This window comes from Gardnerella massiliensis (assembly GCF_003408845.1).
GTDB lineage: Bacteria > Actinomycetota > Actinomycetes > Actinomycetales > Bifidobacteriaceae > Bifidobacterium > Bifidobacterium vaginale_H.
The window spans coordinates 74,760-132,430 of sequence record NZ_LRTV01000001.1; the positions used below are offsets into that span (position 1 = coordinate 74,760).

Consider the following 57,671-nt stretch of genomic DNA (forward strand, 5'->3'; position numbering starts at 1 on the left):
ACGGAACAATCAGCCGAAAACATTAGCCAGGATACCTTTAGAGCAGTTCGAAGATGTACTCTCTTACATAGATAATGAAAACATAGATAATGAAAACATAGATAATGAAAACATAGATAATGAAAACATAGATAATGATACAATTACGCTTATCTGAGTCTCGAAAGGCGCAGAATACGCGTTGATTCCGGAGCAATGATCATTGAATTCGGTGGAGAGGAAGAAGAAAATCAGAAGGCTAAAGCGGAGTCTCAAACCTTGATACTTGAAATACTTATATTTTGGATTGATTACCGTAGTGCCTTTACACTGCCACGACGTTGAATATCAGATTGTGTAAATTAGCATTTGAAGGAGAAATCAATGAGCTTAGATGAATTGAGGAATGATATCATCATAAAGCAGAAAAAAGGATTGCCGTTTATCATGGCATCGGTGATTATATGGCTTCTGATAGTACTTGTGTCAGTTTTAGATATCAATATGGATATGAAAAATTTATTGGTATTTTGCTGTTCATGCCCATTATTACCGCTGGCTTGGCTCATTGGTAAACTTATAAAGGTGGATATCTTTTCAAAACAAAATCCACTTGGACAATTAGGTTTCCTTTTCACCTTAAATCAAATGATTTATTTATTAATCGTTATGTGGGTGTTTAGTGCGGTTCCGGGAAAGATGATTATGGTATACGCTATGGTGTTTGGAGCACATTTACTGCCGTATTCATGGTTGTATAAATCAAAGGGATATACAGTTGCTGCAATTTCCATTCCGATGATTTCCTTGATTTTAGGATGTGCATTAAACGGCACAACGGTTGCTGTTGCGGCATGTATTATTGAGATAGTATTTGTTTGTGTATTACATATGGAATTAAAGAAAATGGGAGATAACTACAACAAATCCCAGTTTGTAGAGCTTAGCAAGGATCAGGTTTCTATGAAATAGAAATCTAGATCTAAAAGCGTTATGTGTAAATAATTAAGGCGGTAGTAATACCGTCTTTTTTGATGTCTAAAAAGGTTTCAGAATTCAAGGTTAAATTTTTAGAGTTCAAAGAAATAGCTTCATAGTTTAAGGGTAAGTTTTCGTTGTATCCAACACGTGATGAAACTAGACCACTCAATTTCATGTGGAGATATTATAAAATCCAGACTATTGAATTTTCTTTAGTCTATTCTTATGTTCAAAAATCAACCTATAGAATAGATGGAGTTATCGCCGGCATCATGGTACTTGACTGTGCTATAAAAAGCGGTAATACAAAGGCAATGCGAAGGTAACACGAACACGAAAAACATGTATGGCAGCTGAGGGATCTTATTCATATAAATTGTGTTGCAATATGCGACACAATAATTTATTATATGCGTATGGAGGTTGATTGATATGGCAGTTACTAAAAGTGCGAATGTGAATGTGAGAATACAAGAAAATATTAAGCAGCAGGCGGAGAAGATTTTGGAAACTATTGGAATTCCTAGGGCTACTGCTATTGACATGTTTTATCGTCAAATCATTCTTAATAAGGGTATTCCGTTTTCGCTTACTATTCCAAAGTCTCTTCCAGCGCAAGATGATATGGATGAGAAAACGTTTAACGCGTTGATGGCTAAAGGTTATGATCAGGCGGTTCGTGGTGATAGTTATCCGATAGATGATGTTTTTGAAGAGCTTGAACGAGGTCTTTAATGGATGAGTATAAGATAAAAGTTACTCGTCAGGCGAAAGAGCATCTTGCACTTATTCGAGAATATATTGCCACTGAGTTAAAAGAGCCGATAATAGCTAAAAGAATACTCGAGCTGTTGAAGTCGGAAATGATGTCTTTACAGACGATGCCTTATCGTGTGAAGTTAATTGGTGAGCAACCGTGGCGTGAGCTTGGTTTTAGAAGAATACGCGTAAAAAATTATTACGTTTATTTTTGTGTTGATGAGAATAGAAAAGAAGTTCAAATACTCGCGGTTATTTACGTGAGGAGAGACCAGGCTAAGCAACTGGAACAGTTGTAATGTAATGCGCTATCAAGCCAATCTTAAACCTTTTAACGATAGCTTTTCCTATCGTTAAAAAGTGCACCCACTATCAATAGTGTGCACTCAAAAAAGTGTAGCTATACTACCCGTTCTCTCAATCCACGTTGAGAGTGTCGTATTGATGTCTAGGGCTTAATAGGTGGGTGCATTTTTGCCCTTGTGCAGCAGGGTTTAGCGAGGGCTATCGTTAAAAGGTTTAATGCGAAGCGGCTGTAAGCTGGCTCGGCGTGGTTTTTGAGTGCAGTTTGGCTGTATGAGGGAACATGTCGACGCTCTAGGGTTGAGTGCACAGGATGTTAACGTTAAAAAGTGCACCCACTTTGCACCCACCCTGTGAAGTGGGGTTTTATAATTCTTCATGCTGAATTATTCTTTTCTTTTTTGAAATAATGGTGTTCAAAAAAGGAGTAGATAATAAGTATGCGCTATGGGTATGCGAGGGTGTCTACAAAGGATCAGTGTGTAGACAGACAGTTTAAGGCTTTGGAAGACAGTGGCATTATGAAAGGCTGTATTTATGTTGACAAGGTATCAGGGAAGGATTTCAATCGTAGAAATTATTTGAGATTGTTTAGACGTTTGAGATCTGGTGATGAGTTGTTTGTGAAGTCGATTGACCGTTTAGGCAGAAACTATGATGAGATTATTGAGCAATGGAACAAAATCACAAAAGAAAAAGAAGCAAATATTGTAGTGTTGGATTGTCCTTTGCTGGATACGAGAAAACATATAGATGGTGTAACAGGTAAGTTTATTGCAGATCTTGTATTGCAGATTTTATCGTATGTTGCTCAAGTTGAGCGAGAAAATATTCATCAAAGACAGATGGAAGGAATTCGTGTTGCCAGACAAAGAGGTGTGGTGTTTGGTAGGTCAAAGATTGAGGTTCCTGATGATTTTTATGCTGTGGCGACTAGGTGGCAGCGTGGACAGGTAAATTTGCGTGAGGGTGCAGAAATGCTTTCTGTTTCGCATACTACGTTTTCTAAGTGGCTACATGCAAGAAAAATTGAAAAAAATTTGTAAATAAATCTAGACTTTAATTTACAAAATTATGAGCATGATTTCCGCCCATTCTCTACTTATTCTATTACATATTTCAGCAAAAGTCATCAAGTAAATTAAAGCCTACTTTTATTTACAATTGTTTTACTCATTGTAGAGATTGATGATTAGAGGTTGATTATTATGGAGAGTAGTAAGAAGAAGCGTAATTCGGTTTTGCCGATTATTGTTAGCGTTGGGATTGCAACTTCAATGGGTGTTGTTGCAAATAGTACGCCTGAGGTAGCTTATGCGAGCAGCAATGCTGCTGCTTCTGCTTCTACTTCTACTTCTGCTACGTACGCAGATAGAAGCAGTTCTGAGAATGTCGAGAATCAAGTTATTGATATCCCAGATAAAGCTTTAAAAAGCAAACTGCTTGCAGTTATGAAAGAAAACAACTATATTTCTAGTGATGCGACAGATATTACAATTGCTGATGCTGAGAGGTTGGATGAGGCAGACTTAAGCAATAAGAATACTGATAGTATGAACGCTAGTAATACTATTCATAATTTGAAAGGGCTTGAACACTTTAAGAACCTAACAAGACTTAATCTTGATTGTAATAATGTTACGGATTTTACTGCGTTGAAGGGTTTGACAAGCCTAACGAAACTTAGCTTTGAAAATAACAAGGTTTCGGATCTTACTACATTAAGTGGTTTGACAAGTCTAACAGAACTTGATCTTGATTATAATAATGTTACGGATTTCACTGCGTTGAAGGGTTTAACAAACTTAACAATACTTGATATAACTGATAACAATATTTCTGATGTTACTGGGCTGGGTGATTTGACAAATCTTATAGTACTTAATTTAAGTGATAACAATATTTCTGATATTACTGCGTTGAGTAAATTGACAAACCTACAGACATTATATTTGAGGAATAACAATATTTCTGATTCTGATATTACTGCGTTGAGTAGTTTGAAAAAAATGGATGATCTTTTTTTGGATTATAACAATATTTCTGATATTACTGCGTTGAGTAAATTGAATTTAAATGCTCTAGGTATTGGTTATACTAAGGTTTCGGATATTAGCGTGTTGCGGAATTTTCAAGTTATTCGATCCATTGATATTAATGGTTGTAATATTCCGGATATTAATGTGCTAGGAGAATTATCGAGCCTAGGGTACCTTGATATTAGAGATTCCAATATTTCGGATATTAGCGTGTTGCGGAATTTGCCAAAACTAATAGAGCTTCTTATTAGCGGCTCCAATATTTCGAATCTTAGTGTATTGGAGAATTCGCCAAAACTAGAATATATTTATTCTTTTGATAAGTTGTCTATTGATTCTACTAGTCCGAGCACCAGTTTGATTATTAAAGGTAATAAACATTTAGCAAAAAACGTTGTTTTCACTGTGAAAGACAACAGTTTAGGTAGCATAAACAACGGAACGTTTACTATTAATGAAAATAAACTGCCATATTCTGGTACGGTAGAAATCAATTTTACGAATAATGGTAGTGAAGATTTTGGTTATAATGGTGCTAAGTACTTTTACCTAGGAACTATAACACTGAATCTTAATGTTCCTAAGACTGATAGTGGTGTTACGACTTGGGTTATTAAAGCCAAGATGAAGTATGAGCCGGATCCAACCCTTAAGTATCAAGAAAAGAAGGTAGAAAAAGATGCCAAAGATGGTAAGAAAGAAAATAGCAATGGTATCGAGAAAGTAGTTGTTGCTGCTCAAGACGGTGTAACTAAAGTCGGTAATAAGCAGGTTACTCATGAGGGTAAGAAGATTATTACTACAACGTATACTGTTAATCCTGATACGGGTGAGTTGACTGATCCTCATACTTCTACGACTACAGAAACTGAGCCACCGGCTCCAACTCCTGAACCACCGACTCCTCAACCGAACCCGAATCCTGTAACACCGGGAACTGGAACACCTGGAACTGGAACACCTGGAACTGGAACACCTGGAACTGGAACACCTGGAACTGGAACTGAAACACCGGGAACTGGAACTGTAACACCAGGACAAGGCGGAACTGGTGGAACTGTAACACCAGGACAGGGCGGAACTGAAACACCAGGAACTGTAACACCAGGAACTGGAACTGGTGGAACTGTAACACCAGGACAGGGCGGAACTGAAACACCAGGAACTGAAACACCAGGACAGAGTGGAACTGGTGAGCCTGGGCGAGGCGGAAGTGATCAAGGCGGAAGTGAATCAGGAGGTACTGAGCACGGCAATACAAATCCTGATGGCAATACACCGGGAAGTGATACACAAGGAAGCGGTACACCGGACAGTGACACCAATCCTGGTGGTGCTTATCCGGGTGGCGTGAATCCGAATGTGAACCCGGGTGGTACGAATCCTGGCGTGTATCCTTGGTTTAATCCTGGAAGCACTGGTGGTTCGACTACAGGTTCAAATGGCGAAGGTACCAACATTCAGTCTACGGACTCAAACAACTTTGGTAATGATTTCAATACCGGAGGCACCAATTATGGTACTGGTACTGGCGCCGAGGGTGGTACGGGTGCTGAAAATAGTGCAGGTGCTGAAAATGGTGGAGGCTCCCAAAACTCTCCGTCAGCTCAACATAAGAACGGTCAAACGCATAAAACGCACGCTAAGAATGGTACTAACTCTAATTCGAATCCTGCTAAAACCAATAAAGCTAAAGATAATAAAGCGACTGATTCTAAACCAAGCGGCTCTGAAACTGCTGGTTCTAAAGCAAATGGTTCTAAGCCAAGCGGTTCTAAGAAGACTAGTGCAAAAGCCGGCGCTAACGCTAGTAAGAATAATGCTGAAGCCAAGCGTAAAGTAAAGGTGAACAGCAAAGAAAGCAGCAAGGCGAGCAACGGTACACGTAACAAGGCAAACTCTAACTCCAAGTCTTCTGAATCTGCTAATAATTCCAGCAAGACTACCGAGTCGAGCAAGTCGTCAGCTTCTAACAGATTTGTTGCTATTATGTCCGCGTTGGGTGTGTTTATAATTGCGGTGCTTGCTGCTTTCGCAGCATTCTTTGCAAAAAAGCATCGTGATAATTCTCGGCGTGACAGCGAGTAATTCAGGTGCTAATTAATGTTAATAATTGAATAGTTAAATACTGAATAATAGAAAGCCTCACTTCATGATAGTTTCTCGCGGAGTGAGGCTTTCTGCTATTACGATTGAATTATGCGTTTATTGTATGAAGTCGCAGATTTGTGATTGGGTAATCGCTGAACAAATGTTGTAGTTTATTACCTCACTATAATTTTGATACTAAATCGTTTAGTACTTTGTCGAATTCAGACATTCTGTTTTCTTGATTAAAGAATGGAAGACCTATAATCTTGTATCCTCTTCCTAAAATATCGTTAATCTTGTAGTTATTCTCAATCTGCCCTAAGAATTTTTCTTTCCACTCATCTTCAAATAAAAGTTGACTACCTTTAGGCTCAACATATGCTTGATATGTTTTAACATCCTCATACTCTTTCTCACGAATAAAGAGCAAGTAATCAGGCTCAAAACGTTCAAAAGAGTTGCGGCAAATAAGCGATGCTAAAAGAGCGATGCTAAAAGTTAGAAAATAACTATTATTCTCAATTATTATTCAACTATTGTTCAAGCATTATCTGAGTGTTGTTCAAGCATTATCTGCGATTTTATGTGATTTTCTGTGAACGTTCACAAAACGCCGCATAAATACAATATGCGGTCACAATCCGTTGATACACTAGAAAGCGGAATTGGGCGTTTTACGCTTGTATCGTTAAAGCGCTCATGAAAAATAAACAGAAATAGAAAATAGGTAGGCATTATGCGTAAAGCCAAAATCGTTGATACTATTGGTCCAGCTACCGAATCGTTGGAAGGTATTACCAAGCTTGTTGAAGCTGGTATGGATGTTGCTCGTTTGAACCGTTCTCACGGCACTCCTGAAGATCATTTGCGTGTGTACAACAACGTTCGCGCAGCTTCCAAGTCCACCGGCCGCAATGTTGCTGCTCTTGTTGATTTGCAGGGTCCAAAGATTCGCTGCGGTTGGTTCAAGAAGAACGCTGATGGTGAAGATAAGGTTTATTTGGAAGAAGGCCAGGAGTTCATCATCACTACCGATGATGTTGAAGGCGATGAACACCGCACTTCTACCACTTTCAAGGGTTTGCCAGGTGATTGCCACGCAGGCGATCCAATCCTTATCGATGATGGTAAGGTTCGCCTTGAAGTAACCAAGGTTGAAGGCAACGACGTTCACACCAAGGTTATTGTTGCTGGCCCAGTTTCCAGCCACAAGGGCATTAACCTCCCAGGTGTTGCAGTTTCGCTCCCAGCTTTGACTGAAAAGGATGAGGCTGATCTTCGTTGGGCTATTCGCACTGGCGCTGATATTATCGCTATGTCCTTCGTGCGTTTCGCTACCGATATTGATCGCGCTCACGAAATCATGGACGAAGAAGGTCGTCGTATTCCGATCGTTGCCAAGATTGAGAAGCCACAGGCTGTTGAAAACTTGGAAGAGATTGTTAAGACCTTCGATGGCATTATGGTTGCTCGTGGTGACATGGCAGTGGAAATGCCTCTTGAAGAGGTTCCACTGGTTACCAAGCGTTGCATCGAGCTTTCTCGTCGCTACGCAAAGCCAGTTATCGTTGCTACTGAAGTTCTTGGCACCATGGTCAACTCTCCAGTTCCAACCCGTGCAGAAGCCTCTGACTGCGCTAACGCTGTTCTCGACGGTGCTGACGCAACCATGACTTCTAACGAAACTGCTGTTGGTAAGTATCCTGCAGTAACTGTTCAAACCATGTCTCGCATTTCTCAGTATGCTACTGAGCATGGCTACGATCGTATTCCTGCTGTTGAGCTTGATATGTCCAGCACTGGCGCCGTATCTTCTGCTGCCGTTGATTTGGCTGACAAGCTTAACGCTAAGGCTATTGTTGCCTACACTCAGACTGGTCGCACGGTTCATCGCATTTCTCGCGAACGTCCAACCGCTCCAATTTACGGCTTGACCAACAATGAGCACACCTATCGTTGGTTGGCTTTGAGCTGGGGTACTGAAGGCTTCTTGATTGATGAAGATTACCATGACATGAATCGTCACGATTTGATGATCTTCACCGACAAGGTTCTTCGCGAAGCTGGTAAGGTTTCCGACGGCGATCAGATTGTTATCTTGAGCACTGCTCAGGGTGAACGTCAGGCTGGTCGTACGGATTCCATCTACGTACACACCGTTGGTGCTTGCGACTAATCTTAACTAAGTTTCGTATATGTGCAATTAATCTAATTTGATTATTTGTAAGCATATACGTAGGAATATTTAGTTTGTATAATGCGCGCTTTCTGTTTTGCAGATTGCGCGCATTACTATTAGTGAGTACCTATCTATCGCTCTATTTGCGACACGCCAAAATGTGTGAGGTATTTGCATACGGCTAAAAGTGTGCTATAGTCAACAAGTCGCGCAAAAACGCGGAAAATTAAAAATGCCCCTGTATCCCAATTGGTAGAGGAAACAGCCTCAAAATCTGTGCAGTGTGAGTTCGAGTCTCACCGGGGGCACGTGCACAACGTCACTTAGCTTGCTGAGTGACGTTTTTTTTATTTCGTTTTAATATTCAGACATAAATGATAAAGCGTATAATAATAAAAGCATTTTCGCACAATGAAACAATGAATGTGCTGTACGTAATGTGAAAGGAACGAAGATGATCCACAGTGCACAATTGCAAATAAGTGAGCGTAAAAAAAGTAATTATGCTCGCAAATTAATTAATAATTACAAGCGTAATCTAATGCTTGTGTCATGTGCTGCAATTGCTGCTGTAGCAACAGTGTTAATGTGCGTTTTCACTATTGTTCCTGCCTCTTCAGCATTTGCTTCGACTAAATCAACAAACGGTCTTCCGCCAAAAGGCGTTATTGTTACGGCTTTTCAACAGAACTGGAGGAGTATTGCCAAGGAGTGCAAAGAAACGTACGGTCCTGAAGGAGTTAAGTACGTTCAGGTGTCGCCTCCGGAAGATCATATTAAAGGTAAGGCTTGGTGGACTTCTTACCAGCCTGTGAGCTACAATCTAAATTCTAAACTTGGCACTGAAGCTGAGTTTAAGAATATGATTACTACGTGTAAAGCAGCAAAGGTTGGAATTATTGTAGATGCCGTAATTAATCACACAACTGGTGCTGGTAATAAGGATACTGTGGGCGTTGGTGGAAGCAAATATGATGCTGCTAACCAGAGCTATCCAGACGCTGGTTACACAAAAGATGATTTTCATCAAATAGATAAAGATATTTACACGTATAGGGATGCTCAAGTAGTTTGGAATTATCGTTTAGTTGGTTTGCTTGATTTGGATACGTCTAAGCCGCATGTGCAGCAAACTCTTGGTAACTATTTTGCAAAATTGCTAAAAATGGGAGTTGCTGGCTTCCGCGTGGACGCTGTAAAGCATATTGCGCCAAATGAAATGAAAGCTATTAAGAAGGCTGCATCCGAGGCGAGTGGGATTAAGCCTGAAAACATTTGGTGGATGCAGGAAACGATTGGTGACAGCAATGGTGCGAAAGAAAATCAGCCAGATAAATATGTTGGAACTGGTGAAGTAGACGAGTTTGAGTATTCGTACCGTTTGCGCAATTATTTCTCTGGATCGATTGACAATTTGAAGCATATTACAGATGGTCTTATTCCTAATAAGAGTGCTGCTATTTTTGTTACCAATTGGGATACTGAGCGAGATAATGCCACAAGCGTTCTTACTTACAAAGATGGCAAGTTGTATGAGCTTGCGAATGCTTTTATGCTTGCTTACCCGTATGGTACGCCAAATGTTTATTCTGGATACAAGTTTAGTGAGCGTGACGAAGGTGCTCCTGGCGCAACTGAAACGTCTGTTCCTGATGCAAGCTGTGGCAAGGATTCAAAGTGGCAGTGCACTCAACGTTGGACTTCGATTCGCGGCATGATTGGTTTCTACAACGCTGTGAAAGATACGAAAGTAACTAAGTGGCAAGATGATGAAAGTAATAATATTGCTTTTAGCCGCGGAAATAAGGGTTTCTTCGCTATTAATAATGACGATAAACAAAATGATGTTAAGTACAATACTGACTTGCCAGATGGCGAGTATTGCAATGTTTACGCATCAAAGATTTGCGATAAAACCGTAACCATTAGCGGTGGGAAAGTTGAAACTACGATTCCTGCGCATTCTGCAGTGGCTTTGCATATTAAGGCTGTGAAGCATTTTGGTAACAGTGGGGTTGTTAATAAAATATTGCTAATATTTGCTGCTATTTTTATAGCTTTGGTTGTTACCTTGGCTTTGCGTTTTAAGAAAGGAAAAGACGATTTCAAAAATAAAAGTACTAACAATTGAGAATAGTGTTAAGTTTTAATTGAAGAGTATGCTTCAATCAGAATCGTACTAACATTATTACAATCTTTAGTTACTTTTTGCAATATTGTCAATATGTCGGTGATATAATTACCTCCGCTTATATTGCGCATTTATGCGATGGCTAGCAACATAGTTGTACTAGCCATCGTTTGCGTATTTAAGCTATTAGTGCGTCCAAAGAAGAAACGCGCTGATACCAATGGAGGAAAGGAAACTGATGAGTCATCGTCGACACTTTGCATCGAAGATGGTTGCTGTTGCTGCGTCTGTTGCAATGCTTGTAACTGGTTTTGCTGTTACTGGTAGTGCAAACGCTGCTAGCGAAAGCAATGAAAATCTAACTCTTAACCGTAAGGGTGTTATTGTTACTGCATTCCAGCAGAATTGGAAGAGTATTGCTAAGGAATGTGAGCAAACTTATGGTCCTGAGGATGTGAAGTATGTGCAGGTGTCTCCTCCGAATGAGCATGTAAAGGGTACTCAGTGGTGGACTTCTTACCAGCCTGTGAGCTATAAGCTTGATTCTAAACTTGGCACTAAAGCTGAGTTTAAGAATATGATTACTACGTGCAAAAATGCAGGCGTTGGAATCATTGCTGATGCCGTGATTAATCACATGACTGGTGCCGGTAATAAGGATACTGTTGGCGTTGGTGGAAGTGAATACGATGCGGCTGCGCAGACTTTCAAAACAGCTGGATATACTAAGGATGATTTCCATCAGAGTGCTGAAAATATTAAAAATTACAAGAATGCTGAAGAAGTTTGGACTCACAGGCTTGTAGGCTTACTTGATTTGGATACTTCTAAGCCGCATGTGCGCGAGACATTAGGTAAGTACTTTGCTCATTTGCTGGAGCTAGGTGTTGCTGGCTTCCGTATAGATGCAGTAAAGCATATTTCTCCAACAGATATGGCTGCAATTAAAGCTGAAGCTGCAAAACAATCTGGTAAAAAGGCAGATGACATTTGGTGGATGCAGGAGACGATTGGTGATCCTTCTGAAGCTAAAGAAATACAGCCTAGTGAACATTTAAAGGAAGGTGAAGTTAACGAATTCCAATATTCTTACCGATTAAAGAGCGATTTTTATGGTTCAATTTCGAATCTAAAGAATATTACTGATGGGCTTGTTAAAAGCGATAAAGCTTCGATTTTCGTTACTAATTGGGATACTCCTCGCGAAAATTATGTGCGCACACTTACCTATAAGGATGGTCCTCGCTACGAGCTTGCAAATGCGTTTATGCTTGCCTATCCGTATGGAAATCCAAATATTTACTCGGGGTATAGGTTTGATGCAAAGAATAAAGACGATGGTGCGCCTAATGCGACCGATACGTCTGTTCCAGATGTAGATTGTTCTCCAACAACTGGCTGGCAGTGCACTCAGCGTTGGACTTCGATTCGCGGAATGGTCGGCTTCTTTAATGTTGTAAATGGTGCGAAAGTCACCAATTGGCAGGAGAGTGACAACAATAACATTGCATTTAGCCGCGAGAAGAAGGGCTTCTTAGCAATCAACAATACGCCAAATGCAAAGAGAGTTTTGTATAAGACTGATTTGCTTGACGGCGAGTATTGCAATGTGTATGAGGCTGGAAACTGTTCTAAGACTGTTAAAGTTACAGGTGGTAAAGTTGCTGCGACTATTGCTCCTTATTCTGCAATTGCTTTGCATGTTGGTGCTAAAGCCGATGCCGCCAGTAAAACTGGTCCAGCACGTGATAAATCTGATCCAAAATACAATGTTGACGATGTTAAAGACCAGTCAACAACGGTATATTTCAATGCTAAAAATAAAGCAGGTAATCCAAGCTCAGTAAATATTCATTATCAAATAAGTGGTGATAATTGGACTGTAGCTCCTGGATTGCCAATGCGCAAAGTTTGTGGCAATTGGTTTGCAAAGACTATTACTAATCGTGGTGAATTTAAAGCTGTATTTAACGACGGTGTAAATAAGTGGTATCACGTAAATGGCCAGAATGGCGATTTCACTATTCCTGCTAATGCAAAGAATTATGTAGTCAACGAAAATCTTGGCGTAGATACTAATGTTTCCAACGTTCCTTGTAAAGCAGAATCTTCAAAGCCTTCTGCGTTAAAGACGAAGATTGTTATTCATTATAAGCAAAGATATGGTGACAATCGCAATATGGGCGTTTATATCTGGGGTCTTAAAGATGCAGATGGTAAAGATGCTCCTGCTAAATGGCATGAGTTTAATGGTCAAGACGTTTTCGGTAAGACTTACACAGTTGAGGCTGATGGTACTTACGAGAGTGGAAAAGTCGGATTTATTATCACCACTGATCCAGATACAGTGGGATGGAATAAGGATGGTGGAAATCGTAATATTTCGCAAATAGAAGATGGTGTTGGCGAAGCTTGGGTTTACGGAGGAGATTCAAATACTTTTGCCGAACCACCTTCTGAAGTTGCTGACAAGCTTAATAACCTCAAAACCTTAAACGTTACTGTTCACTACCGCAGAACAAACAAGGATTACGCTGGTTGGAATCTTTGGACTTGGTACGGTAGTAAGAAGGGTGTAAAGCGAGATTTTACGGCTCATGATGATTTCGGCAAGATTGCAGAATACACGTTTACAGATAATAACGGTGTAAAAGATCCGAAGTTTATTGTGCGATATTCCATGCAAGGCAATGATTGGGTTGCTAAAGATCCTGGTGAAGGTGATCGCGCGATTCCTGCAAAGGCAATCAATTTAAGCCAAGATGGTAAAACTGGCAACGCTGAAATTTGGCTTATGCAGGGCGACAGTAGAGTTTACTTAAGTCCAAACGTAATCAACACGAAGGCTAATGCTATTAATGCTGATATTACGTCTTTAAAGGAATTTACTGTAAATGTGAGCGGTGACCCTTCAGAGATTAAGAAGGATGACGTAACTATAACTGATGTTACAGATTCAAAGAAAGATAAACATAAGGCAGTAGATATTTCGCAAGTTGCTGTTGTAAATAATAAGATTGTAATCACTGCAAAAAGCGACTTAGATCTTAAGAAAATGTATGAAATCAACATTAAGGGTGTTGGTGGAATGCCTAAAACAGTGTCTGTGTCAACTGTTAAGGGATCTAAGATTGTTCGCACTGATGAGTTCGATCAAAAGTACGCGTACGATGGCAATGACTTGGGTGCTGTTGTAAGTGGTAATTCTACGACTTTCAAGCTTTGGGCACCAACTGCTACGAAAGTGGAGTTGGTAACTTATTCTGGCACTGATGAAAATTCTCCAGAAGCTAAAACACAAGATATGAAGCTTGAAAGCAATAATAGCGTGTGGAGTATTACTACAAGCGATGCAAAAGCTGGAACTGCTTACACGTACAAGGTTCATTTTGCAGATGGTGCTGTTAATAATTCTCCAGACCCTTATGCAAAAGCTGCTGTGCGAAATGGAATGAGATCCGTTGTATTCGGTGGCAGTATGGCGACATCTGTAACTCGTATGGCACCGTTTGGTAAGCGTCCAACTGATGCGACTATTGCAGAAATGAATATTCGTGACTTCTCAATTCACGAAAGTTCTGGCGTGAGAGAAAAGAATCGTGGCAAATATCTCGGTGTAATTGAACCTGACACTAAGAATGGGAACAAGCCAACTGGTTTGGATTATTTGAAGTCCCTAGGCATCACTCACGTGCAAATCATGCCAATGTATGATTTTGGTTCTGTGAACGAAGCAGGAGATTTGGGTTATGTTGCTACTAACGACAAAAATAATCCTCATCAAAACTGGGGCTACGATCCAATCAATTACAACGTTCCAGAAGGCTCGTATGCGTCTGATTCAGCAAATCCTGCTACGCGTATTACTGAGCTAAAGAAAATGGTTGAAGGTCTACATAAGGCTGGTTTGCGCGTGATTATGGATGTGGTTTATAACCACGTTTATAACGCGCAAAAGAACGCTTTTGGCCAAACTGTGCCTGGCTACTACTTCCGTTACAACGATGACGGCAGCTTATCTAATAGATCTGGTTGCGGAAACGACACTGCTTCAGAGCGCAAAATGATGCGCAAGTATATTGTTGATTCTGTAAAGTATTGGGCTAATGAGTACGGTATTGACGGCTTCCGTTTTGATTTGATGGGATTGATTGACCTTGAAACCATGAAGGAAGTGCGTGAAGCTGTTCATGCAATTGATCCAAGCTCGATTATTCTTGGTGAAGGCTGGGATATGAGCCAATTGCCTTATGGAAACCGCACTATTCAGCCTAATGCGTATAAGCTTGCAGATAATAATGGCATTGCATTCTTTAACGATTCATTCCGTGACGCTGTAAAAGGCCATGGAGATGATGGTGTTGCTGGATTCGTGTCTGGAAACAGAGGTAGCGACAATCTGGTAATGCAAAATCTTTACGGATGCCAGCCTGGAAACTCAAGTTGCACTGGTCGCCATTATGCGAATGCAGGTCAGACTGTGCAATATGTTGAAGCTCACGACAATCTTAATCTTTACGATAAGTTGAAGAAATCTTTGCTTCGTGAGACAGATCAGAATATTAAGAAGCGAGTAATGCTTGCTAATTCGCTTGTAATGTTTGCTCATGGCATGCCATTCTTTGAGCTTGGTCAAGAGTTCTTACGAAGCAAGAATAGTAATGCCAATAGTTACAATGCTGGCGATGGCGACAATTCCGTTAAGTGGGATTTGGTTAATAAGAATTCCGATGCTGTTGAGTACTTCAAGGCATTGATAAAGTTAAGAAACGAGATTCCAGCTTTACGCGATTCTACATATTCTGAAGTTAACAAGAATATGCATTGGATTAAGAGCAGTGATGGAATTAATGCGTTTAGCGTTGACAGCAATAATAAAACGTATGTGTTTATTTTCAATGCTAATAGTGATGAGTCTACTGTGAATATTGGCAAAGGAAAGTATCGCGTGCGCATTGCCGATGGAAAGGCTAACGGCAATGATGAGTCAAATTGGCCTGAAGTATCGGTAGATGATAATGGAAATTACAAGGTTGTTGCTCTTTCTACTGCAGTGCTTGTGAAGGATGCTGAAAAGAATAAGGATGAGAATTCTATTGATCTTGAAAAGGTCGCTGAATATAAATTGCATCCTGCTGACGTAAGTGAACTAGTTAATGGTCCTGTGAATCCAAAGCCTAAGCCAGAGCCGGAACCTGGTCCTCAGCCACAGCCAGCTCCTGGTCCTGTGACGCCGACACCTCAGCCGCCTGCTCCGTCTCCGGTGCCAACGCCTCAACCACAGCCGCATCCTACTCCGAATCCGCCAGCTCCGGCCCCTAAGCCTGGTCCAGTGGTTCCGCCAACACCGCAGCCAGCTCCTGCACCTGGACCCGTGACTCCAGCTCCTGCACCTGGACCGCAGCCAGTTCCTCAGCCTGGTTCTGACTCAACGCCTGGTGATTCCGGTTCTGGCTCTCAACATGGCCCACAGCAACCTTCTGTAGAAACTCATAATCCTCAGCAAGGTAGTACTAAGTCGGAGAATCCAAAGCAAGGAAATACGCAGCCTTCAGTTAAAAACAAGCCTGAGTCCGCTCCTGCTAATAAGACTCAAGAGCATGTTAATTCTGAAGATACTGCTAAATCCGAAAACAATGGAAAGACTGGCAAATCTGAGAGTGCTGAAACGCATGAAAATGTTGGAAAGTCTAACAATTCCACGAACACTGGAAAAGATGCAAACGCTGAAAACACTGAGAAGCCTGCCCAGGTTGAGAATCATACTCAGAAGACTGAGACTTCCACTTCAGTACCATCTACTTCAGCATCATCTGCACCGTCTGCTACGGCTCCATCTGCTCCGGCTTCATCTGCTCCGGCTCCTGAAGCTCCTGCAACAGTTAAGCAGCTTAAGCCAGAATTAAAGGGTACTCTTACTGTAGGTAGCAATGATGTTGCAACAGCCGGCGTGGTAAACAATGTGAGTATTCATGTTGTAAACAGTGATTTTACCGAACGGTTGAAGAAAGATGGTGTGGTTTATGCATACGCGTACATTTACTCCACGCCGCGCTTACTTAAGAGTGCAAATGGTTCTAAGTATGTAACTGTTCGCATGGTGAATGGCGTTCCTCAGTTTGATGCAATGTTCCCAGCTGGATACTCCGGGAAACACACAGTTGTATTGGTTGATGAGCAAGGTAAGCAACTAGCTTGGACTGAAATAACAGTAGTAAATAATGCTGTTAATCAGCATGCTCATGAATTAAGTGCAACGGGCAGTAGCGTAGCGCAAATTGCATTTATTATTGCAATATTGTTGTCTGTTGCAGGTGCTTTCTCGATTAAAGTAAGGCGTTCTAAGCATCTGTCTCGCAATTATTAAAATTCAAAGCAATGCTTTTGAAGCTTACGTTTTATGTTTTGAACGTATTATTTCTTAAGCACTGATATTAAAATCGAGGGCAATGGCATCGGTGGTGTTATTGCCCTCATTTTTTTGATTTTTAATTCTGTTTGTGTGCTGTTAACAATAGTTTATTTACGCACATATATGCGCTAGGGTGAGCTACACAGTTGTTATGATGTCAGTATTGAAGTGGTACAATTGCCTTGCTAGTAATATGCATTACGATGCCGGTTAACAGCATAGTTGCGTTAGCTGTCATTTGCATATTGCAGCTATCAGCATAACCAATGGAGAAGTATGCTGGTGCCAACGGAGGAAAGGATATCGAATGATTTTTCATCGACATTGTGCGTCGAAGATAACTTCGATTGTTGCGGCTGTTGCGATGTTAGTAACAGGGTTTGCTGTTGCCAATACTGCTAATGCTGCTAATTCAACAGAGGGAACATCAAATAAGGTAACGCTGGAAAATAAAGGTGCTACTACTTCCCAACAAGATGTGACGAGTAAAACAACTGTCCGAATCCACTATAAGCCAAAAGCAGGGGATACTCGCGATATTGGAATTTGGCTATGGGGCAAAGACAAGGATGGCAAAGATTTACCTGGAGCTTGGCATAAGTTTACTGGCACTGATTCTTTCGGTAAAGTCTTTGAAACAACAGTTGACGGTGCATTTAAAAACAAGTCTCTTTTCTTTATTACCACTACAGAAAAGTGGAATAAAGATGGTGGCGATCGTGCTATTGACAATTGTGAAGGTGGCCTTGCCGAAGCTTGGGTAACAGGTGGAACTTGGACAAATCCTGATGAAAAAGACACTAGCGATAGCACTAAGTTTACTGCTCCAGACAATCTTAAGAATAAGCCAAAAGAATTAACGGTAACAGTTCACTATCATAGGAATAAAGGTGATTACCAAGGCTGGAATATGTGGACTTGGGAAGACGATCGTAGTGGCACTGCTCGTCAATTCACTTCGAATGACGATTATGGCAAGATTGCAACCTTTACTGCTAAAAATGATGCTGGTATAGAAAATGCAAAATTTATAGTAAGGTATTCAACTTCTACTAACGAGTGGGAGTCTAAAGATTGTGATCAGGACCGTACGATACCTAATAATATTATCAAGCTCGATAAGAATGATCCTACTAAGGGAACTGCGGAAATCTGGCTTTTGCAAGGAGATCCTACAGTATATGTAAATGCCACTATGCCACAACTTACAGCTCACATAATGTCTGCTGATATCACAGGTCTTAAAAAATTGGCTGTAAAAGTGTCTGGCGATGTGTCTTCCTTGAAAAAATCTGATGTAACACTTTTGGATAAGAGTGAGAAGTCTCAAAAGGAAATTGAAATTGTTTCTGTTGAGAAAAAAGGATCAGATATTACCATTGAGACCAAGAATGAACTTGATATCAAACATCTGTATGAGTTGAACATTAAGGGATTAACTAAAAGTGTTGATCTTTCCGCTTCTTCTAAGACGGGCGCTAGCGTAATTCGTACCGATGAATTCGATAAGAAATATGCGTACAATGGTGATGATTTAGGTGCTGCGTATTCCGCTTCTTCAACTACTTTCAAGCTTTGGGCTCCAACAGCAACTGAAGTAAAGTTGATTACTTATAAGTCGACTGCTGAAAAAGCTGAAAAAGATAAAGAAACAGCTATGAAAGCAGAAGATCATGGCGTATGGTCTGCAAAGCTCGATGGAGATCAAGCTGGTACAGCTTATGCGTATGAAGTTCATTTTGCTGATGGTACAGTGAATGTTTCTGCTGATCCTTATGCTAAAGCTGCAGTAGTAAATGGTGAGCGTTCTGTCGTATTAGCAGATAAAGACGCGGGTAATGCTGGAAAGCGTATGCCAAAGTTTGCGCATCCAAGTGACGCAACAATTGCAGAGATGGATGTTCGTGACTTCTCGATCAATCCAAACTCTGGTATTAGCGATGCTCATCGCGGTAAGTATCTCGGTGTAGTAGAAGCAGGTACTAAGACCACAGATAAGCATAATGTTTCTGGCTTTGATTATTTGAAGTCGCTTGGTGTCACTCACGTGCAAATCATGCCAATGTATGATTTTGGTTCAGTGAATGAAACTGGTGACTTAGGCTATGGAAAACCAGGTGCTCAAAACTGGGGTTATGATCCGCAAAACTACAATGTTCCTGAAGGATCTTACTCTACAGATCCTGCCAATCCAACAACAAGAGTTAAGGAAGCTAAGCAAATGATTGCTGGCCTTCATAAGGCTGGCCTGCGTGTGATTATGGACGTGGTTTACAACCATGTTTATAACGCGCAAAATCATTCGTTTAATAAGACAGTTCCTGGATATTACTTCCGTTATAAGGATGGTGCTCTGAATGGTAATTCTGGATGCGGTAATGATACTGCTTCTGAGCGTCAAATGATGCGTAAGTATATTGTGGACTCTGTGAAGTATTGGGCTACGCATTACAACCTTGACGGCTTCCGATTTGATTTGATGGGCTTAATTGACCTGAAGACTATGCAGGAAGTGCGTGCTGAGCTTAATAAGATTGATCCGTCAATTATTGTGCTTGGTGAAGGCTGGGATATGAATACTATGCTTCCTAAGAGTGATTCTACTATTCAACCTAATGGTTCTAAGATTCCAGGCGTAGCATTCTTTAATGATTCATTCCGTGATGCTATGAAGGGTTCTGTATTCGATGCTAAGGGTACTGGTTTTGTCAATGGCAATACTAGTAAAGATACTAAGGCTCTGCTTGAGCATAATTTGCTCGGTTGCCAATTTGGCACAGGCGGTAAGACTGCAGATGGTAAGAATACAATCAAGTGCTGGAATGGTAATGCTGAAATGCACTTTGCTGATGCGGGTCAAGTAGTTCAGTATGTGGAAGCTCATGATAACTTGTCGTTGTACGATAAGTTAAAGGTTTCTGCTCCTAACGATACTGAAGACGTGCGCATGAAGCGAGTAAAGCTTGCAAATTCAATGGTTTTGCTTTCGCGCGGCATGCCGTTCATTCAGCTCGGCCAGGAATTCTTGCGAACTAAGAATGGTAACGGAAACAGTTACAATGCTGGAGATAAAGACAATGCTCTTGATTGGAATCGTGCAACAGAAAAGTCTGATTCTGTGAACTATTTCAGGGGATTGTTGAAGCTCCGTAAGAGCATTAAGTCTCTTCGTGATTTTGATTATGCAACAATTAACAAGAACATGAAGATGATTGCTGGCACTCCTGATGGTGTAATTGCTTACACGCTTAAAGATGGAGATAAACAATACGTTGTAGTGTTCAATGCTAATAATGCTGAAACTCAAGTAAAGATTCCAGCAGGAAAGTATGTTGCATTGGTTGCCAATGGTGAAGTAAATAGTAAGCCGAAGGCTGTGACTGTTGCTGCTAATGGAAAGTACAAGGTTGCTGCTCTTTCTACTGCTGTACTGCTTGATGCAGAAAAGAATTCGCAAACAACTCTAACTCCAATTCCGCAGTTTGGTTCTACTTCAAGTTCAGATCAGCAATCATATTCTGCAAATTCCTCAGATTCAAAGAATGGGTTTGCAAGTACGGATGCTGCAACAACGCAAGAGCAGTCTTCTGGTGAGAATTCAACTTCATCTCAAAAGTTAACTGCAGATCAGAAATCCAAGAAAGCTATTACAAAACGTGGTCGTATGTTAAGTGCAACTGGTAGCAACATAGCGCAAGTCGTTGTAATGTGCGGCATACTTATAGCTGTAGCAGTGTTGTGTTTGATGCGTAGGAAAACACGTTAAGCATATTGCTTAATATGTGTGCTACATATTCGAGTAGGTTCTTGAATAGTAAGCTACGCTAAAAACATATATGTACTACGAGGGCGATGGCATCGGTGATGTTATCGCCCTCAATTTTTTGATTTTTGCTTGCGTGTTGCATGCTTTTTAGAAATTTTTTGCGTAGCATAATTTCGGGCGTTTTCTAAAATTATAGAAGCCGTTTTCCCTTATATAACAAGGGTTTGTAGACGTTTTCTAAAAAGTAATATTTTACTTATATTTTTGAAAATATGAGATTATTTTACGAATAAATATTTGCATTTGTACTTTTGCAGTGTTAGCATCATTTTCAACACAAACGAATATCGAATACTTCGGTTGAGGTTTGTGCGTGAACCATAGTCAGCTAATGAGCTTAAGGAGGCAGTTATCATGCGTAACATGAACATGAATGCTGAATCTCACAATGCTCTTAACGCTGCACGTATGTGGTGGTGGCAGTCTTCTCTTTGGCGTGAGTTTACTCTGATGTTTTAGAAGCTGCGTATAAAAGCTTGTAAAAGACCTCCGGGGTAAGCCCGGGGGTCTTTTTGTATACAAGCTTAAATTTTCAAAATAACCAAATCACAAAACAAATCACAAAACAAATCACAACAAAATATTCGATAGCTTTATATGAACAATATAAAGCCCAAACAAGGAGAGAAATCATGGCTCAAGAAATTAACGAAACCGTTAAGGAAACTTATAACAATGATGCAAACGCAACTACTGATGCTGCTGCAGCAATGATGCAAAATGTAAAAGTTAAGCATCATGCGCTGGATATTACTTCGCTGGTGCTGGTTGCTGTACTGTTCGCCGCAGGCTGCATTCTCGATTTCACGGTTGCGAAGTCCCTTTCTATTGGCAACATTCAACCGGAATTTGTTATTGCATCCTTCTGCCTGTCAATTCTGCTGGTTCGTCCTAATATTCTGCAAGGAGCTATTATTGGTGCTCTCGCGGCAACATTGATTCAGTTCAATACGTCGATTCCAGGTCTCGAGTACGCTTGCGATATTCCTGCCGCAATTATTATGACGGCAATGCTTATGGCGTATGTTCGCTTCTTCCCGAAAGACGCCGAGCGTAAGGTGAGTGTTTTCCCATTAATTGCCACCTTTGTAACTACGGTAATTTCTGGTTGCATTTTTGCTCTTATTGCCGCATTCTTCGTATTGCATTCTCCAAACATGGTTCTTGTGATGTTCCCAATTATTTTGGGTACCGCTGTGTTTAATGCTGTTGTTGTTGAAGTTCTTTATACTCCAATTCGACTCGTTTTGCACAAGTAAAACAACATTGAAGAATAAGTAAATAAATTAACTTGAATCAACGTAAACAAATATAAACAAGCATAAATGAATGTAAATAAACATAAATAAATATCAAAAGTCGATAATTAAAATTTGATTATCGCAGTATAAAGGAGAAGATTATGAATCAGGAAATTAACGAACATGCAGGTAACATGATTAATTCTGTAAGCATTAAAAAGCATGCTTTAGATGTTACGTCTTTAGTGTTGGTTGCAGTTCTTTTTGCAGCAGGGTGTATTCTTGACTTTACAGTTGCAAAAGCACTTTCAATTGGAAACATTAAACCAAACTTCTTAATCGCATCATTCTGCCTTGCGATTTTGCTGGTTCGTCCACATGTTATTCAGGGCGCGATTATTGGTGCTTTGGCTGCAACTTTGATGCAATTTAACGCATCTATTCCTGGTCTTAATTATGTTTGCGATATTCCAGCAGCAATTGTTATGACTTTGATGATTATGGCTTATGTTCGCGTTTTCCCTAAGGATGCTGCTAGAAAGTTCAGTATTTTCCCACTTATAGCAACTTTTATAACTACAGTTGTTTCTGGTTTAATATTTGCATCTACTGCATCTTTCTTTGTTCTTCATTCTCCTAAGACGATTCTTGTTATGCTTCCAATCATTTTTGGAACTGCTGTGTTTAATGCTGTTGTTGTTGAAGTTCTTTACACTCCAATTCGACTCGTTTTGCATAAGTAGCACAGTTTGTGTTTGCAATATGTGTTAGGAATGTTTGGTAAATTATATAATCGTTAGATAATAATCAATAATTAGTAATCAATTTATTGGTTTTAAGAGTTAGGAATTATTGTGCCTTTGCTTGAGTTAAAAGATGTGTCTTTTAAGTATGTGAATCGGAATAAAGATGATTCTTTGGACTCTTCAAAGGCACAAGATTCCACTTTTGCACTAAAAGATGTAAGTCTTAGCGTAGAATCTGGCGAATTTGTGGGAATTATTGGCCCTTCAGGATCTGGAAAAACAACTCTTGCTTCGCTTTTTTCTGGTGCTATTCCGCATCATTATTCTGGCGAACTCTTAGGAAGCGTTAAAATTGCAGGTCAAGACACTAAAAATCTTGCTTTAACTAACATTGCTTGCTTAATTGGATCTGTTATTCAAGATATTGATGCGCAAATGGTTGCTGCAAACGTAGAAGATGAGATTCTTTTTGGCTTAGAAAACTTTGGCGTTGCGCATAGCGAAATACCAAGTCGAATAGATGAAGCTTTGCAAATTGTTGGCATTAGTGACTTGCGCAACCGCGATTTAGACACTCTTTCTGGAGGTCAAAAGCAGAAAGTTGCGATTGCTGCTATTCTTGCGCTAAAGCCTAAAGTTATGGTGTTAGATGAGCCTACGTGCGCTTTAGATCCTGTCTCTTCTAAAATGATTTTTTCGATTCTTAAAGATTTGAATAAGAATTTTGGAATAACTGTTGTTGTAATTGAGCAAAAAGTGGCGCTTTTAAGCGAGTATTGCAAGCGTTTAGTTGTGCTTTCTAATGGCACTTTGGCGCTTGATTTACCTTTACCGCAAGCGTTGAAAAACATGGATTTGCTTTATTCTATTGGAATAAATTATCCGCGTACTACGCATTTGGTTAATGATTTGCAGCGTGAGAATATTTGCTATAAAAGCGATTTGCCTGTGTCTGTAGAAGATACAGTAAATACTATTGTTAATACGATTAATAGTGAAAAATCTTTGACTTCACATGTTGATTCACATAGTGATTCGCCTAGTGAATTTGATAATAGTGAGTGCGATTCAAATAAATCGGCGGTTGCTTGCGACTTTTCCCACGAATCGCAAGTCTCCGCACAATCTTCCGCACAAAATAAATCGAAAAACAATTCGCCATGTCTTTCGCTTAAAAACGTCAGTTTTTCGTATCAGAGTGGCGTTAGTGCGCTAAAAAACGTGTCTTTTGAAGCTTACGCTGGAGAGCTTGTAACTCTCGTTGGTAGAAATGGTGCTGGTAAAACAACTATTACCAAAATTATTAATGGTTTATTAAAACCAACAGAAGGCAGCGTAACAATTGATGGCGTTGACACTAAGTCTCTTCGTATCAGTCAAATAGCAAAATATGTTTCTACGCTATTCCAAAATCCTGACCGACAATTATGCAAAGAAACAGTACTTGAAGAAGTTACTTTAAGCTGCACTCTAATTGGTCAGAATGAGGACGAAGCTAAAGCTCACGCAATGGAAATTATTGATGAGTTGGAGCTGGATCCTGAAGCTAGCCCGTTTATGCTTTCGAGAGGACAGCGTCAAATGGTGGCGCTTGCTGCAACGGTAGTGACGCATCCTAAAATTTTGGTGCTCGACGAGCCAACTTGTGGTCTTGATTACAAGGAATGCATGAGAATTATGCAAGTTGTAGAGCGTTTAAGAAAAAACGGTTGCTGTGTGATTATGGTTTGTCACGATATGGAAGTTGTTCTTGATTATGCAACTCGACTTATAACAATTAATGATGGAAAGCTTATTATTGATGGTTCAGCATACGATGTGTTTGAAAAGCCGGAAGTGTGCTCTGCTGCAGCATTGTATCCGCCATTATTATGTTCCGTTTCTCAAGGCCTTGTTGCGCATGGATTTAATAAGTGCAATGGCTTGTATGTGAGAGAAGAATTAGTAGAAGCGTTGCGCGGCGAAAAAATCACAAAACAGACTGTACAAAATCAGCAGAATTAACAGAAGCAATAGAAAACTAAAAGTAGCAAATAGAAGTAAGAAGTAAAGGCGTCTGATATTTATGAAAACTAGATTATTAACCTACCAACCAGGTAACACTTTTCTTCATCGCACTAATCCTATTGCAAAACTAATTCTTGCTGCGAGTGTTGTAGTAAGCGTGTTTATTGCTAAACAGTATTCTGTGCTTATTGCGCTTGTAGCTATTATTTTTATTGGTATGGCTTTTACTGGAGTTGTTAAAGCATTATCTGGTCTTATTAAAGCTATGCTAATAATTTCTTGCGTAATGTTTTTGCTGCAGACTGTTATTGCTCAAAGTGGCAACTATATTTTCTTGTGGTTCACATTGCACGGCATTGATATTGGCGCAAAAGCTGCTTTAAGATTGTTCTGCTTTGCTTTTCCTCTTGTAACAGTTCTAACTGTGACTAAATTAAACGATCTTGCGAATGCTGTAGTGCAATATTTGCACGTGCCATACTGCTACGCTTTTACTATTACAACAGCAGTGCGTTTCGTACCAATTTTTGCTTACGAAATGTCTCAAATCACGGAAGCTCAAATGGCTCGTGGTGTTGAATATGATACTAAAAATCCGTTCAAAAAAATAAAGCTTATGATGCCGCTTATTGTACCTCTTTTAGTTTCTTCAGTTCGAAAAGCAGACAGTTCCGCACTTGCTGCCGAGGAGCGCGGGTTTTATTTGCGTACTCGCAAATCCTCGTATTATAAGTATCAATTCGGGTGGCGCGGATTTTTATCTGTGCTTATTTCTGCGCTTATTATTGCTTTACCAATATGCGCATCAATCTTCTTGCCAAATCTCGTGTAAATTATTTATGCAATAATGAAATAATAAAATAATCTACGAGGCTATTAATGAAAAGTCTAGGGATTTGGCTTAAAGGTGCAAGAATTTACACATTGCCAATAGGCTTAGTACCTGTTGTGGTGGCATTTGCTGTTGCTTTACGAATGATTCGGTTTTCATGCTTTGGGGAATCTTACGTGCATTCTTGGTGGTGTGCTCTTCAATGTCTCCTATGTGCAGTGGTTGCTGTATGTATGCAGATCTCAGTTAATTACGCTAATGATTACTGTGACGGGCTGAATGGTTTAGACGACAATCGTAGCTTACGTGCTGTAAGTGGTAGCAATAATTCTAAGCCATTGTGTGATGTCTCTTGGCGTCTTGCAAATGCTGGTATTAAGCCGAAAGCAGTGCTGAAAGCTGTAATCATTTCTGCAATAATTGCGTGTATTTTTGGTTTTATTATTGTTGTGCGCACAGGAATATGGTGGTTTATTCTGCTAGGAATTGCATGCGTTGCTGCAGCATGGTTTTATGCTGGAGGAAAGCACCCTTATGGTTATAAAGGTTGGGGAGAAGTAAGTGCTTTTGTGTTCTTTGGACCCGTGCCTTTTATCGGAACCTTATGCGCAGTTACCTATGGGATTGGCGTACAAGCTAACAGCATATTTATTAATAACCCGTTAAGAATTTTGACTTGCGTGCTCATGTCTTGTATTCCGGGAGCTTATTCGGCTTGTCTAATGATGGTGAACAATCTTCGAGATATTGCAAGCGATGAGAAGCACGGTAAGATAACTGCAATAGTAAGGCTTGGCGAGCACAACGGTAGGCGTTTATGTGCCACGATGAGCACTATAGCAATGCTGTTATTACTAGCATATTCAGCTTTGATTATTGCTTTACCTTCCGCAGTGCCTTCAATATGGCGTTTTGGTAGTGAGGAAGTTCTCTTCAGTTTTAGCATGATTATGTGCAACGCTAGATGGCATCTATTTGTTGCTGTTTTTCAGTGGATTATATTGGTAGCTCTTGTAATAAAAGCATATAAATTTATTAAATGTGTGATTCGTGGCGATTATAAGAATGCTTTTCCTCTGTGTGTTGCTCAGGCAATGTTTGCTGCTACAGCTGTATTGTTGTCGGCGATTATATAAAATAGCCAAAATGGTGCGAATAATGTACATTTTTTCGCGCGTCTTGTGAATCTTATGATATCATTGATTGACACAAACATGGTGCGCGTACGGTTGTTTGAAGACATGCAGAGTCATGTTATGAGGCGTGAATTTACTACTGTTTGAATGCTGAGCGTGCACGCCGTGTTAATGATGCATGGCGATGTTGCCCTGTGAATGAGTGGCAAGGAAATGAGGTTGTGATATGTCAGTTGCAAATGACAATGAGGGGGCAGAACCGACTGTGCCTGTGGTACTTACTGATGATGAGTTGCGTAAAGCTGCCGATGAGGAGTCTGCTCAACGTGAGCTTAGCAAGAAAAATAGTCACGGCGTTCGAACTGTTGTTGTTGCAGAAGACGAAGCAGTGAACCGTATGGATTTAGTAGCAATGCTTGAAGATAACGGCTATAAGGTTGTTGGTCAGGCTGCTAATGGTCAGGAAGCTATTGAATTAACTCGTGAGCATCGTCCGGACGTAGTTTGCATGGATGTTAAGATGCCGGTAGTTGATGGTATTACAGCTGCTGCTACTATCTGCGACGAAAATATTGCTCCAGTAGTTATGCTGACTGCTTTTTCGCAATCTGATTTAGTAAAACAGGCAACCGGTGCTGGAGCGATGGCGTACGTAACTAAGCCGTACGAGGAGTCTAAGCTTCTTCCTGCGTTGGAAGTTGCAATGGGTCGTTTCAGTGAGATTAACGATTTGTTGGATAGCGTAGAGCGTACAGAAAACAAGTTACGTGACACTGAAGATCAGCTCAAGAAAACTGAAGAAAAGCTCAAGAAAGCTGAAGATACGTTAGAGGAGCGTAAGCTTGTCGACCGTGCTAAAGGCTTGCTTATGGATAAAGCTGGATTCTCAGAGCAGGGTGCTTTCCGTTGGATTCAGAAGACTTCCATGGATCAGCGTATTCCTAAGAAGCGCTTAGCTTTGGCTATTATCGCTAAGTATAGTGATGACAAACCTGAGCCTGAATCTGAAAATTAAGATGTAAGTAGAGCTTATGCTATGGTATAAGCTCACATATTATAACAAGTAAATTACGGAATGTAGGTGAAGAGTCAACAGTGGATGCCAACATCGTCGAAGAACATTATTCGCAGAACAAGAATGATAAGGGGACGTTGTTGGTCGTTGATGGCCACTCGCTTGCATTCCGTGCTTTTTTTGCGATTTCAGTAGATAATTTTTCTACGCGCTCAGGTCAGGCCACTAATTCTGTTTGGGGCTTTATTACCATGCTTTCGGAAGTGGTAAAAAAAGAGCATCCTGATCGTTTAGCTATTGCTTTTGACGTTAAAGGTGGCACCTTCAGAAATACTTTGCTGCCCCAGTATAAAGGGACTCGTGATGCTGCACCTGAGGAATTGCTTTCTCAACTTCCGCTTATTCAGCAATTGTTGACGGCTCTTGGAGTTACCTATATTGAAAAACCGGGCTACGAAGGTGACGATGTTATTGGCACGCTCGCAACTATGGGTGCCAATGCTGGCTATCGTACGCTTGTACTTTCTGGTGATCGCGACGCATTCCAACTCATAGATAACAATATTACCGTGCTATATCCAGGTCAGCATTTCAAAGATTTGAAAGCTATGGATCCTGCCGCCGTATTCGAAAAGTATCGTGTTACTCCTCAGCAGTATCCGGATTTGGCAGCGTTAAGAGGAGAAACTGCCGATAATATTCCTGGAGTACCAGGTGTCGGTGACGGTTATGCAGCGAAGTGGATTAATCAGTTTGGTAGCTTGGAAGGTATTATTGCTCACGCTGACGAAATTACTGGCAAAAAAGGTGAGGCTTTACGCGAAAATATTGACCAAGTGCGCCTTAATCGTAAAGTTAATGCTTTAGTAAGAGATTTGGATCTTGGAGTAAGCGTAGAAGATTTACGTTTCGGCGAAGTTGACGCTGTAAACTTGGGGAAGTTGCTATCTCAACTTGAGTTTGGCGAGTTAAAAAAACGCAAGATTTTGAAAACCTTTAATCTCGTGCCGAAGCAAACTCTTGAACGCAATATGCAGATTATGCTTTCGTCTATTTACAACGATTCCGATACTTCATTTGCAGATGAGGAGTCAGATCAAGAGATTGATGATATTCAATCAATGCTAGAAAAAATACACGTTCATCATGTAAAATCACTGGAAGATTTTCTGAACTGGCAGCGCCGTGTTTCGTCTATTATGAAGCAATCGGCTGATTCGCCTGATAATACTAGCGTGAATTCTGGTGATTTATCTCATGATTTATCTCATGATTCCGATAAAAATTACGGTATTGATGCGTCGAAGCAGTGTGCTGCTCGTATAAAAAATAATACGGAATTAACTTTGTATGCTCACGAGCGAAAATGTGTAGCAAGTAGACATTTTGGTTTGAAAGCAGATTCTCTCGTCATGCTTGTTGGTCACGAAGCGGCAGTATTATATGCTGACGATATTGCTTCAAAAGAAAAGAATATTTTGCCGTCTTTGCGAGAATTTTTGAATGCTCATAGTTCCGCTATGGTGTTGCATGATTATAAGAAACATTTAGCGTTGTTTAAATCTTTGGGAATATTACAGGATAACAGCGAAAATATTTGTATGCCACTTCTTGATACGAGACTGGCATCGTACCTTTTGGAACCTGATTTTCGTGCAGACACTATTGAAACTGTAGTTGAGCATTATTTAGATATTCACCCATACGAGGGTGATGCTGATGCTCAAAAACCTGAGCAGGGTGAGCTTGACCTTCTTCTTGATGATGACACTACGCGTGAGGAAACGAAAGCTGAGGCTGAAGCAAGCAGGCTTCGTGAAGAAAATCTGCTAAGAATAGTGATTCTTACTCGTTCGTTAGCTCGTCAATTCGCTCCTAAAATTGATGCGCGGAAGCAGACAGGGCTTATGTCCGATTTGGAAATGCCGGTTTCGCGCGTGTTAAGAGGCATGGAAGACACTGGTGCTGCAGTAGATTTACAGCGTTTAGAGGATATGTTCCGCAAATTCTCCTCAGACGCAGAGTTTGCGCAGAATATGGCATGGAAGTTGGCAGATAAGCGCGTGAATTTACAAAGTCCAAAGCAACTCCAGCAAATTCTGTTTGAACATTTTGGTCTCAAGCCTACGCGACGCACGAAAAGCGGATCATACACTACTAATGCGGAAGCTTTGCAGGAAATGTATGCGAAAACCGATCCAGATGAAGCGTCAAGCCAATTTTTGGGAGCATTGTTAAAGCATCGTGAAACAAATAAGTTGAAACAAATTGTGCAAAGCTTAATTGAAGCTGCACATTATGACGACAATCGTATTCATACTACCTTTGAGCAAACTATTGCTGCGACAGGTCGCCTCAGCTCAACTGATCCAAATTTGCAAAATATTCCTAACAAAAATGCTACTGGACGTGAAATCCGTGCTGCTTTTGTGCCTGGGGAAGGCTTTGAATCGTTAATGAGCTGCGATTATTCGCAAGTCGAATTGCGTATTATGGCTCATGCTTCTCAAGATAGCACGCTTATTAAAGCATTTTGTTCTGGAGTAGATTTCCATAAGTATGTAGCAAGTTTGGTTTACCAAATTCCAGTAACGCAGGTTAATGCGGAGCAGCGTTCGCATGTAAAAGCTATGAGTTACGGTTTGGCCTACGGGTTGAGCACTTACGGTTTAGCTAAGCAACTTTCTATTACTCCTGCCGCTGCTGAAGTGTTGAAAAATAAGTATTTTGATACTTTCGGAAACGTACACGATTACTTGGAATCTTTGGTTGCGCAAGCCCGAAAACTTGGTTATACGGAAACAATGTTTGGCCGCCGCCGCTACTTCCCGCAGCTTTCTTCAACGCATAGAACTGTTCGCGAGGCAGCAGAGAGAGGCGCCCTTAATGCTCCAATTCAAGGAACTGCGGCGGATATTATGAAACTTGCTATGCTTCGTGTTGATGAAGGATTGCGTAAGGCGAAACTGCTAAGCCGTGTTATTTTGCAGATTCACGATGAACTTATTTTGGAAATTGCTCATGGTGAACAAGAATCAGTGGAAACTGTGGTTCGTCAAGCGATGGAGCATGCTGTAGAGCTTGATGTTCCGCTCGATGTGTCTACGGGTGTTGGAGCAGACTGGCAGCTAGCAGCGCACTAATGGTGCTGATATCTTTTATTTGTATACGTTCTTACAAATATTATATGTGAGCCGAGCGATAGGGGGCATTATGACTACGTTATACGAGGCTGCTAAGGCGTTGGAGCAGTTGTATCCATTGCGTTATGCGGAACAGTGGGATGCCCCAGGACTGATTGTTGGTGATGTGCGTAAACGTTTACAGCGTATTGTTTGCGTATGCGATCCCACATTGGCAATGGTTGATCGTGCGCTTGCAATGGGAGCGGATTTGCTTGTCACTCACCATCCCTTGTTCTTTAGGGCGGTGCACGAAGTAGCAGGCTTTGGGGTACGAGGCGAAATTGTGCGCCGGTTGATTGAGAATAATTGCGGCTTGTGGGTTGGCCATACTAATGCTGATGCGGCTTGGCGTGGGGTTGCTCATGCTGCGGCAGATTCTTTTGGTTTGCACAATCTTCGTCCGCTCGTACCGCAATCTCAGCCAGATTCTTACGGTCATGAAGTTGGTTTAGGGCGTATTGGAGAACTTAATTCTCCGGTTACTTTGCGCGATTTTGCTCATACAGTATTCAATGCTTTGCCTCGCACACATTTTGGAGTGCAAGTTGCTGGTAATCTTGACGCTCAAGTTCGTTCAGTTGCTGTGTTGCCTGGTTCAGGGGACAGTTTGTTTGACGAAGTGCGTGCTGCTGGCGTCGACGTGTATGTTACTAGTGACTTGCGTCATCATCCTGCAACGGATGCTATTGAGCAGGCGCGTTATGAAGCTCAGTTGCGATTTGATTGCGGATTGGAGTCTTCTCAGAACATGCGTCCTATGCTTATCAATACGCCACACAGCGCTATTGAATCGTTATGGTTTAATTATGCTGTTGGCGACATTGCAGATTCCGTTGCGAAAATTTCTGGAGAACGTCCCGAGGTGACTTGGATTGGTGAAGCCTGTGATCCTTGGAATTACGTAATTAATTAAATGCTGTGTAAAATATAAATTTTCAGGTTTCTTGAAATATAAGCAACATGGCGTGAAAACTGTAGAAATATATGCGATACTTATATTATGCATATAAGACCAGGTTCCATGTATCCGCTTGGTGCCAATTATGATGGTGCCGGCGTGAATTTTGCGCTGTTTTCCGAAGTTGCAAAGCGCGTTGAATTATGTTTGTTTGATGAGCACGATAACGAAACGCGTATTGATATGACCGAGCAGAACTCATACGTATGGCACAATTATGTGTCTGGTATTCAGCCTGGCCAGCGATACGGGTATCGTGTCCACGGTCCGTATGATCCATCTCATGGATTATGGTGTAACCCGCATAAGCTGTTACTTGACCCATACGCTAAGGCGATTGAGGGCAATATTGACGGCGATGAAAGTCTTTTCTCATATTGGTTCGCCAATCCGGATGATATTTCAGCGATGAATACTCTGGATTCTGCCGCACACACTATGAAAGCTGCTGTTATTAACCCATATTTCGATTGGGGTAATGATCAGCATCCTATGATTCCGTATCACGATTCAGTCATTTATGAGGCGCATGTGCGTGGTATGACTAATCTCGACAAGCGCGTTCCGGCGGATATTCGTGGCACCTATGCTGGTCTTGCGCACCCAAGTGTTATTTCGTATTTGAAGAAACTTGGTATTACTGCAATTGAACTTATGCCGATTCATCAGTTTGTGAACGATTCATTCTTGCAAAATAAGGGGTTGAGCAACTATTGGGGCTATAATACAATCGGCTTCTTCGCTCCTCAGAACTCTTATTCAAGCTCAGGTCAGCGCGGTGAGCAGGTAAATGAATTCAAGTCCATGGTGAAGGCTTATCATGCGGCCGGCATGGAAGTTATTCTCGATGTGGTTTATAACCATACTGCTGAAGGAAACGATAGAGGCCCAACTTTAAGCTTCCGCGGTATTGATAATCGAGCCTACTACCGCTTGGTTGACAACGATCAACGTCACTATTTTGATACCACTGGCACCGGTAATTCGCTGCTTATGCGCTCGCCAAAAGCATTGCGATTGATTACTGATAGTTTGCGCTACTGGGTGACTGAAATGCACGTTGACGGTTTCCGCTTTGATTTGGCGGCAACACTTGCGCGTCAATTCCAGGAAGTCGATAAGCTTTCCGCATTCTTCGACATTATTGAGCAAGATCCTATTATTTCAAGTGTGAAGCTTATTGCTGAGCCTTGGGATATTGGCGTGGGTGGATATCAGGTTGGTGGCTTCCCTCCAAGCTGGTCGGAATGGAACGGTCGTTATCGTGATTGTGTGCGCGATTTTTGGCGGTCGCAGCCTTCGACGCTTCCTGAATTTGCAAGTAGACTTATGGGTAGCTCTGATTTATATGAGCAGAACGGGCGTAAGCCGGTTGCGTCGGTGAACTTTATTACAGCTCACGACGGCTTTACTATGAACGATTTAGTGAGTTACAACGAAAAGCATAATGAAGCGAATAAGGAAGGCAATTGCGACGGTGCCAATGATAATCGTTCGTGGAATTGCGGTGTAGAAGGACCTACTAATATTCACGATGTGAACGAACTGCGTGAACGTCAGATGCGTAATCTGTTCTCAACTTTGCTTATGAGCCAAGGCATTCCTATGATTTGCGCTGGCGATGAAGTGATGCGTACGCAGAACGGTAACAATAACGCGTATTGCCAAGATAACGCTATTTCGTGGATGAGTTGGGATTGTAACGAAAAACAGCGCGATATGTTTGATTTCGTTGCTAAGCTCATTCATTTGCGACTAAGTCATCCTGTTCTACATCGTCGTCGGTTCTTTACTGGTAGATCGAATGAGGATGACGTTTGTGATATTCCGCAAGTTGAGTGGCTTGACCATAGCGGCACTGTTATGGATATGGAAGACTGGTCAAATACCCATGCCTTATCGGTTATGATTTATTTGAATGGTTCTGATATTCCGGAAACAGACTGGTATGGTACCAGGATGGTTGATAATGATTTCATTCTTATTTTTAATGCGCATTATGAACCAATCACGTTTACTTTGCCAGATAAGCGTTATGGAGAAAAGTGGAAGCTTATTGTAGACACGCACAATCCAAAAGGTCCTGAACTTCTTTATGAAGCAGGTTTTAATATTGTTGCTCAGTCGCGTAGTTTCTTGCTCCTTATGAGTGAGCATAAGCCAGAGCACTAGTAATGGTTGTGTGAGTTTTCATCCACTTTTGAAAGTTAAGGGCAGTGTGGGAGCGCGTTTGTATTTGTGCTTCTGTACTGCCTTTATATTATGTGATTGATTGTGTTGAACGTTGCGTTGAATGTCACTGTTAGCGTTGATAGATGACGTGCGACTTGTCGGTTTGTGATTCTTTATTTGCTATAATCATTTGATTAATTTTTGATTGAAGTCGATCGCTTTGCATGGCTGCAACTTGTCGTGAAAAGACAATAATCCAACCTAGGAAAAGTAAGCATGAAAGTGCTTCCACATTGGTGAGCGTATTATGACCATGAAGCCACTGGTTTCCAGCCCACGAAGTGAGTGCAACTGCTAAATCTGAAGCTATATAAAACGTTCGTGACAGCCGAGGAGCAAGCCACGGAAGACAAACGAGCATAGTGCAGATTAATCCTGTGACGCCTCGCGCACACAAGTCGTGAAGGATGGGGTGTGGCGTGTACCGGAATGTACCTATGCCAATAAAAGCGATACCTCCAAGAATAAGCAGCGCAGCCATAATGGTAATTCGCACTTTGAAATGCTTCGTTTTTTCTTGGCTGTTTCGTGTTAGTATTTCGTGTTGTGTTGCAATAAACTCGCTGATAGCAAAGTAGCTAGTAATAATAATGCAAAGTCCTGCTAAAACAAGTGTTGCGTTAAACATATTGGCGGCAAAAGTTGTACGATCTCCAAGCTGAGAAAAATTATTGTTGTACCAGTAGGGGTCGTCGGACGTTAATCCTGCTGTTGCTGCTCCAGAAATAACAAATAAGGGGAGTAGTGAGGCGACAGTTTTTGCTTCTAGTAGTTCTGCTTGGATAAGTGTTGCGTAACCAACTATTCCGGATAATGCTGAACATAATACGGGAAGATAGCTATTCATTGCTGATCTTCCTATAATCCCGTTGATAATAGAAAGTAGTGCGAAAGACATGAGGAACATGGTTGCGCCGTACATGGTTGAAAGTGCGGTAATTTCAAAAGTGTGTTTTGCGAGGCGTATTAAGTAGCTGCCGGTAAATTTTTTGTTGGTGCGTAAATATCCAATAACGAATGCGTCAACGCTGCAAAGGGCCACAATTCCAGATGCAGTGAGGAAGAGTCGTTGACTTATTTGCCAAATTGCTGGCATTACGGACATGTATAAAGACATAACAATCATGCCGTAGACAGCGCATGCAAGAAATGCTATCAAACCTGCTGCTTCTGTTCGTTGAAAACGTCCCATATAAACCCCTCTGTGGTGCAACTTACTCTATTGTAGCTTGTGCTGGTGGAGATGCTTTCTGTGTTCTCGCATCAGTGTGTCGCGGATTTGCATTTGTCATAAATGTGCGCTATAGTAATTGATTGTGCTTGGAAGCCAGGTTGTGGTTTTGAAGCATCGGGGTGTAGCGCAGTTTGGTAGCGCGCCTGCTTTGGGAGCAGGATGTCGCAGGTTCGAATCCTGTCACCCCGACCATGAGCCCGAGTCTTTGACTCGGGTTTTTGTTTATTAATATTGAATGATATCGCCCAATTTTTCCTTTTATCTTATAGATTTCTATTTTTCTCTAGGCACTCTGTTGAATGATGTCATACTAGTGTGTATTGTTGAACTGTTGGGCTTGTACATGCAGTAATTGCGTGTGTGAGCTTTACTAATGATTGAATATTGACTCGGGAGCCGCAAGGCTGAGAGGAAGCGTAAGCTTCGACCGATTGAACGTGTGTTAAGTAATATTAGCAACGGACGTCGCTCTTTTCCCGTGCCCCAATCTATCTATTCATAGAAAGAAAGGCACTTATTATGTCTACTGTTGAAAATTCGGAAGTAAAACATTCTAACCGTTGGCGAGTTATTGATATTGTTATCGCCGCAATTATCGCCGTTGCCTCTGGTGTATTGTTCTGGGCTTGGGACATTGTGTGTGCAGCTCCTACTAATCTTTTCGCAAGCCTGTTGCCTGGCGCTGAAGGTTTGTCTAATGGTTTTTGGCTTTTTGCTGGACCTTTAGCTGCAATAATCGTGCGTAAGCCTGGTGCTGCATTATTTGCTGAAACTTTAGCTGCGTTTGTTGAACTCATGCTGGGCAATCAGTGGGGCGTTGGCGGATCTTTGATTGTTGGTATTATACAAGGCATTGGCGCAGAACTTGCGTTCATTTTCTTCATGTATAAGGCATGGAACTTGCTTTCTACCGTTATTTCGGGTGCGTTGGCAGGTTTGGCTTGCTTCCTTTACAATTGGACTAGCGGTGGCCAGGGCTGGAGTGTTCAGTACATTACAGCAAATGTAATTACTTCTATTATTTCCGGTTTCATTATTGCCGGCGTGCTGATGTGGGTTGTGCAAAAAGCATTAGCTGCAACGGGTGTTCTCGATCGTTTTGAATCAGGCCGCCCTCAAGCATTAGTGTGAGCGCTTAAAGAAAGTGCTTGAAATCTTAAACTATCGTGTTCTAGTGCTTGCAAAAGCATTAAAACACGATAGTTTGTTCATATAATGCTTCGGTAATGAAAGTTTGTTATTATGCAACTTGCAGATAATGTCGCATGGGCTCCTGCGAGCGTTGTTGCTCAAGACTGGGGTTGGCGTCACACAACGCGTAAAGATTTTGTATTACGTCATGTAAATATTGATATTAAACCAGGCGAACACGTGTTATTGCTGGGCGCGTCTGGAGCTGGTAAAAGTACCTTAATGGCAGGTTTGGCTGGTGTTCTTGGAGACGAAACTGAGGGCATGGCAGAAGGTAGCCTTTGTATAGATGGGGTTGAGGCAAAGGATGCACGTGGCAGAGTCGGTTTGGTTATGCAAGATCCCGATTCTCAGATTATTCTCGAACGAACTGGTGATGATGTTGCTTTCGGCAGTGAAAATCTCGGTATTCCAGTAGAAGAAACGTGGAAACGAGTACGTGAATCTTTACAAGCAGTTGGTTTGGACGATATTACTTCAGGAAGTGAAGGTCTTCGTCGATCGACGCAATGTTTATCTGGAGGGCAGCGACAACGCCTTGCATTAGCTGGTGTGCTTGCTATGCACCCTGGACTGTTGTTATTAGATGAGCCTACAGCCAATCTCGATCCTGAAGGAGTAAAGCAAGTACATGACGCGGTAGCCAATGTGCTTGTAAAAACTGGTGCCACTATGGTAGTGGTTGAACATCATATTGATATTTGGATGGATCTTATCGACAGAGTGATTGTAATTGGAAAACCTTCCCAACATCACGCTGACGATACTGACGATACTGGCGATACTGACGCTAACGTTGGCTGCGTTATTGCAGACGGCGATCCAAAAGAAGTATTTGCACAATTTGGTGACATGCTTGCAAACGGCGGTGCTTGGGTTCCTGGAAGAACTATTACATCGTTTGCTCCGAAAAAAGAATATAGTTGTGACGATAAATCGCAAGATCTTGCACTTTATACTCGTGACTGTTCCTTCGGAAGAACAGTGCCGTTAGCTCAGCATGTTAATATTGGCTTTCGTTTTGGTGAAGTAGCTGCGCTCATGGGACCTAATGGTGCAGGAAAAACTACTGTAGCACTCACCCTTGCAGGCCTATTAAAACCTCTTGAAGGAAGCGTGTGTTTAGCGAAAGATTTGGTTCCTGAAAAGCGAGATAATAATCTTTGGACGTGGAAAAGCCGTGAATTGCTGGGACGCATTGGCATGGTGTTCCAAGAGCCTGAACACCAGTTTGTAACGTCGTGCGTACGAGATGAAGTTGCTTTAGGACCAAGAAAGCAAGGCAAAAGTGAGCAAGAATCTTACGATATTGCTGACGCAATGCTGGAACGTATGAATCTGAAACGTTTTGCGCTAGCTAATCCGTATACCTTATCTGGCGGTGAAAAGCGTCGCCTTTCTGTTGCTTCGTTGCTGGCTGCAGCTCCCCGAGTAGTTATTATGGACGAACCGACGTTTGGTCAGGACTTTACTACGTGGACGGCCATGGTTGAATTGATTGCGCAAATTCGAGACAGCGGTTCTGCAGTTATTATGGTTACGCACGATGACGCTTTAGTAGAAGCATTGGGTGCTCGTGTAATACGTGTTGAGCATGAGGAGAGTGTTGATCCTGCGTGCGAGCAGAGCGAAAGGAACGTGTAATATGAAGTTGCGTAGTGTATCAGAAAATTTCGCTAATAATGTAAGTTCTAAAGCGGATCTTAATCCGAAAGTTGAGGAAGATCTTGCTAAGGTTTCTTCTATAAATGTCACTTCAGCTTCGCAACGTGTGGAACACGAAAGGCTTGTATCACCATCGTGGTTTATTCGTAAACTTAATCCAATAAGCCGTTTCATTGGAGCTTTGCTGCTGTGTTTGCCGATGTTTGTTACGTTAGATATTGTTTCAGCTTCTATCGCATTCGGTTTGGATATACTGCTATTGGCAATTGGTGGCGTTATGCCGTGGTATGTTTTACGTCACACTTGGCCGGTTTGGATTGCTGCTTCAGGCAGTTTCATATCTGTACTTTTATACGGTCAAAGCTCCGGAAACGTGCTGTTCCAATTCGGTTGGATGCACGTAAGTCAAGGCTCGTTATATTTAGCTTGTTGCACATTTGTCCGTGTTGCAGCAGTGGCGGTTCCGGGCGTTATACTGGCGCTCGGCTTAGATCCTACTGATTTGGCAGATGGATTAGTGCAGATTTTGCATTTTTCTCCACGCTTTGTGTACGGTGCGTTAGCTGGATTGCGCATGTTTACTTTATTACAGGACGATTGGCATGCTTTTGGTTTGGCACGTAGGTCTCGCGGCATTTCAGACGGTAAGGCTTTACAACGCATGCTTTCGCAATCTTTTGGTTTGCTTGTGCTTTCTATTCGTCGTGGAACTAAGCTCGCAACCGCTATGGAAGCGAGAGCCTTTGGCAGTACTGTTAAACGCGTTCCAGCGAGAAAATCCAAATTAACAGTATTTGATTGGGTGTTTTATCTGATTAGTATTGCTATTCCAACTATTGCTCTTTACACTTCAATTCGAACAGGGTATTGGCATAATGCGTTTATTCGTATGTAATTTCGCTATAATTTAGTAGCTAGTAACGTAAGAATGCGCAGAAAAGCTTGAGATTATTGTGCGTACCGTACATGCGTACCGTACATGTTGCTCGCTAGTATCGTAGTATGAATGAAATGATGAATCCTTGCAGTTGCCTTAACCTTTGGGCCGCGCCATTATGTGATACGCCACTCAACGCGACGGTAAATATTCCAGGTAGCAAATCATTATCGAATCGGTATTTGATACTTGCAGCACTTGCAAAAAAACCTGTGATATTACAAGGATTGTTGCGTTCTAGAGACACGGAACTTATGATAGATGCGCTCAAAGTTTTTGGCGTCACATGTGAGTCTCTTAACGTTGAAGGGACTATGGTTCGCGTGGAGCCTCCTGAATCTGGAATATTCAATGTTCAGGAGGGGAGTGTTGTAAATTGTGGTTTAGCTGGAACGGTGATGCGTTTCGTTAGTGCGTTAGCGCTTTTTGCCGACGGTCCTGTGCGATTTGATGGTGATGAGCAGGCGTATGCACGTCCTATGAAACCAGTACTTGATGGTTTGGAGCAGCTTGGTGCGACAGTTACGTACCATGGTGCAGTCGGTTTTTTGCCGTATACTATTACGCCTCCGCAGCGTGAAATTTCAGAAGATAATTTGAAGAAAATTGTGCGCATTGATTCGTCTGCGTCATCTCAATTTATTTCTGCTTTGTTGCTTATTGGATCCAGAATTTCTGGTGGATTATATCTTGAACATACTGGCGCAACTTTGCCGAGTATGCCACATATTCGTATGACGATGGATGATATTCGTAAGGCTGCTGGCACTGTACGAATGTGCGAACCTAGTAGTTGGAGTGTTTCGGAAGCGCACTTAGTTTTGCCAAATGTGGTAGTTGTTGAACCTGATTTGTCAAATGCAGCACCATTTTTGGGCGCAGCATTGATTGCTGGAGGCACAGTTAGGGTTCCAAACTGGCCGAAGAATACAACTCAGCCAGGGGGTTTGCTTCCAAACTTGCTTGAGCAGATGGGTGCTGTAGTTAATTTTGAAGAAGATAGTGCTAATAGTGAATCTGGAGTGCTTTCTGTTACTGGCAATGGTAGTATACGTGCAATTTCTTCGCTTGATTTAAGTGCAGCAGGGGAGATTGCTCCGAGTATTGCGGCTATTCTTGCTTTTGCGGATGGGGCAAGCGAACTTCACGGTATTGCACATTTGCGTGGTCATGAGACGAATCGTTTGGCGGCGTTGGTAGCTGAATTGAAACGTGTTGGAATTGGTGCGGAAGAACTTGACGACGGTATTCGTATTGAGCCAAGTAAGCATATTTATGGGGAAGTTATGGAAACGTATGCTGATCACCGTATGGCTACGTTTGCTGCAATGCTGGGGCTGAGAATAAAAAATATACGCGTCAAGAATATTGTTACAACTCGAAAAACGATTCCTGATTTTCCGGGCATGTGGCATAAAATGCTTGCATAACAAGTTTGCATAACAAGTTTGCATAACAAATAATCCCGAGCCTTATTCGACTCGGGATTATTTATATCTATTCAAATTTATTTTTATTTATTATTTCGCTCTGTTTAGCGAAACTGTTCAGCGCTCAAACTTGTTGCCGTAGCTGTCCTCGCCAGCTTCAGCAATAGCTGCAGCCTTGCGTGCAATTGCCAACTCTTCGTTCGTTGGAATCACAGCAATAATCACAGAGCTATCTGGAGTGGAAATAACGCGTGGCTCCTTAGAACGAACAAGGTTCTTTTCCTTATCGAGCTTAACACCGAATGGCTCAAGCTTTTCGCATACGCGCGCGCGCACAATTTCATCGTTTTCGCCAACACCAGCGGTGAAGGTAATAACGTCAACGCCACCCATTTGAGCAGTGTAGTTGCCAATGTAACCAACAATGCGATGTACGTATACGCCGAGAGCAAGCTCAGCGTTCTCGTCACCTTCAGCAATAAGCTTATGAATATCGCGCAAATCGCCGTGGCCGGTCATACCCATCATGCCGGAACGCTTGTTGAAGAGAGTGTCAAGCTCGTCCACGTTCATGTGAGCGTTACGAATAAGGTGGAACACTACTGCCGGATCGATATCGCCAGTACGACCACCCATCATCAAACCCTCGAGTGGAGTTAAGCCCATAGAGGTTTCAACTGGCTTGCCAGAAATCTGAGCAGAAGCGGAAGCGCCGTTTCCAATGTGCAAAACAATCTGCTTCAGACCTTCTGCTGGCTTGCCAACAACCTGTGGCACTACGGAACCAATGTACTCGTGAGAAGTACCGTGAGCGCCGTAACGACGAATGTGGTAACGGTCTGCAATTTCCTTATTCAAAGCGTAAGTTGCTGCAACCTGTGGCAAAGCATGGAAGAACGAAGAATCGAATACCATAATTTGTGGAACATCTGGCAAAAGCTCAGTCATGACTTCAGCGCCAACAGCTTCTGGGCCGTTGTGGAGTGGAGCCAAAACTGCCAAATCCTTAACCTTATTAATCGTCTTCTCGTTGACTAATGCAGGCTTAGGGAATGTTAATCCACCCTGAACAACGCGGTGACCTACAGCAACAATGCCGGATTCAGAAAGCTTCGGACCATATTCTTCGAAGAATCCAAGTACGCGCTTTAAGCCTTGCTCGTGGTCGTGAACTGGCTCATCGAACTCATGCTTTTCGCCATTGAATACGTGCTTGTAGTGGCCGTCAACTGGTTCACCAATCTTTTCAACGATGCCGGAAGCGAGACCTTCGCCGCTTTCCAAGTCAACGAGCTGATACTTAATCGAACTGGAACCAGAATTGATAACAAGAACGGTTTTTGCCATGTGGGCATCCTCCATAAAGTATTGATAAGGCTTGTAAATTGCCACGCTCTAGTTTACCTTTAAGTTCCTACAATACGGAGAGTTATTTTACGCATTGTAGGAACTTACTCAGTATAGGTCGTGTTTAAGGTATTACTTTGTAATTATTTTCTTAAATTTAGCTGAACGTCCTCATTCCGATTGTGCTTCAATAGCAGTTAAAGCAACGGTATTTATAATATCTTGCACTAATGCGCCTCGAGATAAATCGTTAACAGGCTTATTTAATCCTTGCAAAATAGGTCCAACTGCTAATGCTCCGCTGGAACGTTGTACAGCCTTGTATGCAATGTTTCCGGCGCATAAATCAGGGAACACGAACACATTTACGTGACCCGCAACAGGATTATCTTTTGCTTTAGTTGCAGCTACGGTAGGTGACCAAGCGGCATCAAACTGAATAGAACCGACAACTGCCAAATCGGGAGCTTTTTCTTTGACTATCTGCGTTGCTTCCTCTACGGTGTCAACGTCTGGGCCTTTGCCTGAGCCTAGTGTGGAGTAAGAAAGCATACCCACCTTAGGTTCAATGCCGAAGGATGCAGCCGTGTTTGCGGATTGAATAGCAATGTCAGCAAGCTGTTCTGCGCTTGGATTTAGATTAATTGCGCAATCTGCGAATACTGCCACGTGGTCCTTGAAACACATAAGGAAGGCGCCGGAAACAAGCTTGGATTCTGGCTTTGTTTTAATAACTTGCAATGCTGGGCGTACGGTGTTTGCTGTTGAATTTATAGATCCAGAAACGAGGCCGTCAGCTTGACCTAGTACAACAAGCATTGTGCCAAAATAGCTGGCGTCAGCAAGTTGCTCGCGTGCTTGTTTTTCTGTCATGCCTTTTTTAGCTCGTAGCTCGCACAGTTTGGCAACCATGTGACTAAGCATTGCTTCGTCGTGCATGGACTGGAAGCTCGCTTTGTGAAGAGAATTGAGATTTAGTTCTTCTGCGCGTGCAAGAATAGTGTCACGTTCTCCAATAATAATAATATTTACAATGTCTCGTTCAAGCAGATAGTCTGCTGCTTTCAAAATACGATCTTCTTCGCCTTCTGGAAGCACGATAGTTTTTTTGCTTGCTTTTGCTTTGCCGAGCAAACTATATTGGAATGCATACGGGGTAATAGGGGCATTATACGGTTGACGGAGTGCATTGATAACGTCATTTTCGTTTACGAATCTAGCAAATGTTTGTAATGCGCATTCAGTTGTTTCATTTTCTAATTGTGGAAGCACCCATAATGGAATTTGGCTTACTCGCGTTGCATCTTCGCTAGAATTTGCATAATTCCTGGCAGTGTAGTCGCGCATTAATTCTGAGCCTAAACCTTCGCTGCAACCGGTAACGAATACTCCTAAAACTTGTGTGCAGGATTTCAGAATACAAGCATTAGCTGCGTCAATAGTTTGTAGAATTTGCTGAGCATCCCTATTTTTAGCAGAAACCGTAAGGAATACAGGTGAGGCCAAGTCTGCTGCAACGGTTGCGTCAAAAGTAAATAAGTCAGGGTCGTAAATTGGTGTTGCGTCGCTTGCAATAATAACTGAGGCTTGAGCGTCAGTGGTAGCTAATACTTCATGATACCTTGCAACAATATCTCCGCGAACTGTTTCTTTATGAGATAAAATTGTTTCAGGGGTTTTTGATATAACTTGTTCTACTGTGGTTGGCGTGTTTGTAATGCGAAGAAGATTGTTAGTAAAATCGTCGTTGAGCTGTGCAGATGGTCGAAAAATAGTAGTGTGATAATGGTTAACTAATGCTTTGGTGACACCAAGCGCGACGGCATTGCGTCCAAGCATATCTTCGTTGCCAATAATCGTTACGTTGAGGTGTGACACGATGTTTCTCCTTTGATACGTTTCGTGTTGCATTATGAGCTTTCATATAGTATTTGCGAACATTTGTAGGCTTTACAATATGAACAAACTTGTTCTATTGTACGGCTTTTTCACGTTATACACGCACGAAATATGAATTGCGAGATATGAATTTCGTCACGTATAGTTTGGGAACTAATCCAAACAAGCTTTATTGCTTGCTACTTGTTATATATAAAAACGGGAGCCAACCTTTCGATTGACTCCCGAATGTTTTATCTAACCAGTTTTAGCTTTAATAGCTTAAAACTACTCGTTATCGCCTGCGGTTGCAGCGGTAGCGGTGACAGCGCCTGGCTTGTCGGTCTTAACGCCTGGCCACACCCAATCGGTGTAGTCTGGGTGATCGAGACCATTGTCGACTGCATACTGGAAGGCTTCGAGACGGAAGTCTTCGAGCTTCTTGATTTCGTCGGCATACTTAGCGGCGTCAACCATGCGCAATGCTTCAGCGGTAAGCTCGTAACGATCCATGTCGTTAACGCGAACCATGTCGTATGGCGTGGTGGTGGAGCCCTGCTCCTTGTAGCCATGGACGTTGAAGTTGTCGTGGTTTGGACGATCGAAGATCAAGCCGCGAACGTCATGTGCATAGGAGTGGTAAGCGAGAAGGACTGGCTTGTCAGCGGTGAAGAGCTCAGTGAACTCTTCGTCAGTCAAAGCCTCGTTGTTTTCCTTAGCGGACTGCAACTTGAGCAAGTCAACAATGTTAACGACCTTGAACTTAACGCCAAGCTTGTTCAACTTGTCGGCAGCGGCCATCAATTCCTGCTGTGGAACATCGCCGATACCAGCGAGAACAACCTGAACTTCGTCATTGGTCTTAGCGTTAGATGCCCACTTCCACTCAGCAGCACCCTTCTCGAGCTCTTCGCGAGCTTCGTCGAGGGTCAGCCAAGTAGCAGCTGGCTGCTTACCAGCGAAGATTGCGTTGATCATGTTGGTGGACTTGTAAACCTTCTCACCAACAGCGAGCAACATGTTGGAATCTACTGGGAAGTAAATGCCGATAACGTGATCGTTGTTGAAGGTCTTGTTCAAAAGAACAGAAGTTACACCTGGATCCTGATGGGAGAATCCGTTGTGATCCTGACGCCATACGTGAGAGGATACCAACAAGTTCATGGAGGAGATTGGCTTACGCCATGGAATCTCACGAACTGTAGCTTCGAGCCACTTTGCGTGCTGGTTCAACATGGAGTCGATAACGTGTACGAAGGACTCGTAAGAGCTCCAAATGCCGTGACGACCGGTGAGCAAGTAAGCCTCGAGGAAGCCTTCCATCTGGTGCTCGGAGAGCTGCTCGGTTACCTGACCGGTAACTGCCATGTGCTCATCGACTAATTCGGAGAGGTAGCCTGCGTCCCACTGCTTGTTGGTTACTTCATAAGCAGCCTGCAAACGGTTGGAAGCGGTCTCATCTGGTCCGAAGATACGGAAGGAATCTGGGTTGTTCTTGATTACGTCGCGGGTGTAAACACCAAGGCGACGGGTAGCTTCGAGCTGACCCCAGCCGTGACCGAATTCCTTAACTTCCTTAACTTCGTAATCTTCGAGCTTTGGAAGCTTAAGGTCTTCGCGAATACGACCACCGTTGGCGTTTGGATTCTGGCCAATACGGAGTTCGCCCTTTGGCATGAAGGAAAGAACGTCTTCCTTAATGCTGCCATCTTCATTGAAGAGCTCTTCAGGCTTGTAGGACTTCATCCAGTTCTTCAAGACTTCGAAGTGAGCTTCGGTATCACGAGCAGATGCCAGTGGCACCTGGTGTGCACGCCAAGAGCCTTCAGTCTTCTTGCCGTCGATGAACTTAGGGCAAGTCCAACCCTTAGGGGTGCGGAAGATGATCATTGGGTAGAATGGACGGGTTACGTCGTTGGTCTGAGCTTCAGCCTTGATATCGCAAATCTCGTCGAAGATGGTCTCGAACATGTCGGCGAAGCGACGGTGAATGGACATGTGATCCTCATCGTCGAAGCCAGCAACGAACTCGTATGGTTCGTAGCCCATGCCGTGGAAGAACTCGTGAAGCTCTTCGTCGGAAATACGGGAAAGAATAGTTGGGTTAGCAATCTTGTAACCGTTCAAGTGCAAGATTGGAAGAACGATACCATCGGTACGTGGGTTGACAAGCTTGTTGGACTGCCAGCCAGTAGCCAAAGGACCGGTTTCTGCTTCGCCGTCGCCGACGATTGCTGGAACGAACAAGCTTGGGTTGTTCATGACAGCGCCGTAAGCGTGGGAGAGAGCGTAACCAAGCTCGCCACCTTCGTGGATGGAACCTGGGGTCTCAGGAGCGAAGTGAGAAGGAATACCACCTGGGTAAGAGAACTGGCGGAAGAACTTCTGCAAACCAGCTTCGTCCTTGGTGATCTTTGGATAGTACTCGGTGTAAGTACCGTCGAGGTAGGACTGAGCAGTACCAGCTGGGCCGCCGTGGCCTGGACCCATGATAATCACAGTGTTCTGCTGATGCTCAGCAATGAAACGGTTAATGTGGCCAATAAGGAAGTTAAGGCCTGGAGTGGTACCCCAGTGACCCACTAGACGATGCTTAACGTCTTCGCGAGTAAACGGCTCCTTCATTAGAGGGTTGCTACGAAGATAAATTTGGCCGATTGAAAGATAGTTGGCAACACGCCAGTACTTATCTACGCCTTCGATAGCAGCCTCGGAAACTGGAGCGTTGAGCTTCTTCCAAGGTGTGCCAATAACAGGACTCGTCATGTGTACTCCTGTACTCAAGCACTTTTCAGTGCAATTTGATCATTACCATTTGGTTATAGAGTCTGGAAAACAAATGTATTACAGCTCTTTTTCCATCCGTTTCAGTATAGTTGCATCGTTTGACTTTTGTTCATTTGGTTACTTCTACGTGCGTTTTTGTTGAAAAAATGTGTTCTTATGTTGTAAAAAAATGGCACATTTGTAGCGAAAGTGTGCATTTTCATGTTTATTTATTCATAATATATCCGTTTTTTAGTTTAATAGGCACTATACGATGACACATAATATAGTCCCTCGTCTCAAAGCAACCCTACTATAATACTGTATTTAAGCTTCGATTATTTGCTGATTGTGCACGACACAATGGTAGAAGTTACGTCAGTTACACATATATACTGTGTACCAATATTAGAAGGAGAATCATGGCAAAAGGACCAGTGCTTGTCGTTGATTTTGGCGCTCAATATGCTCAGCTTATTGCTCGTCGCGTGCGAGAAGCAAATGTATATTCAGAACTTGTTCCTCATTCTATGCCAGTAGATGAGATGCTTGCTAAAGATCCTCAGGCCATTATTCTTTCCGGCGGCCCTGCTTCCGTGTATGAACCAGGCGCGCCAGATATTGATCCGAAGATTTTTAATGCAGGAGTGCCAGTACTCGGTATTTGCTACGGCTTCCAGGTTATGGCTCACGAGCTTGGTGGAGATGTAGATAAAGCTGCACTTGGCGAATACGGCAAAACTTCCGCAACTATTGACGATTCTGAGGGCTTGCTTGCAAATTCTCCTTCTGAACAAAATACTTGGATGAGCCATGGGGTAGCCGTTAAACGTGCTCCAGAAGGTTTCACCGTGTTAGCTCACACTGAAGGTGCACCCGTTGCTGCAATGCAAGACGCGAATCGAAAGCTTTACGGCGTGCAATGGCATCCTGAAGTAAAGCACACGCCTCTTGGCCAGGAGCTTATATCTACATTCCTACATAAGTGTGCAGGACTAGATAACAATTGGAATCCTTCCAATATTATTGAAGATCAAGTTGCTAAAATTCGTGAAGAAGTTGGTGACGCACAAGTTATTTGTGGTCTTTCTGGCGGCGTGGATTCTGCTGTTGCAGCAGCTTTGGTGCATAAAGCAATTGGTGATCAGCTTACTTGCGTTTTTGTCGACCACGGTTTGCTTCGTAAAGGTGAAGTTGAGCAGGTTAAGCATGATTTCGTTGAAGCCACTGGTATTAAGCTTATTGCAGTTGATGCAGAAGATGACTTTTTGGATGCGCTTAAAGGTGTAAGTGAGCCGGAGCGTAAGCGCAAGATTATTGGTGAAAAGTTTATTCGCACTTTTGAAAAGGCTCAGCGTCAAGTTATTGAGGAGGCTGGTAAAACCGGAGCAGAAGTGAAATTCCTCGTGCAAGGAACCCTGTATCCAGATGTCGTGGAATCTGGCGGTGGTGACGGTGCTGCCAATATTAAGTCTCATCATAACGTTGGTGGTTTGCCAAAAGACTTAAAGTTTAAGCTTATTGAGCCGTTGCGTACGTTGTTTAAGGATGAAGTTCGCGCTATTGGTACCGAGCTTGGTTTGCCTGATGCTATTGTGTGGCGTCAGCCGTTCCCTGGTCCTGGTTTGGGTATTCGTATTGTTGGTGAAATTACGCGTGAGCGTCTGGCAGTACTTCGTGAAGCTGATGCTATTGCTCGTGAAGAGCTTTCTGCTGCCGGCTTGGATCGAGATATTTGGCAGTGCCCAGTTGTGTTACTTGCAGATGTTCATTCTGTTGGTGTGCAAGGGGATGAGCGCACATACGGTTCTCCAATCGTACTCCGTCCGGTAAGCTCCGAGGATGCAATGACTGCCGACTGGTCGCGCGTGCCTTACGATGTATTGGCGAAAATTTCCACTCGTATTACAAATGAATGCCGTCAGATTAATCGAGTAGTGCTTGACGTGACTTCTAAGCCACCTGCCACTATTGAATGGGAATAAAATTAGTCATTTCAAACACATTGTTTGAACCGCGTGATTTCATCACGTCGCTATGTTTTGTGAGCGGTAGCATTGTTGCGTAATGCGATAATACTGCCGATCATAAAGTATGCGGTAATGTTATTTGTTTTCAGCATGTCGAATTGTGCATTGCTTACAATGGCTGATACGATGAGACGAGTGGATGTGAGAGCTTGACGTGGCAGTATGTTGTATGCAACTGGGATGCGTGTGGGCTAGGAAATTTCAGGAGTTATTTTTATGGTTGATGGCGTACCAAAATATATTGCTGTACGAGATAATTTGCGTGCGCGTATTGATACAATGGTGGCAAATGAACAATTGCCTCCGGAGATTGAGTTATGCCGCCAATACAATGTAAGTCGCATTACGCTAAGGCATGCTGTCGATAATCTTATTACTGAAGGTTTGTTGATAAGGGAGCAGGGTAGAGGAACATTCAGAGCACCTGCAGTTATCAACAGTAGACATCAAGAGATAATTTCTGACCGTGCGCAAGGATTTTATGAGCAGAGTTGCGATCCTGATGCATTGATACGTGTTGAAGTGCTAGAAAATGATGTTGTTCAAGATGAAGACGCTGCTTTGAACTTGGGATTAAAACCAACCGAGGAGCTCATTTGTTTAAAGCGTTTGCGATATATTGACGACGTGTTGTCTCGTTACAGTGTGTTGTATTTGTCGGCTTCGCGTTTTCCTAAAGTATTGACTCAGGATTTTTCTGAAAAATCCTTGGCTGATTTCTTGTATCAAGCGTATGCAGTGCAGTTGGTAGAAAGCGAAGTATCTGTACATATTGAACGTGTCTGTGGCAGGATGGCGGAGGTTCTCCATCTTGAACAAGAAACTCCAGCAATTGCCGCAAAGTCTACTGTTAAAGATAGATTCGGCACGATTATTGCTTTTGGTGCTGCTGTGTATACTCCAAATTCTGGCGAGATTTGCTTCCATCTACATTCAAACAGTTAGTATTAAGCAAACAGTTAGTAGTAAGCAAATAATTAGTTGCAATAGTGTGCGCTCGCATTCTTATAGCGAGCGCAATTTTATTGGCCTATAACCCCTTTGACCTATAGCCCTTTTATTGCGCGTATCGTTAGATAACAAAAAAGTCTTGCCGATTTCTCAGCAAGACTCAATCTGTGTCCGGAGCGGGAGTTGAACCCGCACGCCTGTACAAATAGGCACTAGCACCTCAAGCTAGCGCGTCTACCATTCCGCCACCCGGACGGGTGTTTTAAGCAACAGATATGACTATAACATCTTTTTCTGTTTCATGCTTCGGCGTGTTGAAAATTTTACGAATTTTTTATTGAAAGTGCAATAAAACACTACTTTTTAGTCTTGTAACAAGCTTTTATTAACTTGAAAAGTTCCGTTGCTGTCAGGTTTGAAATCAATGATAGTAACGGATTTATTGGTTACAGTTCCTTCAGAATTAATAAATGAATGTTGTGGTAGCGCGTTAGTGTCATGCTCTGGATAGTCTCTTCTTAAGAAGGATCCGCGGGATTCGTGGCGTGCGAGTGAAGCGCGCAAAACGCTTTGAGCAAGCGTAACTAGATGCTGTATTTCCCATATTGCAATAAGTTCTTGATTAAAAACTAACGTATTACTATGAAGGCGAAGCGCATTAATACGTGGAATTAGGGAGGTTTGAATTTCGTGTAATGCTTCGTTTAGTGATGTTGCGTCACAAGCTATTGCGGCGGAACGTTCCATAATGGTGCCTAAAGCGGTAAACAATTCGTAAGGATTATCTCCGATAAGATGTGTTTCGTTTATTTCTTGAGTTTCTTGAGTCTCTTGAGTTTTCTGTATTTCCTGCGTTTCCTTTGCTTCTTGCATAAAATGGTTCAATTCAAAATTGCGTTGCTCGTAAAGACTGTGCATCGTAGTGTTTTGCGGGTCGTTATTGAGGCCATTACTATTTTTGGCGAGCGTTTCAGCCATTGCTGCTCCTGCGCGACTACCAAAAAGGCATGCGTCGAGTAGAGAATTTCCGCCTAAACGATTAGCTCCGTGTACTCCAACGCATGAGCATTCTCCGGCAGCAAACAAGCCTTGAACAATATGTTGTTTGCCATCGCTCCAAGTGTACACTTCGCCGCAAAGTGTAATAGGTATTCCTCCCATGGTGTAGTGGGCTGTAGGACGAATAGGTACTAAATCGTGTGCGGGATCGAGATGTGCGTACTGTTCAATGGTTTCACTGACCTGCGGTAGTGCTTCAGCCATATAAGTTTTATCAATATTCGTCATATCGAGCCAAACGCAGTCTTTTTGCGCGTACTCTCTGTGAATGTCAGTTGAATCATATACTCCGCGGCCTTCATGTATTTCGTGAGCAATGGCGCGCGCAACTACGTCGCGTGGCGCCAAATCCGCATGAACGGCATCATAACGCTTCATAAATGCTTCACCTTGAGCATTGCGAAGCACACCTCCTTCCGCCCTCGAAGCTTCCGACAGTAGTATTCCCGTGTGCGCAAGCCCAGTAGGATGGAATTGAATAAACTCACAATCTTCAATCTGCAATCCCGCTTGTAACGCCAATGCCATGCCGTCGCCAGTTAAATCCCATGAATTAGAAGTGGTGGCGAAAAGTCTTCCAGCGCCGCCGGTAGCAACAAGCACCAAGTTTGAGTGCAGTGTGCGCAAACGTCCTTGTGCAAGATCAAAAGCAAGTATTCCCTCAACTTTTTTCTTATCACTACTTATGGCTATGTCAGTTACATAACAATCTTCTTCAAAAGTAATATTTTCAGCAACGCATTGCTGCCAAAGGCTGTACAAAATTTGGTGGCCTATACGATCGGCGGCAAACGCGGCGCGTGGCACGGGTTGCGCGCCAAAATGAGCAGTATGCCCACCAAAGCGACGTTGATTAATATGCCCGTCTTGTGTACGAGAAAAAGCTACTCCGTAATGTTCCAGTTGAATGATGGTCTGTGGCGCCTTCTGAGAAAGTAATTTCGCCGCATCCTGATCACTCAGCCAGTCGCCTCCGTGAACGGTATCGTAATAATGCCACTGCCAAGTATCACGTTCAACATTACCTAAGCTTGCTGCAATTCCGCCTTCTGCTGAACCGGTGTGTGAACGAAGTGAAGGGAGCTTAGAAATTACTACAATTGAAGGTGACTTTCCTTGCTTTCTAATAGCGTCGTATGCTGGGGATTTCACCAATCCAAGTGCCGCCGAAAGTCCTGCTGCTCCTGCGCCAACAATAATCGCATCGTAATGCTCATCTGAAGCTGGTGAAGCTGCGGTATTGTGCGAACATAACGGTGAGTTAGTTAGGGAGTATTCTGTCGCTTTGCGAACTGTAGATTGGTTGTCATCTGATTGCATAGTCTTATTTTCTCATAACCATCGTCTTGTGTCGCATATTACGCTACTTTTTGTTGTATAAGCACTAAGTTTTCTCGATTCTGCTTAAGAGCTCCTTCCAACTCAAGTAATGTTATAGCGCCCGATATTTCTGCAACTGATGGCGTGGCGGTATTAGAGGATTGTTGTTTACTTTTGATGATTTCGTAAATGGTATCGATATTTGCGTGTTCATGTTTGCGTCTACATATTGAGATTGCTTCAATAATTTGCTTCTGAATTTCCGTATAGTTGTGTATGGAATCTTGCGTTTGTAAAACGGTACCAGTTGCTGGATTAGTATCGTCGCCACTAGTACTCCTGGTACTGGTTTTGTTCGTGCTGTTCGCGTCGTTCGTGCCGTTTGCTACATTCGTGCCGGTTGCGTCGTGGCGCGGAGCAGTTACGTTAGCAATGTAATGGTGAGATTGCGGAAAGAGTGTATCAATATCTTGACTAGAGCACACCATAATTGCTTGTTCGTCGTGAATAAGTTTATTGCAGCCAGCATTATGAGGATGAGTAATATTTCCCGGTATTGCATAAAGTTCACGGTTGAGTTCGCTGGCCCAAGTTGCTGTATTTAATGCTCCGGATTGCAGTCGCGCTTGTGCAACGATAACCTTTGAAGCTAAAGCTGCTATGATTCGATTTCTGAGTAAGAAACGATGACCTACAGGAGTGGTGTCCGGGCAGAGTTCGCTAATACAGGCTCCAGAATTTGCAATAATATGTTCAAAAAGTTGCATATTGCTTTGTGGGCCTATATGGTTCAAACCGCCTGCGAATACTGCAATAGTTTTCCCAATAGCTTGGTTTTCTAATGCTTCTTCTTGTGCGTCAACTGCACCCCAATGTGCTGCAGCGTCGATACCGTATGCTCCGCCAGAAATAACGGTGTGCCCTTTTGAAGCGCAGTCGTATGCAAACTGATAAGCGAGTTCTTTTCCGTAATCTGTGCAGGAGCGCGATCCTACAATGGCGAGAGGATTGCGACACTGCGTAAGAGCGTGAGGGTCGCCAATGCCCCATAAGCATAGTGGAGGCGAGAAATGGCTATGGAAAGCCAAATCTTGTAATTGCTTAGGCCAATACTTGCTGTGTGGTGCGATAATCCATTGTTTACCTGATGAAGTAAACCAGTCGAGTAAATCAGCTTCCTCCCAAGTGGGTAGATACGTCAGTCGAATACACCATTTTGCAAGTGTTGTATGAAATGCGTCAAGTGATTGTGGAGCGTTATTATTACGATAACCCCACAGTTTTAGCCCCTTTTTGAAATAGTCATCTAGTGTAGTAAGCGCGCCATGTTCGCGTACGCAACGCAACATATCGGTTACTAATTTCTGGTTTTTACTGCATTTGCTGGACGATGTGCTTTCAGAAGTTTCATTCTTGTCTTCATTTAATTCTTGACTTGCAAAGGGAAGTTGCATTTGTTGAGCTTCGTTTACCAATTGTTTATTAAGAAAACTTGTTGTGATCTTGTGTAACAAGGTAACTATGGTTTTTGCGCATGAGGAGCCGAGTAAAAGCGTATACATAATAGCGTCCGCACCTTCAAGACAGAAGGTGAGTATTGCGCGAGCTAACGTTTCTTCATCTATAACGATGTCGTTATCTACGGTGTTAATTTTCTTCCCGTTAGGTGTTTGCTGATTGCTCATATTCGTGTCCTTAAACTAATTGCTTGTGCCATATCGGTTATATCTGGTGAAGTGTGTCCTGAAAGATCCGCTAAAGTCCATGCGAGTCGTAGCGCTCTATCTGCTCCGCGCAAACTCAATTGATGCCTTTCGAGAGAACGATTAATTAAAGCGACGGCTTGCTGCGAAGTGTATTTTCTTAGCCAGGTGCCGGAAGCTTGAGCATTGCAATCCCAACCTTGTTTTGCAAAACGTTCTCTTGCAATATTTCGTGCCGTCATTACGTTATTTCGCATCATTTCACTGGTAAGAGGGGCATCAGAGCTTGCGTTTGGCGCGTGAGTATGTTGCTGGCGTTGCTCTGGCATAATAATTCTTTCTACAGGAGGAACGTCCATTTGGATATCAATGCGATCCAAAATAGGTCCGGAAAGTCGAGAAAAGTATCGTGCGCGCTCTCGCTCTTTGCAAGTGCAGCGCTCGCCATTTCCGTAAGCATATCCGCAAGGGCAAGGGTTTGCAGCAATTACCAGTTGAAATTTAGCTGGGTATAGTGTTGTTCCTTGTGATCGGGCAATAGCAATATGGCCTGATTCCAACGGTTCTCGTAAGGTTTGCAGCACGCGAGGTGAAAATTCTGGCGCTTCGTCCATGAACAATACTCCGCAGTGTGCGCGCGTAATAATACCAGGTTTTGCGATTCCTGTGCCGCCGCCAATAAGAGAGGCTGCTGAAGCAGTATGGTGAGGTGCTTCAAATGGCGGTATGTCGCTAATTCCGTAGTATGGGAGTGTGCCGCAGAGTGAACGAATTGAGGCAACTTCAAGCTGTTCTTGTTCGTTAAGAGGGCACATAATGCTTGGTATTCGTGAGGCGAGCATGGTTTTACCGGAGCCGGGTGGCCCTATCATCATTACGTGATGTCCGCCAGCTGCGGCTACTTGTAATGCCCATTTGGTGTGTTCTTGTCCGATAACTTCAGACATGTCACCAATTTCGTGAGCTGAGTCGATTTGAAGTGGTGAAGATATTTGATCGGATAGTTCTGCTGAAAATTCTCCATCTTGCGCCGAATCTTCGGATCGTTCTCGAATTTGCATATGTTGATATGCTGGGTCTGCTTCGATAAGTTTCAGCGATTCTTCTTGTAATTTTCCGTGCAATTGCGTTATTAAGTCAAGAATATGGTGTATTCCAATTGATTCAATGCCATCTACCAATTGTGCTTCGGCAAGATTTTCTTGAGGAATAATCATTCGCTTGACATGTTGTTTTTTGGCGTAAAGTGCAATGGGAAGCATACCTTGAATTGGCAGTACTGTGCCGTCAAGATTCAGTTCTCCTAAAATAACGGTATTTTCCAGCTCGGAAAGTGGAATATAATGTTCTGCGCTTAAGATACTTGCAGCAATTGCTAAGTCGTATGATGCTCCGCTTTTAGGCATGGAAGCAGGGGAGAGATTAACAGTTACTCGTCCTTCCGGCCATTTGCAGTGAAGAGCGAGATGTGCTGATTTTACGCGTTCTCGTGCCTCACTTAAGGCGGTGTCAGGAAGTCCAATAATAGAAAAGTTGGGCATGCTTCCCGAGATAAAAGCTTGTAATTTGATGGTGAATGCTTTTAAGCCGATTAAGCCTATTGATACTGCGTTTCCGATGTTCATTAAAATGCTCCTGGGATATGAATAAATTGAATTGGTTGGTTGTTTTCGATTTCTTCTCGAGCTTGTAGTTCGTATGCTGAATCAGGGTACGTGTGTTTGTTAATAATAAGAATTGATACGGCGTCAAAACGAATACGATAGTGCGGTATGTTTTTGCCAAATTCTTTAATCCATTGCATTCCCGTTTCGCGCAGTTTACTTCGCTTTTGGCGAGTTATTGCTTCGAGAGGAGTGCCATATTGTGTGGTACGTCGCGTTTTTACTTCCACAAACACCACTGTTTGTTCGGGGGTAAGCATAACGATATCCAGCTCACCGTGGTGAGCATGCCAGTTCGTATCAAGAACATGCCAACCTTGTTGCATAAGTCGTAGTGTCGCGTAGTTTTCTCCAAGTTTGCCCAAGCTTTTGCTGTCGTATGCGCTGTCTTGCAACTCTTGGGCAACTTGTTCAAGTTTTTCTCGTAAGAGTTCTTGAACGGTCGCAACGTCCTCAATATCTGTAACGTCTGTAACGTCTGTAACGTCCTCAATATCGTCTAGTGCGATAATCTCACTGTCAATAATGCGTTTTTGTGTAGTCATGTTGCTATTTTCTTCGCCCTACTGGGTGGAATCTAGTTTTTTAGTGCATTGTGGTTAAAAGCTTGCTACGGCGTGTTGTCTTGGGAAATTTCTTATATTTTTCGTTTTCTAGTAGATGATTTTCCTTATTTTGTTTAAGTTGTGAATTCGTTATAGCTAATTTTGATAACCGCGGCTATGTACGAACGTTGGTAACTGTCATATTGTCGTTATCACTGAAATTAAACGCATAAGCAGAATGTTGAAAAATAAGCGAGTTTAATTGAGCGCGAACTTAATTGAGTGCGAACTTAATTTGGTGCGAGCTTAATTGGATTCGAACTGTTCTGCTTTGTAAAACACAGTCGCCACATTGGAGGGGTATTATGAGCGCTACTGAAGAAACGCAAGGAAAGTATCATTTTGAAACTTTGCAGTTGCACGTTGGTCAGGAGCAGGCGGATCCTGCAACTGATTCTCGCGCAGTGCCGATTTATCAAACGACGAGCTACGTGTTCCACGATTTTGATCATGCTGCTGCTCGTTTTGATTTGCGTGACGCTGGAAATATTTATGGCCGTTTGACGAATTCTACTCAGGATGTTTTTGAGCGCAGAATTGCGGCTCTTGAAGGTGGTACTGCGGCTTTGGCTGTGGCTTCTGGCGCGGCCGCCGTAGATTATGCTATCCGTAACATCACACAGCAGGGCGATCATATTGTTTCTTCAAAGAATGTGTATGGTGGCACTTATAACTTGCTTCGTCATACTCTTCCTCGAGATGGTGTGACAACTACTTTTGTGGATCCTAAGAATCCTCAGAACTTCGAGGATGCTATTCAGCCGAATACGAAGCTCGTGTACTTTGAAACTTTTGGTAATCCTAATGCCGACTTGCCTGATTTTGAGGCTATTTCAGAGATTGCACACCGTCACAATCTTCCTGTTTTTGTTGACAATACTTTCGCAACTGCATACTTGTTCCGTCCGCTTGAGCATGGTGCAGATATTGTAGTTGAGTCTGCTACGAAGTTTATTGGCGGACACGGCACAACTCTTGGCGGAATTATTGTTGAAGGCGGCAATTTTGATTGGGCTAAAGTTCCTGGAAAATTCCCAACTCTTACGGAAGCTGACCCTAGCTATCATGGTTTGAATTTCTATGATGCTCTCGGTTCTGTGGCTTTTGTGACGCGTATTCGTGCGATTATTTTGCGCGATACTGGTGCTTGCATTAGCCCGTTCGCTGCGTTCTTGCTTTTGCAAGGCACGGAAACCTTGAGCTTGCGTGTTGAGCGTCACGTTGAGAATGCGTTGAAAGTTGTTCAATATTTGCAAACTGTGCCAGAAGTTGAGTCGATAAGTCATCCTTCTATTGAAGGTCGTTCTGATCACGAGCTTTATAAGCGTTACTTCCCGAATGGCGGAGGCTCTATTTTCACGTTTGATATTAAAGGTGGAAGGGATGCAGCTCGCGTATTTATTGACAATTTGCAGCTTTTCTCACTGCTTGCAAATGTTGCTGACGTGAAGTCATTGGTTATTCACCCTGCTTCTACTACGCACTCTCAGGAAACTCCTGAGGAATTGGAAGATCAAGGCATTCATGAAGGCACTATTCGCTTGTCTATTGGAACTGAGCATATTGACGATATTCTTGCTGATTTGCAGCGTGGATTTGACGCAGTTCGTAAGGCGGGGCTTGCTTAAATAGTCTAATAATTGTAAGAAAAGTATTCCTGAAGATTCATTACCATTTTATTCGGAGCGCATTCGTATTTGTATGCGCTCCGATTTTTTGTGTATATTTTGTAAATTTGCGCATCATACTTTAGGATGAGATACTAATTTTTTCTCAATAATTTCCGCCTTACGTACGATAGTAACCAGCAGTCTTTTCCCGTAAATTTAAGTATTAGCA

At 42.5% G+C, this 57,671-nt stretch carries 33 protein-coding genes, 3 tRNA genes and 1 pseudogene; 27 read left to right on the forward strand and 10 right to left on the reverse strand.

All coding sequences use genetic code 11. The annotated features are described in order from the left end of the window. Nucleotides 1–363 precede the first annotated feature (363 nt). From AXE77_RS00295 to AXE77_RS00320, 5 genes are all read left to right on the forward strand, one after another. Entirely contained in the window at nt 364–951 is a 588-nt protein-coding gene (locus tag AXE77_RS00295) for a DUF7010 family protein (protein WP_116711598.1), read from the forward strand. Between the two features lie 441 nt (nt 952–1,392). Then, nucleotides 1,393–1,695, forward strand: coding sequence for a type II toxin-antitoxin system RelB/DinJ family antitoxin (locus AXE77_RS00305; protein WP_205727503.1), 303 nt, complete (start codon nt 1,393–1,395; stop codon nt 1,693–1,695). Next, the gene (locus AXE77_RS00310; protein WP_116711601.1) at nt 1,695–2,018 is read left to right on the forward strand and encodes a type II toxin-antitoxin system RelE/ParE family toxin; all 324 of its coding nucleotides are present in this window, start codon (nt 1,695–1,697) and stop codon (nt 2,016–2,018) included. The genes AXE77_RS00305 and AXE77_RS00310 overlap by 1 nt, the downstream gene beginning before the upstream one ends. A 444-nt stretch (nt 2,019–2,462) precedes the next feature. Beyond that, nucleotides 2,463–3,068 carry a recombinase family protein gene (locus AXE77_RS00315; RefSeq protein ID WP_116711602.1) on the forward strand — a complete coding sequence of 202 codons (606 nt, stop codon included), beginning with the start codon at nt 2,463–2,465 and terminating at the stop codon, nt 3,066–3,068. A gap of 162 nt (nt 3,069–3,230) precedes the next feature. After that, complete coding sequence (locus AXE77_RS00320; RefSeq protein WP_116711603.1) at nt 3,231–6,149, forward strand: leucine-rich repeat domain-containing protein; 2,919 nt, start codon at nt 3,231–3,233, stop codon at nt 6,147–6,149. Between the two features lie 184 nt (nt 6,150–6,333). On the opposite strand, the gene AXE77_RS00325 is transcribed toward AXE77_RS00320, so the two are convergent. Then, nucleotides 6,334–6,582 (reverse strand): hypothetical protein, encoded by a 249-nt coding sequence (locus tag AXE77_RS00325; RefSeq protein ID WP_240612603.1) that lies wholly within the window; start codon nt 6,580–6,582, stop codon nt 6,334–6,336. 306 nt (nt 6,583–6,888) lie between these two features. On the opposite strand from AXE77_RS00325, the gene pyk reads away from it, so the two are divergent. From pyk to glgX, 14 genes and pseudogenes are all read left to right on the forward strand, one after another. Further along, a complete protein-coding gene (pyk, locus tag AXE77_RS00330; RefSeq protein WP_116711604.1) occupies nt 6,889–8,328 on the forward strand; it encodes a pyruvate kinase in 1,440 nt (479 codons plus the stop codon). Between the two features lie 237 nt (nt 8,329–8,565). After that, nucleotides 8,566–8,639, forward strand: a tRNA-Leu gene (locus tag AXE77_RS00335). A 146-nt stretch (nt 8,640–8,785) separates the two neighbouring features. Beyond that, nucleotides 8,786–10,462, forward strand: coding sequence for an alpha-amylase (locus tag AXE77_RS00340; RefSeq protein WP_116711605.1), 1,677 nt, complete (start codon nt 8,786–8,788; stop codon nt 10,460–10,462). A 238-nt stretch (nt 10,463–10,700) separates the two neighbouring features. Next, nucleotides 10,701–16,829: a type I pullulanase gene (gene pulA / locus AXE77_RS00345; RefSeq protein ID WP_165846007.1), complete on the forward strand. Its 6,129-nt coding sequence runs from the start codon at nt 10,701–10,703 to the stop codon at nt 16,827–16,829. 532 nt (nt 16,830–17,361) lie between these two features. Beyond that, nucleotides 17,362–20,352: pseudogene (pulA, locus tag AXE77_RS00350) on the forward strand (type I pullulanase); the annotation flags it as partial. Nucleotides 20,353–21,332: 980 nt separating this feature from the next. Next, a complete protein-coding gene (locus tag AXE77_RS00355; RefSeq protein ID WP_116711607.1) occupies nt 21,333–21,959 on the forward strand; it encodes a tryptophan transporter in 627 nt (208 codons plus the stop codon). A gap of 143 nt (nt 21,960–22,102) precedes the next feature. After that, nucleotides 22,103–22,684, forward strand: coding sequence for a tryptophan transporter (locus tag AXE77_RS00360; RefSeq protein WP_116711608.1), 582 nt, complete (start codon nt 22,103–22,105; stop codon nt 22,682–22,684). Between the two features lie 111 nt (nt 22,685–22,795). After that, nucleotides 22,796–24,691 (forward strand): ABC transporter ATP-binding protein, encoded by a 1,896-nt coding sequence (locus AXE77_RS00365; protein ID WP_116711609.1) that lies wholly within the window; start codon nt 22,796–22,798, stop codon nt 24,689–24,691. A 61-nt stretch (nt 24,692–24,752) separates the two neighbouring features. Then, the gene (locus tag AXE77_RS00370; protein WP_116711610.1) at nt 24,753–25,526 is read left to right on the forward strand and encodes an energy-coupling factor transporter transmembrane component T family protein; all 774 of its coding nucleotides are present in this window, start codon (nt 24,753–24,755) and stop codon (nt 25,524–25,526) included. Nucleotides 25,527–25,573: 47 nt separating this feature from the next. Beyond that, nucleotides 25,574–26,662: a 1,4-dihydroxy-2-naphthoate octaprenyltransferase gene (menA, locus tag AXE77_RS00375; RefSeq protein ID WP_116711611.1), complete on the forward strand. Its 1,089-nt coding sequence runs from the start codon at nt 25,574–25,576 to the stop codon at nt 26,660–26,662. Between the two features lie 226 nt (nt 26,663–26,888). Then, nucleotides 26,889–27,677, forward strand: coding sequence for an ANTAR domain-containing response regulator (locus tag AXE77_RS00380; protein ID WP_116711612.1), 789 nt, complete (start codon nt 26,889–26,891; stop codon nt 27,675–27,677). 80 nt (nt 27,678–27,757) lie between these two features. Next, on the forward strand, nt 27,758–30,820 hold the full coding sequence (gene polA, locus AXE77_RS00385) for a DNA polymerase I (protein ID WP_116711613.1): 3,063 nt from the start codon (nt 27,758–27,760) through the stop codon (nt 30,818–30,820). Nucleotides 30,821–30,890: 70 nt separating this feature from the next. Beyond that, entirely contained in the window at nt 30,891–31,775 is an 885-nt protein-coding gene (locus tag AXE77_RS00390; protein WP_116711614.1) for a Nif3-like dinuclear metal center hexameric protein, read from the forward strand. A gap of 87 nt (nt 31,776–31,862) precedes the next feature. Continuing rightward, entirely contained in the window at nt 31,863–33,992 is a 2,130-nt protein-coding gene (gene glgX, locus AXE77_RS00395; protein ID WP_116711615.1) for a glycogen debranching protein GlgX, read from the forward strand. Nucleotides 33,993–34,122: 130 nt separating this feature from the next. On the opposite strand, the gene AXE77_RS00400 is transcribed toward glgX, so the two are convergent. Further along, nucleotides 34,123–35,244 (reverse strand): ABC transporter permease, encoded by a 1,122-nt coding sequence (locus tag AXE77_RS00400; RefSeq protein WP_116711616.1) that lies wholly within the window; start codon nt 35,242–35,244, stop codon nt 34,123–34,125. A 157-nt stretch (nt 35,245–35,401) separates the two neighbouring features. Between AXE77_RS00400 and AXE77_RS00405 the strand changes: the two genes are divergently transcribed. The 5 genes from AXE77_RS00405 to aroA all read left to right on the forward strand — a co-directional run bounded on the left by AXE77_RS00405 (nt 35,402) and on the right by aroA (nt 40,509). Beyond that, a tRNA-Pro gene (locus tag AXE77_RS00405) sits at nt 35,402–35,478 on the forward strand. Between the two features lie 327 nt (nt 35,479–35,805). After that, nucleotides 35,806–36,417 (forward strand): ECF transporter S component, encoded by a 612-nt coding sequence (locus AXE77_RS00410; protein ID WP_116711617.1) that lies wholly within the window; start codon nt 35,806–35,808, stop codon nt 36,415–36,417. A 111-nt stretch (nt 36,418–36,528) separates the two neighbouring features. Then, nucleotides 36,529–38,121: an ABC transporter ATP-binding protein gene (locus AXE77_RS00415; RefSeq protein WP_116711618.1), complete on the forward strand. Its 1,593-nt coding sequence runs from the start codon at nt 36,529–36,531 to the stop codon at nt 38,119–38,121. A gap of 1 nt (nt 38,122) precedes the next feature. Continuing rightward, nucleotides 38,123–39,037 carry an energy-coupling factor transporter transmembrane component T family protein gene (locus tag AXE77_RS00420; RefSeq protein ID WP_116711619.1) on the forward strand — a complete coding sequence of 305 codons (915 nt, stop codon included), beginning with the start codon at nt 38,123–38,125 and terminating at the stop codon, nt 39,035–39,037. A gap of 119 nt (nt 39,038–39,156) precedes the next feature. Then, a complete protein-coding gene (gene aroA / locus AXE77_RS00425) occupies nt 39,157–40,509 on the forward strand; it encodes a 3-phosphoshikimate 1-carboxyvinyltransferase (protein ID WP_430886640.1) in 1,353 nt (450 codons plus the stop codon). A gap of 117 nt (nt 40,510–40,626) precedes the next feature. Here the strand turns inward: aroA and AXE77_RS00430 are convergent, their stop codons facing one another. From AXE77_RS00430 to AXE77_RS00440, 3 genes are all read right to left on the reverse strand, one after another. Then, nucleotides 40,627–41,856 (reverse strand): acetate/propionate family kinase, encoded by a 1,230-nt coding sequence (locus tag AXE77_RS00430; protein WP_165846008.1) that lies wholly within the window; start codon nt 41,854–41,856, stop codon nt 40,627–40,629. Between the two features lie 171 nt (nt 41,857–42,027). Further along, nucleotides 42,028–43,734, reverse strand: coding sequence for a phosphate acetyltransferase (pta, locus tag AXE77_RS00435; protein WP_116711621.1), 1,707 nt, complete (start codon nt 43,732–43,734; stop codon nt 42,028–42,030). 288 nt (nt 43,735–44,022) lie between these two features. Beyond that, the gene (locus AXE77_RS00440; protein WP_116711622.1) at nt 44,023–46,500 is read right to left on the reverse strand and encodes a phosphoketolase; all 2,478 of its coding nucleotides are present in this window, start codon (nt 46,498–46,500) and stop codon (nt 44,023–44,025) included. A 422-nt stretch (nt 46,501–46,922) separates the two neighbouring features. On the opposite strand from AXE77_RS00440, the gene guaA reads away from it, so the two are divergent. Then, the gene (guaA, locus tag AXE77_RS00445; protein WP_116711623.1) at nt 46,923–48,485 is read left to right on the forward strand and encodes a glutamine-hydrolyzing GMP synthase; all 1,563 of its coding nucleotides are present in this window, start codon (nt 46,923–46,925) and stop codon (nt 48,483–48,485) included. 261 nt (nt 48,486–48,746) lie between these two features. Continuing rightward, a complete protein-coding gene (locus AXE77_RS00450; protein ID WP_116711624.1) occupies nt 48,747–49,475 on the forward strand; it encodes a GntR family transcriptional regulator in 729 nt (242 codons plus the stop codon). A gap of 174 nt (nt 49,476–49,649) precedes the next feature. Here the strand turns inward: AXE77_RS00450 and AXE77_RS00455 are convergent. From AXE77_RS00455 to AXE77_RS00475, 5 genes are all read right to left on the reverse strand, one after another. Then, nucleotides 49,650–49,736 (reverse strand) — tRNA-Leu (locus AXE77_RS00455). Between the two features lie 108 nt (nt 49,737–49,844). Then, entirely contained in the window at nt 49,845–51,860 is a 2,016-nt protein-coding gene (locus AXE77_RS00460) for an FAD-binding protein (protein ID WP_116711625.1), read from the reverse strand. A 38-nt stretch (nt 51,861–51,898) separates the two neighbouring features. Next, on the reverse strand, nt 51,899–53,545 hold the full coding sequence (gene dprA, locus AXE77_RS00465) for a DNA-processing protein DprA (RefSeq protein WP_116711626.1): 1,647 nt from the start codon (nt 53,543–53,545) through the stop codon (nt 51,899–51,901). Beyond that, a complete protein-coding gene (locus AXE77_RS00470; RefSeq protein ID WP_116711627.1) occupies nt 53,542–55,188 on the reverse strand; it encodes a YifB family Mg chelatase-like AAA ATPase in 1,647 nt (548 codons plus the stop codon). The genes dprA and AXE77_RS00470 overlap by 4 nt, the downstream gene beginning before the upstream one ends. Next, a complete protein-coding gene (locus tag AXE77_RS00475) occupies nt 55,188–55,772 on the reverse strand; it encodes a YraN family protein (protein WP_116711628.1) in 585 nt (194 codons plus the stop codon). Before AXE77_RS00475 ends, AXE77_RS00470 begins: the two co-directional genes overlap by 1 nt. Before the next feature lie 365 nt (nt 55,773–56,137). On the opposite strand from AXE77_RS00475, the gene AXE77_RS00480 reads away from it, so the two are divergent. Beyond that, entirely contained in the window at nt 56,138–57,460 is a 1,323-nt protein-coding gene (locus AXE77_RS00480; protein WP_116711629.1) for an O-acetylhomoserine aminocarboxypropyltransferase/cysteine synthase family protein, read from the forward strand. Nucleotides 57,461–57,671 lie beyond the last annotated feature (211 nt).

Excerpts from the sequence above, each read along its gene's own strand:
- pulA (WP_165846007.1), top strand. The coding sequence starts at position 10,701 with ATGAGTCATCGTCGACACTTTGCATCGAAGATGGTTGCTGTTGCTGCG.
- AXE77_RS00340 (WP_116711605.1), top strand. The coding sequence starts at position 8,786 with ATGATCCACAGTGCACAATTGCAAATAAGTGAGCGTAAAAAAAGTAAT.
- AXE77_RS00390 (WP_116711614.1), top strand. The coding sequence starts at position 30,891 with ATGACTACGTTATACGAGGCTGCTAAGGCGTTGGAGCAGTTGTATCCA.
- AXE77_RS00450 (WP_116711624.1), top strand. The coding sequence starts at position 48,747 with ATGGTTGATGGCGTACCAAAATATATTGCTGTACGAGATAATTTGCGT.
- AXE77_RS00480 (WP_116711629.1), top strand. The coding sequence starts at position 56,138 with ATGAGCGCTACTGAAGAAACGCAAGGAAAGTATCATTTTGAAACTTTG.
- AXE77_RS00410 (WP_116711617.1), top strand. The coding sequence starts at position 35,806 with ATGTCTACTGTTGAAAATTCGGAAGTAAAACATTCTAACCGTTGGCGA.
- AXE77_RS00470 (WP_116711627.1), bottom strand. The coding sequence starts at position 55,188 with ATGAACATCGGAAACGCAGTATCAATAGGCTTAATCGGCTTAAAAGCA.
- guaA (WP_116711623.1), top strand. The coding sequence starts at position 46,923 with ATGGCAAAAGGACCAGTGCTTGTCGTTGATTTTGGCGCTCAATATGCT.
- menA (WP_116711611.1), top strand. The coding sequence starts at position 25,574 with ATGAAAAGTCTAGGGATTTGGCTTAAAGGTGCAAGAATTTACACATTG.
- aroA (WP_430886640.1), top strand. The coding sequence starts at position 39,157 with ATGAATCCTTGCAGTTGCCTTAACCTTTGGGCCGCGCCATTATGTGAT.
- AXE77_RS00420 (WP_116711619.1), top strand. The coding sequence starts at position 38,123 with ATGAAGTTGCGTAGTGTATCAGAAAATTTCGCTAATAATGTAAGTTCT.
- AXE77_RS00360 (WP_116711608.1), top strand. The coding sequence starts at position 22,103 with ATGAATCAGGAAATTAACGAACATGCAGGTAACATGATTAATTCTGTA.
- dprA (WP_116711626.1), bottom strand. The coding sequence starts at position 53,545 with ATGAGCAATCAGCAAACACCTAACGGGAAGAAAATTAACACCGTAGAT.
- AXE77_RS00310 (WP_116711601.1), top strand. The coding sequence starts at position 1,695 with ATGGATGAGTATAAGATAAAAGTTACTCGTCAGGCGAAAGAGCATCTT.
- AXE77_RS00295 (WP_116711598.1), top strand. The coding sequence starts at position 364 with ATGAGCTTAGATGAATTGAGGAATGATATCATCATAAAGCAGAAAAAA.
- pyk (WP_116711604.1), top strand. The coding sequence starts at position 6,889 with ATGCGTAAAGCCAAAATCGTTGATACTATTGGTCCAGCTACCGAATCG.
- AXE77_RS00370 (WP_116711610.1), top strand. The coding sequence starts at position 24,753 with ATGAAAACTAGATTATTAACCTACCAACCAGGTAACACTTTTCTTCAT.
- AXE77_RS00305 (WP_205727503.1), top strand. The coding sequence starts at position 1,393 with ATGGCAGTTACTAAAAGTGCGAATGTGAATGTGAGAATACAAGAAAAT.
- AXE77_RS00440 (WP_116711622.1), bottom strand. The coding sequence starts at position 46,500 with ATGACGAGTCCTGTTATTGGCACACCTTGGAAGAAGCTCAACGCTCCA.
- AXE77_RS00400 (WP_116711616.1), bottom strand. The coding sequence starts at position 35,244 with ATGGGACGTTTTCAACGAACAGAAGCAGCAGGTTTGATAGCATTTCTT.
- AXE77_RS00380 (WP_116711612.1), top strand. The coding sequence starts at position 26,889 with ATGTCAGTTGCAAATGACAATGAGGGGGCAGAACCGACTGTGCCTGTG.
- AXE77_RS00415 (WP_116711618.1), top strand. The coding sequence starts at position 36,529 with ATGCAACTTGCAGATAATGTCGCATGGGCTCCTGCGAGCGTTGTTGCT.
- AXE77_RS00475 (WP_116711628.1), bottom strand. The coding sequence starts at position 55,772 with ATGACTACACAAAAACGCATTATTGACAGTGAGATTATCGCACTAGAC.
- glgX (WP_116711615.1), top strand. The coding sequence starts at position 31,863 with ATGCATATAAGACCAGGTTCCATGTATCCGCTTGGTGCCAATTATGAT.
- AXE77_RS00315 (WP_116711602.1), top strand. The coding sequence starts at position 2,463 with ATGCGCTATGGGTATGCGAGGGTGTCTACAAAGGATCAGTGTGTAGAC.
- AXE77_RS00355 (WP_116711607.1), top strand. The coding sequence starts at position 21,333 with ATGGCTCAAGAAATTAACGAAACCGTTAAGGAAACTTATAACAATGAT.
- AXE77_RS00430 (WP_165846008.1), bottom strand. The coding sequence starts at position 41,856 with ATGGCAAAAACCGTTCTTGTTATCAATTCTGGTTCCAGTTCGATTAAG.
- AXE77_RS00320 (WP_116711603.1), top strand. The coding sequence starts at position 3,231 with ATGGAGAGTAGTAAGAAGAAGCGTAATTCGGTTTTGCCGATTATTGTT.
- AXE77_RS00460 (WP_116711625.1), bottom strand. The coding sequence starts at position 51,860 with ATGCAATCAGATGACAACCAATCTACAGTTCGCAAAGCGACAGAATAC.